The sequence below is a fragment of the Streptomyces sp. NPDC031379 genome, assembly GCF_055569615.1.
The window spans coordinates 57,672-115,342 of the sequence record NZ_JBVIIT010000012.1; the positions used below are offsets into that span (position 1 = coordinate 57,672).

The following is a 57,671-nucleotide window of genomic DNA, read 5'->3' on the forward strand; positions in this document are numbered from 1 at the left end:
ATGGCCTTTGAACTTGTCGTCCTGCCAGACGTTGCAGTATCCGCACAGCGAATTGCAGCGGAAGGTGATGTAGAAGCGGGCCGACTGCAGCAGGCCCGGCCGGCTTTTGGGCATGGGGGTGGTGCTCGCGGTCACTGGTTCTCCGTCCGTGCGGCATGGTTGTGCCGGCCCCGGGGCCTTGGCTTCGGGGGGGCCGGGGCCGAGTGGTGAGGTGGGAGACGGTGTCAGGGCAGGGGGGCGCCTCGGGCAGCGATCCACAGCCCGTACCACTCCTCGTGGCCGAGGCCCGGCCGGCGTACCGCCGCGTCCCGGCAGGCGCGGATCCGCTCGGGGCGGCTGGTACCGATCACCGGGACGATGCCTGCCGGGTGGCGCTGTAGCCACCACAGCAGGACTGTCTCCGGTGTGGTGTCGTGGCTCCGCGCGAGCTTGTGGATCATCTCGGCCGCCGGCGACGGCTCGGCGCCGGTGTAGCGGCCTCGGGCCAGTGCTCCCCATGCCTGCACGGTGATGTCATGGTCCACGCAGTACTCGAGGGTGCCCGCCGGGAAGCCGCATGCGGCAGCGGCCTGGGTGTTCACCAGCACGCCGGCCTCCACCCAGTCCCGCCGGGCCAGGCTCATCTCCAGCTGATCGACCACGAGGGGCAACGTGAGACGGGTCTGCAGTTGGGCTATCTGCGTGGCGCTCATGTTGGAGACGCCGAACTGCCGTACCAGCCCTTGGTCGTGCAGGGCGTGCAGCGCCTTCGCGACCTCGTCCGGGGCGGCCAGCGGGTCGGGGCGGTGGAGCAGGAGGATGTCGAGCACATCGGTGCGCAACCGGGTCAGACTCTGTTCCACGCACCGCACGATGCTCTGGGCCCGCAGGTCGTACAGTCCGGGCTGCTCGCCCTCGGCCAGGCGGATTCCGCACTTCGTCTGGAGCACGATCCGCTCGCGCAGTCCGGGAGCCCGGGCCAGCACCTCGCCGAACACGGCCTCGGACTTGCCGAACCGGTAGATGTCGGCGTGGTCGAAGGCAGTGATTCCGGCGTCCAGAGCGGCCTCGACGGCTGCCTGCGCGTGGTCGATGTCGGCACCGGTGTACGGCGTCCGGTCCCAGTCGCCGCCGAGTCCCATGCAGCCGTAGACGAGGCGACCGCTGTCGACACGCTCGGTCTCCCTGGCCGGCGTGGTCATCGCGCCTCGTCCTCCTTCACCATGTCGGCGATCAGTTCGGCGGCGGCCAGCACCGGCAGCTGGGTGTTCGCCGCCGGGACGGTGGGCAGGACGGAGGCGTCGGCGACCCGCAGGTTGGCGACGCCCCGCACCCGGGCCTCGCCGTCGACGACGGCGAGCGGATCCTCGGGGACGCCCATGGCGCAGGTGCCGACGGGGTGCCAGTAGGTGCCGAGGCGGGCGCGTAGCCGGTCGGCACTCAGCGCACGCAAGGGGCTGCCGGTCACCGGCCCCGCCAGCGGTTTCAGGGCGGCCGTCGCAGCCATCCGCTCGACGATCTCCAGGCCCGAGCGGAGGGCGGTGAGATCTCGGCCGGCCGGGTCGGTGAGGTAGGCCGGGTCGATGTCCAGGGGCACGGTCGGGTCGGCAGAGCGCAGCCGGACCCGGCCGCGCGAGGCCGGCTTCATCAGGAAGGCGGAGATGCCCGCCTCGTACTCGCCGGGCGGCAGGGAGCCGAACAGTGGATCACCGGCGGAGGGCAGGATGTGCAGGTCCCAGGTGTTCTCCGGGCAGACGGCACTGGCTGCCCGGATCAGCATCCGGCTGACGTACAGTTCGCCGGCTTCTTCCTTCGCGGCCAAGGCCGCGTTCAGTTCCGACGTCGGCGCGAGGCGCACGAAGACGCCGGGTTGGTCGGTGAGGTTCACACCGACGCCGGGCAGGTCGACCTCGGGGCGGATGCCGTTCTCGCGCATGTGGTCGGCGGGTCCGACACCACTGCGCAGGAGCAGCGCGGCCGAACCGAAAGTCCCGCACGCGACCAGGTAGGTGTCCGCGGTCAGAGTCTCCCGCCGGCCGTCCACGACGATCTCGACGCCCTGGACGCGACCACCGCGTACCGTCAGCCGGTCCGCCATGGCGCCTGCGCGGATCGTCAGGTTCGGCCGGGAACGCGCGGGACGGAGGTAGGCGAAGGACGCGTTCCAGCGGATGCCGTCGAGGGCGTTGATCAGCGGAGTGCCACAACCCGGCGAGCCGGGGACGGCCATGTCGACGTCGTCGTATCCGAGTTCTCGGGCCGCGGCCAGCGCGGCGCGGGTGAAGACGTTGCATTCGCTGTCGGGTACGGCCCGCAGCCGCATCTGGCGGACGGCCCGCTGCCGGTACGGCTCCATGGCCGCCGCTGACCAGCGGGGCCCGCCGAGGCTCGTCCACTCCTGGTGGTCGGCCCACGAACCCCAGGTGTGCCAGCAGCCGTTGACGCACGAGGAGCCGCCCAGTACCCGGGCCCGGATGCGATGGACTTCGGTGCCGCGCTCCCAGACGTCGTCGCGCGGCAGGGCGTGCGCGTCGAGCAGTTTGGCGGGCCATGAACGCCAGTCGGGACCGTAGTCCGGTCCGGCCTCCACCAGGCAGACCGTGCGGTCGGGGTCCTCACTGAGCCGGGACGCCAGTACGCAGCCGGCCACTCCCCCGCCGAGGATCACCACGTCGTACCGGGAGCGGGGTTCCCTTGTGGTCGGGGTCGTCATACGTGGCCTCCGGCGGGCTGGGGGCCGCCGGGGGCCCTCGACGCCAGGTGAGCGGAATCCACCTCTGCGGCGCGTTCGATCAGTTCGGCGAGGCTGATGGCGTGGGTGCGCGTCGAGGGGATGGTGCAGGCGTGGGCTCCGGCGACGGAACCGTACAGTGCGCAGCGCTGCGGGTGCTCGCCGTTCAGCCAGCCGAGCAGGAAGGCGGAGGCGAAGGCGTCGCCCGCGCCGTTGGAGTCCACGACCGGCGCGGAGGGCGTGATCGCGGGAACGTGCGTCAGCTCTCCGTCGGCCAGCAGATAGGCACCCTCGGCGCCGGCGGTCCCGACGACGATCCGAGCGCGGCCACGCGCGGCGATGTCGCGCAGGGTGCGCTGCGGGTCGGCCAGGGCGGTGATGGACAGGAAGACGAGGTCCGCCTCGAGGGCGAAGGGCTCGTGGTAGGGGTTGACGCCGTCCCAGTCGTGCAGGTCCGTCGAGACCGTGAGCCCGGCCTCCCGCAGGAGGGGCAGTGCATGCGCGCACGGGTGGGTGATGACGACGTGCGCGTGGCGGCTGGCGGCGGCGAGTTCGCGCACCGTGTCCTCAGGCAGCCGGTCGTCGGCCCCGGAGCGGGTGTCGTCGTAGCAGGACAGCCGCCGCCCGTCGGGGCCGACGAGGTTGACCGCACGCTTCGTGCCGGCGGGCTGCGGAATCGCCGTGAGGGGGATGTCCCGGTCGCGGTGCAGGGCACGCACCAGGTCTCCCTCGTGGTCGTCGCCGATCATGTCGAGGTGATGTACACGCAGTCCGAGGGAGGTCAGGCCGAGCGCGACGAAGTCGCCGCTCTGTCCCGCGCGGGTCTCGATACCCGGCCGGATCATGTAGCTGTCGGCGAAGGGGAGCGGCAGTTCGGGGACGTGGACGATCGTGTCCACTCCTGCGCCGCCCAGGACGAGGACGTCGGTGTCGTTGGTCATGGGTTTCCTCTCGGGCCGTCGTCGGCGCCTGAGTCGAACAGGCACGCCTCACTGGGGCAACAACTTGCTGAAATTTACTGCAAGTTGGACGAGGCTGGTCGTGTGTTGGAGGCGACCGGTGTCCCGGTGAACGCGGCAGCCAGCAGACGCGCCCCTTCGCGCACCCCCCGAACCGCGATCCTCTCCGTGGCCGGCAGGGTCGCCAGCACCTGACTGGCGAGGCAGGCGTTCGCCGGCCGTGAGGCATAGCGTGTCCGGGCCCGGGGCACCGGTACCACCAGTCCGGGAGGCGCTCCCAGTGTCTCGGCGATCACCCCGGCCCACTCTGCGCGCGTCACCCGGTCGGGGCCTCCCAGGTGCAGGACCCTGGGCAGCGGGTCCTCGGCGTTCAGCAGGGCCGCCGTCACCTCCGCAACGTCGTCCAGGACCACCGGTGTCGTCCAGTGGTCGTCGGGGACCTCGACCCGTTCGCCGCGCAGCAGCCGGTGGGCGCAGGCGGCGAAGAAGTTCAGCCATTTGCCCGCGTCGGCCGGCTCGTGACCGTAGACGAGGCTGACCCGCAGAGCCAGGGGCCGTCGCGCGTGGGCGAGCAGCGCCTCCTCGGCCATGAGCTTCGCCCGCCCGTAGGCGTTGGCCGGCGACACGGGCGTGCTCTCGGTGTGGTGCGCCGTGATGCCGTCGAAGACGTTGTCGGTGGAGATCATGACGATCCGCGTGTCCCGCGCCAGGGCGGCGAAGGTCTCCGCCACGGCCACATGTGCCGCCCGCGCCTCGTCCGGATGGTCCTCGCACCAGGTGACGTCGGAGGGACCGTGCACCAGCACGATGCGTCCGGGACGCACCCGGGTGAGGATACGGGCGCAGGCCTCGGCGTCCGTGGCGTCCAGCGAGTCCCAGCGTGCTCCGTACGCCTCCGGTGCCAGGGCGGGCCGACGGCGGGAGGCGAGCGTCACCGACCCGCCGGCCGAGGCGAGGCGCCGGGCGATTCCGGAGCCGACCAGGCCGCTGCCCACGACGAGTGTGCTGTCCGCCTTCACCGTGCCCCCTGGGAGAAGGGCACCGGCATCCGCTCCGTCAGCAGCCGGCCCACACCGATCAACCCGTGGTCGTCGTCGGCCACCCCGAGCGACACCATCGCGTCGACCTGACCGGGATCGAGACCGAAGCAGCCCAGGCGCGCCAACTCGGCCACCAGCAGGCGCCGGTACGTCTCGCCGACCGCCAGGGCGAAGCCCCCCATCACGATGTAACGGCACACGCCGATCGACGCGAAGACCCCCGTGATCGCCTGGGCGAGGGGCACGAGCGTGCGGCGCAGCACGTGGGTGGCGAAGGGATCTTCCTCGCGGACCGCCCTGGCTATCGCCCGGTTGTCGATGGCCTCGACGCGTCCGCCGCACAGCGCGGCGAGCCAGGAGCGGCGAAATCCGGAAGCGTCGGCAGCGGCGGCCCGGCGCGTCGCGGCCAGCACTCCCCGCCCGGAGGCGACGGCACCGAGGTGGCCGCGCGCCCCGCAGTCGCACAGGGGCGCGTCCGGGGAGACGTCGCAGACCCAGTGCCCCAGCTCACCGCCATGGCCGTCGACGTCGACGAGGACCTCGCCGCCGCGGAACACCTTGTTGCCGATGCCGGAGCTGACGGTCAGCAGGCAGAAGTCCCCGGGTTCGGTGGCGGCGTACCGCCACGCCGCCGCCGTCAGGTCGTTCACGACGACGGCCGGCGCGCCGGTCCGCTCGGTGAGCAGCTCGCCCAGGGGCAGCGGATCGCCGCGCCGTCCCCAGACCGTGGGGGCGGCGAGGACCAGGCCGGCGGCCGTGATCGGCCCGGCGAAGGCCACGCCCAGCCCCCGGGGTGACCGTCCGTCCGTGTGCGCACCGACCTCGCGCACGATCTGCTCCAGCACTCGCTGCTGGAGCACCGGCACCGGTGCGGTGGGATCGCGGTCCATGCCGTCGACCGGTACCCGGCGCACCCGGGACAGGGTGCCCGTCGCGGGGTCGTAGCTGCCCACGCGGAGAGTGGTGCCTCCCACGTCGAGCACGGTGAACGCGTCGTCAGCCGGCACGCCCGTCACCCGGTCCCTCCTCACCCGGTCCCTCCTCACTCAGTTCCTCCTCGAAGACGAGCAACCGCAGGTCCCGGTCGGAGTCGTTGAGCAGACCGTGCTCCCCGTGGGGGGAGTTGGTGACGATGTCGCCCGGGCCCACCCGGAACTCCTGGCCGTCCCGGTGCATCAGGCCGCTGCCGTCCAGCACGATGTAGGTCTCACGGTCCGCGCCATGACGGTGCCGCCCTATCGAGGTGCCCGGCGGCAGAACGGCGAGGTCGATGAAGTGCGCGCCCGGAGATCCCGGCCGGCGTGCGTAGACCCGGTGGGCGAGGATCGTGCCGAGACCGCCATGGTCGTGCTCCTTGCCGGCCAGCAGCTCACGCAGGTTGACAACGGCCTCAGGCATCGTGCCCCCTGTCCGCGGCCAGGGCTTCCAGCGCCGCCGCCAGGACGTCCCCGGGCACGTCCTCCAGCTCCTCCACGAAGGCGGACGTGCCGATTCCCGTCGGGACGACGAGGTGGAGCTTGCGGCCCCGCCGCTGCCAGGAGGCCCGCAGCGCTTGTGTCATCAGCTCCGGTGTGCAGGTGGCGGGATCGAACACGGGAAGTCCGATGCCCCGCAGCAGCCCGACGATCCGGTCGCAGGTCTCCTGATCGGCCAGCCCCAGCAGCCGTGCCACGTGCGCGGACAGCGCCATGTCGACGGCGACGGCCTCGCCGTGTTCCAGACGGTGGCCGCCGGCGGTCTCGATCAGGGGGCTGAAGGTGTGTCCGAAGTCGACGAGCCGGGCCAGATCGTGCTCGCGGAGGTTGGGGCACAGCTCCTCCATCATCAGACGCATCGACGTGCGCAGGATGTAGGTCTCCAGCTGCCCGTCGAGGCGCTCCGCGTGACCCTCGCCGCCGGATCGCCGGAACGCGTCCGGATGCTGTTCGAGGGACCGGAAGAGTCCCGCGTCCAGGATCACGGCCATCTTCACGATCTCGGCCAGTCCGCAGCGGATCTCCCGGTGCGGAAGCGACGCGAGGAAGGCCGGGTCGTTCAGCGAGGCGTGGGCCGGGTGGTAGGCACCGAACATGTTCTTCGTGTGCAGGGCGTTGACGCCGGTCTTGACACCCACGCCGACGTCCACCTGGCCGACGAGGGTGGTGTTGACCTTGATGTAGCGGACGCCCCGCGCATAGATGGACGCGGCGAAGCCCACCACGTCCGCGACGATGCCGCCGCCGACGGCGAGCATCACGCCGTGCCGGTCCAGCCCGTCCGCCTTGGCGACGGCGCAGACGTTCTCCACGGACGCGAGCGTCTTGTGGCGCTCACCGGTGGGTATGACGTGCACGCTCCACTGGTCCCGTCCGACGTGGGCGCCGAGGTAGGCGCGCAGCCGGTCGCCGTAGAGCCGGTCGACGGTCGGGCTGACGAAGGCCACGACGCGGCGGCCGTCGAGGTAGTCGGCGAGCAGTCTGTTGTGCGGGGCGAACACCTCTGCGGTGAGGTCGACCCGGTACCCGGTGCCGTCCGGTGCCCTCAGGTCGAAGCCGCCGGGGTCCTCACGGACCCCTTCGAGCGGATGGTCGACCCGATCAAGAACCTGGCCTGACATCTGTCTCCTCAGTCTTCTCACGGTGCCGCTGGAGGTCTGCGAAAACGCGGGAAAGCGCGGCCACGAGGGGCTGGTCGGGCAGCTGCTCGAGCGGGACGGGACGACCTCGGCCGTCGCTCACGGGGAGCCGCCAGTTGGGGTGCACCGACGACGTGCCGGGAAGGTTCTGGGGTCTGCGGTCGCCGGTCGCGTCCGGCAGCCAGACGCCCAGCAGGCGCGCCGGTGTGAGGCACAGGAAACGGTGGAGTGCGACGACGTCCCCGTCCGGGTCGGGCAGCAGCCCGAGCCGTGCCAGCTCCGCGAGCCAGGCGTCGCGCTCGGCGGCGGTCTCCGCCTTCTCCTCCGCTTCCGGGCGGGTCAGCAGGCCCAGTGCGGCGCGGAGTTCGACGTGCTCGCCGCTGAGCCAGGCGGCGGACGTCGGCAGGTCGTGGGTCGTCAGCGTGGCCAGACAGTCCCGCCGCCACCGCTCGGGTGGGAGGGGCCCGTTCCGTCCCTCGGACCCTCCGAGGTACTCGAACCGCTGTACGGAGGTGCCGAGGATCCCCCGCGCGTCGAGGGAGTCCCGCACGCCCGCCTCGACCGTACCGAGATCCTCGCCGATCACGGCAGCGCCGGCGCGGTGCGCCTCCAGCATCAGCACACCCAGCATCGCCTCGGCGTCGTAGTGGACGTACGTGCCCTGCGACGGCGACCGTCCCTCGGGCACCCACCACAGCCGGAACAGGCCCATCACATGGTCGACGCGCAGGGCGCCCGCGTGCCGCAGACCGGCCCGCAGCAGCTGGGCGAGCGGCCGGTAGCCGGAGGCGGCGAGCCCGTCCGGGCGCCACGGCGGCTGGCCCCAGTCCTGGCCTCGGGGGTTGAAGTCGTCCGGTGGCGCGCCGACGCTCATCCCGGCGGCCAGACAGTCCTGAAGCGCCCAGGCGTCGGCTCCCTCGGGGGCGACGCCGACCGCCAGGTCGTGGATCAGGCCGATGTCCATTCCGGCACCGGTCGCCGCCGCCTGGGCGGCGGCGAGCTGCTCGTCGGTGATCCAGGCGAGCCATTGGTGGAAGACGACCTCGTCGGCCAGTTCCTCCCGCGCGCGGGCCACGGCCGGTGAACGCGGGTCCCGCAGCCCGGCCGGCCAGGAGTTCCACTGCCCGCCGTGGACGTCGGCCAGTGCGCACCAGGTGGCGAAGTCGGCCAGATCGCGTCCCTCCCGGGCGGTGAACTGCGCGAAGGCTGCCGCACGTCCGGGCGAGAGCGGCACCTGGTGGACCGCGCGCAGCGCCTCGCGCTTGAGGGAGCGCACGGCCTCCCGGTCGATGAGCCGGTCACCGCGCAGAACGCTGTCGTTCAGGGCCCGCGCCCGGGCGACGCACCCGTCGGCGGTGCGACGTGCCTCGCCGGTCAGGTACGCGTACTCCGGGACCGCCTCCACCCGCAGGTGCATGGGGTCGCAGTAGCGGCGCGAACTCGGCCGGTACGGTGACGGATCCGGCAGCGGCCCGGGCTCGACGGCGTGCAGCGGTCCGAGCTGCACGAAGTCCGCCCCCAGGGCACGTCCCGACCATGACGCCAGCTCGGCCAGGTCACCGAGGTCGCCCATGCCCCACGAGCGTTGCGAGAGCACGGAGTACAGCTGGACGAGGAACCCCCAGTGCCGGCCCTCCGGCACGGTCAGCCGCTCCGGCACCACGAGCAGGGGTGCGGACTCCCGGTGCCCCGGGGAGGTCACGTGCAGGGTGTGCCGGCCGGTCGGCAGGGGGCCGGAGGGGGAGGCCGTGCCGCCGTCCTCCAGTTCCACCTCGGCGGTCGCGTTCTCCGGAAGGCTGAGCCGTGGTGTGCCGGCGCCGCGGACCACGACGCACTCGGGCAGCAGCCGGGCGGCGGCGCGCTCGCGCCGGGCCGTCAGCGCCGCGCGGGCCGCCTTGTCGGTGGCCGCGTCCACGCCGCAAGCGGCGAGCACGGCGACGAGGGTGTCCGGAGCGACGGCCACGCGCCGGCCCCGGTCGGTGGTGTATGCGGTCGATATCGCGTGGGCGCGGGCCAGTTCGCGCAGTGCGTCGCTCACGGTGCGTCCCCCGAGACGCCGAAGAGCCGCTCCAGGACCACGGCCACCCCGTCCTCGTCGTTGCCGGGCGCGATCTCGTCGGCCATCGCCCGCAGCGCGGGGTGGGCGTTGCGCACGGCCACGCCGTGACCGGCCCAGGCCAGGAGCGGGATGTCGTTGGGCATGTCGCCGAAGGCGACGGTCTCGGCCGCGTCGAACCCCAACAACCGCGCGGCCCGTTCCACCCCGGCGGCCTTGGTGGTCCCCGGCGGCAGTACCTCGACCATGCCCTGGACCGAGTGCACCACCGTGACGTCGGTGCCGCACAAGCGGCGTGCCTCGGCCTCGAGTTCGTCCTCCGGCACGCTCGTGTGGTGCAGGACCAGCTTGTCGATGGGATCCGTCCACAGCAGTCGGCGGTCGGTCGTGACGTCCCAGCCGTGCCGTACGCGCTCGCCGAACCGAGGGGTGACCTTGAAGCGGCTCTCCGGTGGTGCCGTCACCACGCCCAGTTCCAGAGGGCCGAGTGCCGCCTCGACGCGTTCGACCACGCTGCGCGCGAGGTCGAGGTCGAGCGAGGCGGAGGTGAGCAGCCGGTCGGCGTCGGCGTCGTAGAGCTGGGCGCCCTGCCCGCACACGGCGAGACCCCGGTAGCCGAGCGCGGCCAGGAACTGCTTGCATGCCGCGGCGGGGCGTCCGGTGACCACGAGATGGTGCGCTCCCGCCTCGGCCACCCGGGCCAGGGCGCGCAGGGTGCGGTCGGAGACGGTCAGGTCGCTGCGCAGCAGGGTGCCGTCGAGGTCGGTGGCCACGAGCCGGGGGGACGGCGGGCCCTCGGGGGTGTCGACGGGGACGGTGTCCCAGGTGACGCGCCCGGAGGCGAGGGTCAGCATGACGAGGAGGTGGCGTTCGACGGGCGGTCCGTCGAGCAGGCCGCGGAAGACGCCGTCCCCTGTCGGCGCCAGCGGCGCCAGGACGATCCCTCGGCCCGCCGGCACGGCCTCGTCGGAGGCGATGGCCTCCGCGCGGGACTCCAGGCCCGACGCGCGGACCGCGGTACCGGTGACGGCGACTTCCACGTGTGCCGCGCCGGCGTGCCGGTACTCGACGTGCCGGCGGCCCTCCGCGTCCCGGCGCACCCGGCACCGCCCGCTCACCCGTGCCGCCCAGTCCTCGCGCCCCGCCGCACGTGCGGTCTCGGCGCACCGGACGAAGTCGGCCCGTGCGTAGGCGGCTTCGAAGAGACGCTCGTACGCGTCCTCGTCGAGCGGCGCGCAGCGTCCGTAGGCGGTGGCGTCGCCCAGCGCCGCGGCGGACCGTGCGATCAGCCCTCGGTGCTGGACCCAGGCGGCGGCGGGCAGGGCGTCGAACCAGCCGTAGCGGACCGCGTCCTCGACCGGGAAGGGCCGGGGCCGTCCGCGCAGCAGGTCCTCGAAGGCCTCCAGCCGTCGGTCCGCGCTCCGTGCCCAGGTGAAGGACCGGGCGGTGACGCGGGCGTTGGCCGACAGACGGTCGTAGTCGTCGGGGGCCGTGCGCCGCAGCGTCACCGCCTGACGTATGCGCTCGGTGAGCGCACGGGTGAGGGAGGCGTCGTCGTCCCGGAAGGAACCGGGCAGGGATACCCCGGTCGCCCGGGGATCCGTGAACGGCAGGGTGTGACGGAAGTGGGCGGTGACGCTCTGCGCGGTGGCTATGGGCACCGCGCCGCACGCCATCGCCTCTGCCTGGGCGATGAGGAACCCGTCGAGTTCGAACTTGGAGGGGAACACGCAGAAGTCGGCGCACGCCGCCTGCTCGAACAGGGTGTCCTCGTCGGCGAGGCGCCAGTCCAGGTGGATCCGGCCCGGGTGGCGGTCGGCGACGCTCTGGAAGTAGGCGTTGCCCACGGGTGCCTCGCTCTCCCCTCCCCCACTGGTGGCGAAACGCAGGATGAAGCTGGCCTCCGTACCGCTCGCCAGGACCTCCTCGACCGCGCGCACGAGTTCCAGTTGGCCCTTGTGGTGCACCGCGTAGCGGGCGGCGTGGTAGAAGACCGGCTGGGCGGGGTCGAGTCCGAGCGAGCGCAGGACCGCCTCGCGGTCGACGGCGTCCGGATCACGCGCCAGCCAGCTGTCGGATATCCCGCAGCCGCCCATGAGCAGTCCGTGCGCCCTCTCACGGAGCATCCGGGACACCGGAAGCGTCGCGAAGAGACTCTCGAACGGCGTGTCGCGGAAGGTGCTGTAGTAGTCCCGCTGGCCGGGCGAGACGAAGTCGACCAGATCGGCGTGCGCCACGATCAGCGGCAGGAACGCGACGTGGTCCGGGCCGTACTCGACGTGCATCCGGGTTCCGGCCAGCGCCCGTGCCATCGTCGCCTCAGGGCTGTCCTCGGCGGGCAGCGGGCCGTCGAGCGCGTCCAGGTCGGCCCGTACGCCGAACAGGCCGAGCAGGCGTTCCACCTGCGGGCGGTAGACCTTCTGGGTGATGGGAGCGTTGGCCGCGACGGTACTCACGGTGCGCACGGAGGGGTCGTCCGCGAACACGGCCGGGAGCAGATAGTGGTAGTACGGTTCGAAACCGTGGACCACCGCCTCTTCGCCGCCGAGGTACCGCTGGACGAAGTGGGCCCCGGCCACCTGGAACACGAGCGGCTTGAAGTACGCCAGGTCCGTGCCCTCGGTGCCGGGCGGCGGATAGAGACGGTCGGGCAGCTGGTCCAGGAAGGCGTCGGAGAGGAAGTAGACGTCCACGCCGTCGATCCGCAGCCGGTGGGCCCGCGTGGTCAGCTCCAGGGTGATCTCGGACGGATGGTCCGGCCACACCTTGGGGTCGAGGACGAGCGGGACTCGGTGTTCGTGGACGTAGGGAAGCTCCTCGACGGGGTGGTCGAGGCGCAGCGCGTCGATCAGCCCGTGCGCGGGAGTGACCAGCGAGACGCGGTGACCGCGGGCGGCGTACTCGCGCGAGAGGTTCCATACCAGCGGCGACAGCCCGCCGCGCATGAGGCGGTTGTCGAAACCGCCGCACTCGAAGGCGAAGTGGATGATGTGCATGTGACCGTGCCTCACCGGCTCGCCGCCGCGCGTGCACAGGCCGTGCGCAGGCCCGGCAGGTCGATGAACTCGGTGTGGGTGCCGACGCTGCCGCACACGAACGCCCCCGCCACCGAGCCGGCCAGCACACACTCCTCCAGCGGGCGTCCCTCGAAGAGGAGGTGGAGGAAGGCGGTGACGAATGCGTCACCGGCGCCGTTGCTGTCCACCACCGGCCGCTCCGGGCGGACCGCCGGGAAGTGACGGATCTTGTCCTCGCCGCGCACCAGCAGGTGGCAGCCGTCGGCGCCGTCCGTGGCGACCACGAAACGGGCCCGGCCCTCGTCGACGATCGAGTGCAGCACCGTGGGGAGCCGGTCGTGGATCGCCGCGGCACTGAGGAAGACGTAGTCGGAGGCGAGGGCGTAGGTGCGGTGGTGCGGGTTGTGCCCGTCCCAGTCGTGCAGGTCGGTCGAGCTGGTGATGCCGAGGCGGTGGATGTCCTCGTACATGTCCTGGTTGTGGCCGATGATCGACAGGTGGACGTGGGGGGAGCGCTCCAGGAAGGGCAGGTAGAAGGAGCGGGGAAGCCTGAGATCCGCGGGGTGTCTGCCGTCGTAGAAGGAGAAGCGGCGGCCCGAGGGGTCGACGAGGTTCGCCGAGCGTGGGGTGCCGTGCGGTGAGACGAGGTGGCTGAAGTCGAGGCCGTGGCGGGCGTAGTGGTCCAGCACCATGCGGCCTTGCGGGTCGTCGCCGAGGAAGTCGACGAACTTGGTCCGCAGGCCGAGCGCGTGCCAGCCCAGTGCCACGCCGTTGCCGGTGTGCCCGACGTAGTCCCGCAGCGGTTCGACGAAGAGCGAGTCGCCCGGCGGCACGCGCAGCTCGTCCACGCGCACGATGGTGTCCACGCCCACCCCGCCGACCACCAGGACGTCGTAGTGGCTCGGACGCTGCTCGTTGTCGTGGTGCTGGGACAGGGTCATGCGCTCACTCCCTCGGAGACCTGCTGAATGTGTCCGTCCTCCAGGACGACCGCGCCGTCGATGTCCGCGTCGGGCGGTATCACGGCACCGGGCAGCAGCACGCTGCGCCGCACCCGTGCCCCGGCACCGATCCGGACTCCCGGGAACAGCACGCTGTCCTCCACCAGCCCTGCGTTGACCAGGTCGGAGGGGACCAGCGACGCGTGCACACCGGGGGCGCCGGCGACCCAGTGACGGGCGACCTCCGGCCGCACGGTCCGGGGCATGCGCTCGACCGGCAGGGGCGCCCGGGGTCCCGCGGCGAGTGCCAGATGTGCGCGGTGGTACCGCTCGACGGTGCCGATGTCCTCCCAGTGGCCGTGCACCTCGTGCCCGCGGATGTGCTCTCCGGCGGCGAGCATCCGGGGGATCACGTCCCGACTGATGTCGTGCTGCCAGTCGGTGCCGTCCAGCTCGGTCAGGTACCGGTGCAGCACGGTGGAGTCGAAGATGCAGAAGGCGGCGAAGACCAGGTCGGACGTGGGGTCGGCGGGTTTCTCCACGAACTCGGTGAGTCGGCCGCCGCCGTCGAAGCGGACCATGCCGAACAGGTGCACCCAGCGCATCTCGATGCGCTGGTAGGCGAGGGTCAGCGCGGCGCCGGAGGCCCGGTGCGCTTCGATCAGGGGCCCGTAGTCGTACCGGTAGACGTGATCGGCGTGCAGTACGAGTACGTCGTCCACGTCGTCGCCGAAGACGTACTCGGCCTTGCGGATCAAGGCGTCGGCGGTTCCACGTTCCGCCGGCCAGGTGCGCCGCGGAAGCTCCGCCGGCAGGTCCCGGCCGTGGTAGGCGGTGTCGTAGGGCCCGAAGTGCACCCGGAAGCCCGGCCCGGTGTTCCACACCCGGTGCAGGTCGTCCATCAGCAGCCGCTCCTCGTGCTGGGAGAGCAGGAGCACCTCCGCCAGGCCCGACGCACGGGCGTTGGCGAGGCTGAAGTCGATGAGCCGGCAGGAGCCGCCGTAGGGAACCAGTGGCTTGAGCCGTCCGGTGCCGAGCGAGCCCATGCGCCGTCCCTCGCCGCCCGCGAGCAGCACCGCGCGCACGCTGCGCGGATCAGCCATGACGCACCTCGTCCCAGGACGTCCGACCGGAGGACAGGGTGAGCAGGAGCTGGGCGCCGTCGGCCGGGGCCTCGCCCACGAAGATCCCTGACTCCGTGCGCTCCAGAGTGCGTACGTCCGGCAGGTCTCTGGCCGAGCCCCGCCGCGCGACGACGACTTCCACCCGTTCGGCGTGCGGGAGGCGGTACTCCAGCCGACCGCCCGTGACGACGCGGCAGCGTTCGCGCAGCCGGGCGGTCTCCTGCGGGGGCACCGCGTCGGGAAGCCGGTCCAGGACGCGCTCGCAGGCGGCGAAGTCGGCCCGCTCCCATGCGGCACGGAAGATCCGCCGTGCCGCGTCACCGTCGAGCGGGGCGTGGCGCTCGTAGACGTCGATGTCACCGTGTTCCACTGCGGCGTCGGTGGTGATCTGGTCGTCGGTGAGGAGGTCGAACCAGGCGTGCCGCAGAGCCAGTTCGACAGGCGGACCGGCCGGCCGGCCCTCCCACAGTCGGGTGAACGCCGCCAGGTGCAGGTCGGCGCAGTGGTCCCAGGTGAAGGTCCGGGCCACGGACGAGGCACGCTCGGACAGCTCCCGGTAGCGGCCCGGGTCCCGTGACCACAGGGCCGCCGCTTGCCGGATGCGGTCCGCGAGCGCGGCGGTCAGCAGTTCGTCGTCCTCCGCGAAGGACCGGTTCACCGCGAATCCGGTGGCCGTGTCCGGACGGTCGGCGTGCCGGAAGTGCTCCATGCCCCGTTGGTCGGTGGCGATGGGAACCGCGCCCGCGGCCATGGCCTCGCCCTGGGCGATGAGGAAGGTGTCCATCTCGAACTTGGACGGAAAGAGCCCGAAATCGCTGGAAGCTGCGAAGGCGAAGACACGCGCCTCCTCCACGCGCTCCCACTCGAGGTGCAGCCGCCCCGGGTGGCGGGCGGCGACGTCGTGGAAGTAGGGATCGTCGATGCCGTTGCCGGAGATGCAGCGGATGACGAAGTTCGCTTCCAGCCCCTCGTTCAGCACTCGGTCGACGGCCCGCATCAGCTCGAGCTGGCCCTTGTGGTGGACGGCGTAGCGGGCGTTGTGGAAGAAGGTGGGCAGCCCCGGGTCGAGACCGAGGCCGGTGAGGACGCGGTCCCGGTCCACCTCGGTGGGGTCCCATGCCAGCCATTGGTCGGAGATGGCGCACCCGCCGACGAACATCTTGTGGGCGTTGCGGCGCACCACGTCGGCGATCGGCAGCTGCCGGAAGAGCGGCTCGAACGGGGTGTCCTGGAAGCCCGCGTAGAAGTCGAGCTGTCCCGGTGACAGGAAGTCGATCAGGTCCGCGTGTTCCGCGGTCAGCTCGTAGATCGCCACGTGGTCGGGCGGGTAGGTGTAGTGCAGGTGTGTGAGCTGCTGGTATTGGACGACCGCCTCGGACACGTCGGGCTCGGGATCCGGGCCGGGCAGTTCGACGTCCACACCGAGCAACGCGAACAGGCCCTCCACCTCGGGTGCGTACACCTTCTTGGCGATCGGCATGTTGCTCTGGACGTTGCTGACGACGAGCTTGGTGGGATCGTCGCGCAGGGCGGCCGGCAGCAGGTAGTGGTAGTACGGCTCGTGCGCGTGGACGACGGCCTTCTCGTCGCCGAACCACTCCCGCAGGAAGCGCACACTGTCCACCTGGAAGACGAGAGGCTTGAGGAACACCAGGTCCCGGCCCTTGGCGGAGTAGGGCGGATAGAAGGTGTCCGGCAGACGGTTCAGGTGCTCGTTGGCGAGGAAGTACACGTCCACGCCCTCGAGCCGTATGCGGTGCGCGGTGGTACGCACCGCCAGTTCCACCTGTGGGGGGAAGTCCTTCCAGACCCGCGGGTCGAGGGCCACCGGCATGGTGTAGACGTCGTCGTACGGGAGGTCCTCCACCTCGTAGCGCTTGCGCAGGTCGTCGAGCCGACCGTGTGCGGGTGTGACGATGGAGACGCGGTGGCCGCGGGCGGCGAAGGTCTTCGACAGGTTCCACAGGTACACGGACGTGCCACCCTGAAGGAACGTGTGGTCGAATCCGCAGCACTCGAAGTACGTCTCGATGATGTGCATCCGGGGCGCGTTCACGACGGTCATGTCCTCGCGTAGGTCGTCGGGGCGTGGGAGGCGAGCGCGAGCGCGTGGCGCAGGTCGATCGCGGCGTGGTAGGGGCGGGCGTGGTCGTGGTTGTAGGCCAGTTCGTGCAGGAGGCGGCGCAGGTACAGCAGGCGCCGGAGCGGGCTGTCGGAGGCGGGGCCGAGCATCAGGTGCAGGACGCGCTCGCGCCAGATGTCGGCGGTGCGGAAGACGCTGTCCAGCACGGCCCGCCGCGCGGCCGGCCAGTGGGGGGCGCCGTCCAGGGAGCCGTTCATGGTGAGTGTCGAGTCGACACCGAGACGGGCGGCGCTCTCGAAGGCTGCCTCGTCGGCCGTGAAGTACTCCAAGGCGCGCTGCACGGCGACGAGATCCTGGAGGGGCGACTGCGCGGCGTACCCGGGGTCGTCGGGTGCCGTGGCGGGCGTGGACAGGTCGATGATGCTCATCCGCCAGACACCGTCGGCCGCATCGGAGCACAGCAGATGCGACAGGTGCAGGTCGCCGTGGCAGGGGCCGGCCCCCGGTTGTGTCGCCCGGCCGTCGAACGCGACGCGCAGCGTCACCGCTTCGGCCTCCAGTGCGTCGAAGGCCGCGCCGCGGACGGCGTGGGGCAGGGGCACGTCGGCCCGCGCCAGCTCGGCCAGCCGCGCAGAGGCCTGCGCCAGGGCGTCACCGGCCGGGTACCCGGTGGCCGGACCGCCCAGGCGTCCCGACAGATCCCGGTGGAAGGCGCGAAGGAAACGCCCCACGGCACGCAAGTTCTCCTCCAGCGGCAGCAGGTGTGCGCGTACGAGCCGCTCCGGGGCCGTGCCGTTCGTGAGCCGGGGCCACAGCGAGCGCAGGTTCTCGCGCAGCGGTACGTCGATGCCGTATCCGGGCGCGTAGCGGTAGACGACGCCCACGGGGTGCCGGACGCCGCTGACGGGATCGGTGTACGTGTAGTCCCCGGCCCATTCGGGGGTGTGTCCGCTACCGCTCATGAGCCGCAACAGGCCGGGTTCGCGGATCGTCTCGTCCAGGCTCCGGTAGGTCTTGTGTATGTGCGGGACACCGCCGATCTCCACCAGGGAGAGGGAGTTGGACGACCAGCCCTGTTCGAAGGGCAGCCACCGCACCTCGCCTGCCGGTGCCGCCGGCGCACGGCAGAAGTCCACGAGCCCGCCGCGTGTGGTGCGCAGCCGCGCGCCTGAGAGCACACGGCGCACGGCTGCGAGTCCGAGGGACGGGTCGCCGTGAGCATCCGCCAGGGTGCCCGCCGGCTCCGTGCGCAGGGGGACGAAGAACCGTCGGCCCGAGGCCGGGCCGCCGACGGCGGCCACCACGAGCAGCAGCTCGCCCGGCCCCAGTACGGCGTGGTCCACCCGCTCGTAGCGCTCGGCGGCGCGCGAGTCGCGCGGCATCCACGGGGCGGTGCGCAACAAGGATTCGAGGTGTTCGTCGTTGATCACGTGGTAGGTCAACTCCCGGTCATCTCATAGGCGTTGAGCCCGCACCGCCAGACGGTGAGGGCCACGGCCAGGGCGCCGGCCGTCACCACCGGAAGCCACACCACCAGCTCCGTCGTGCCGGTCAGCAGGTAGACGCACGGCACGTACGAGGTGAAGGCGAAGGGCAGCACCCAGGTCAGCAACGCGCGCAGCGAGGAGTGGTAGATGTCCAGCGGGTAGGCGGCGAACTCGGACACCTGGTTCGCCGCGTACATGGACGGCAGGCTGGTCACGGTCCAGAACGACAGCGAGGCGAAGAACAGCTTCACCGAGGTGTGGATGAGCGCACCGCACAGCACGAGCAAAGGGGCGAGGGCCCACTGCAGTGGTGTGGGGCTGAGCCCGAGTTCGCTGCCGGACCAGCCCACCAGGACCGCGCCGACGACCAGTTCACCGAGTCCGTCGGGGTGGAAGAAGCGTTCCGACAACAGCGAGAACAGCGGGTTCACGGGGCGGATCAGGTAGCGGTAGAACTCGCCGCGCTGTACCAGTTTGCGGCCCAGTTCCCACAGCTGGTCGGTGAAGAGGTGGTCGAGGCCGCGAGGCAGCAGCGAGAAGCCGAGCAGGAACAGCACCTCGTGGTAGGTCCAGCCGCCCACGGCCGGAACCTGGCGGAAGACCAGGCCCACGACGGCCGTCTGCAGGCCCACGCGCACGAGGAAGGCACCCGCGCCGAGCGCGAAGTCCATCCGGTACGCGGTCAGCCGGTGCAAGCCGACCCCGCCGAGGAAGACGGCCAGGCGTACATGACGCCACACCGTGCGGGTCATCCGCCGAGCACCTCCAGACGGCTCAGCGAGGCACGCCACAAGGCTGCGCTGAGCAGTGTCAGCCCGGCCGCCCAGCCCAGTTGACGGGCGAGCACGTCGGCGGCGCCGGTCATCCCGTCGTACCGGCCGAGGAGCAGCGTGAGGGGACCGTCGACCATGCCCCGGAAGGGCAGCGCGGAGGCCACGGCAGCGAGCGGGCCCGGCATCAGCGCGATGGGCACCAGCTGTCCGGCGAAGAAGGCGACCACGCTCTGCTTCACCATCCGCACCCCCCAGGTGTTGGTGGTGACGAAGCCGGTCATCCCGGTCAGCAGGTTCACGAAGAAGGCGAGCAGGACCGAAAGCACGGTGGACACCAGGAACAGCAGGACGTTCACGGGCTGTGGCACGGTGAGCGGCACGAGCAGGGCGAAGAGGCCGAGCACCGGTAAGCCGACCAGCACGGCGTTGGCCGCGACCACCGGCAGACAGGCGAAGAACCGCATCACCGGGTAACTGACGGGCCGTACGAGCATGACGGCGACGTCACCCCGGTAGACCTCGGCCGCGACCTCGTCGTCCACCCGGTTGGCGTGCAGCACCTGGAGCACCTGGGCCATGAGGAGGTAGGTGGTGATGCCCTCGGCGGTGAAGCCGCCCGGACCGGCGCCGGGTGGGGCGTCCGCGTACACGGCACGCCACAGGAAGACGGTGACCGCGGCGCCGGCGGCGGCGGTGATCCCGGTCATGACGAACGTGGAACGGTACTGGAGCAGGGACTGGAGGCCGCCGGTGGCGAAGGACAGGTAGGGGCGGGCTCGCCCCGACAGGCGCGGGGGTGCACCGCCGTCCCGGGCCCGTGTGACCGGCACGGGCTCGTTCATGCGGTGCCGTCCTTCCCCGCCGCGGAGGTCCCCGCCGCGGCGGTCCCGGCCGCGACCGGTCCGCGGCGGGTGTGCCCGTAGATCTGCCTGAGCACGTCCTCCAGGTCGGGTTCGGGCGCGTAGCAGTCGACGAGGTCGAAGCGGTCGAGCAGGAAGGCCAGCACCTGCCGGGAGGTGAAGCGGTCCACCGGATAGTCGGCCCTGATCCGTCCGTCCTCGGCGCACGAGGCGCTCACACCGGGCAGCCCCCGCTCGATGTCCGCACAGGCCTGCTCGGGAGTCGGGCCGCCCCGGTGGTCGAACAGGACCGAGCGCCGGTCGGCGGTCCGCAACAGGTCCCGGATGCTGCCCTGATGCACTACCCGCCCGCGGTCCACCACCAGTGCGCTGTCGCAGATCGCGGCGATGTCCGCGATGTCGTGACTGGTGAGGACGACCGTGGTGCCCCTTTCCCGGTGGACGCGGTTGACCAGGAGCCGTACCGCGTCCTTCAGCACCATGTCGAGGCCGATGGTCGGCTCGTCCCAGAAGACGACCTCGGGGTCGTGCAGCAGGCTCGCCGCGATCTCGGCGCGCATCCGCTGCCCCAGGCTGAGCTGGCGCACGGGCGTGGTGCCCAGGGCGTCGATGTCCAGCAGTTCCCGGTACAGGGCGAGGTTGCGGCGGTAGACCGGTTCGGGGATGTCGTAGATCCGGCGCAGGATGCGGAAGGAGTCCGGCACGGACAGGTCCCACCACAGCTGGCTGCGCTGGCCGAAGACCACGCCGATGCCGCGGGCGTTGCGCTGCCGGTGCCGGTAGGGCTCGATGCCACGCACCAGGCAGCGCCCGCTGGTGGGCGTCATGATGCCGGTCAGCATCTTGATCGTGGTGGACTTGCCCGCACCGTTGGCGCCGATGTACGCCGTCTTCGAGCCGGCCGGGATCGTGAAGGACACGCCGTCGACCGCGCGGACGATCCGGTGCTTGCGGGTCAACAGGGTGGACAGACTGCCCACCAGGCCCGGCTTGCGCTCGGCGAGCCGGAACTCCTTGACGAGGTTCTCCGCGACGATCACGAAAGCACCTGCTCAAGGGCGTGTTCGAGAAGCCTGATCCCCTCGTCGAGCAGCGGCTCGTCGATGGTGAACGGCGGGGCCAGACGCAGAATGTGACCGCCGAGGGCCACCCGCAGGCCCAGATCGAGCGCGGTGGCGTACACGGCCCGGGCGATCTCCGGCGCGGGCGTGCGGCTCTCCCGGTCGGTGACGAACTCCAGCCCGTACAGCAGGCCGAGGCCGCGCACGTCACCGAGGTTCTCGAATCGTGCCGGAAGAACGCAGAGCCGCTCCTCGAGCAGTTCCCCGAGGACCCGCACGCGCTCGATCAGGCCGTCGCGTTCGACGACCTCGAGGGTGGCCCGGGCGGCGGCGATGCCCAGCGGGTTGCCCGCGTACGTCGACGCGTACGCGCCGGCTCCGGAGGCGGCCGGGTGGTGCAGCAGGTCTGCCCGCCCCGCCAGGACGGCGAACGGGAACCCGCTGGCCAGCCCCTTCGAAAGGGTCACCAGGTCGGGCTCGATGCCGAAGTGGTCGCTTGCCAGGAACGCCCCCGTGCGACCGCCGCCGGTCAGCACCTCGTCGGCGACGAGCAGGACACCGCTGGACTTGCAGGCTTCGGTGATCTGTTCCCAGTAGCCCGGGGGCGGCACCACGACTCCGGCGGCGCCCAGGACGGGTTCGAAGACCAGCGCCGAGATGTTCGGTTTCTCGGCGATGTGCCTGCGTACCAGGGAAGCGCATCTCACGCCGCAGGAAGGGCGGGTGAGCTGCAGTGGACAGCGGTAGCAGTAGGGCGAGTACCCCAGTACGGAGTTCCCCGCGAAGGCCTGGTGGCCCACGTCCCAGTGCACGAGCATCCGCGCACCCATCGTCTTGCCGTGAAAGCCGCCGCGCAGGGCGCCGATCCGGTTGCGGCCCGGTTCGGCGGTCGCCTGCACCACGCGCAGCGCGGCTTCGACGACCTCCGCCCCGGTGGAGAACAGAGCGTAGGTGTCCAGCCGCTCGGGCAGCAGCCGGGCCAGCAGTTCCAGCAGCCCGGCTCGGTCGGGCGTCGCCGAGTCGTGCACGTTCCACAGGCGCCGGGCCTGCGTGGTGAGCGCCTCGACGACCTCCGGGTGCCCGTGTCCCAGCGACTGGGTCAGGGTGCCTGCCGCGAAGTCCAGGTACTGGTTCCCGTCGAGATCGGTGAGGACGGGACCCTGTCCCTCGGTGAAGACCCGGCGTCCGACGGCCGCTTCCTCCGAAGCGCCCGGCGCCAGATGCCGAGCCTCTCGCTCCAGCTGTTCCAGCTGGTGCCGACCTGCCACTTCCGCCCCCAACCACTGTACGAACTGGCTTGCTGAGCCGCGCCGTTGGGCGATGCCGGAGCCGAGTCAAACACCAAGACGCGACGACTTGCAAGAAGTTGCTGGAAGTTTCAGATTGGCCTTGCGAGCCGCGAGCCGCCTCTGCTTGAGTCGAAAACAGCTCAACCGGTGACACCGCGACTTTCGTTCGAGGAGAGATCCGTGAGACCACAGACCCAGTCCCGTCCGCGACAGCGGTGGCCGGAGTGAAAGCCCTGGTCCTGGCGGGCGGTACCGGCAGCAGACTGCGGCCCTTCACCCACACAGGCGCCAAACAGCTCCTCCCCATCGCCAACAAGCCGGTGATCGGCTACGCCCTTCAGGCGATAGCCGACGCCGGCATCGAAGACGTCGGGGTGGTGGTCGGCGGCCACGCCGACGACATCCGCCGCGCCCTGGGCGACGGGTCCGCCTTCGGGCTGCGCATCACCTACCTCCATCAGCCCGAGCCGCTCGGGCTCGCCCACGCGGTACTCGTCGCACGGGACTTCCTCGGCGAGGACGACTTCCTGCTCTACCTCGGGGACAACTACCTCGAAGAGGGCGTCACCGGATTCGTCCGGCGCGCCGCAGCCGGCCGGGAGGCCGTCCGGCTGCTCCTCACCCCGGTGCCCGACCCCACCGCCTTCGGAGTCGCGGAGGTCGACGACTCGGGGCTGGTGCGGCGCTTGGAGGAGAAGCCCGAACGGCCGGCGAGCGAACTCGCGCTGATCGGGGTCTACGCCTTCAGCCCCGCGGTGCACGAAGCCGTGCGTGCGATATCCCCCTCCGCCCGGGGCGAGTGGGAGATCACCCACGCGGTGCAGTGGATGATCGACCAGGGCCTGCGCGTCCGGGCGGAGACCACGACCCGTCCGTGGCGCGACACCGGAAGCGTCGACGACATCATCGAGGCGAACCGGCACGTCCTGGACCGGATGGAAGGCCGCGTCGACGGCAAGGTCGACCCGCACAGTGTCCTGGTGGGCCGGGTCAGCATCGCCGAAGGGGCGGTAGTCAAGGGCTCGCGCATCGTCGGACCGGTGGTGATCGGGGCGGGAGCGATCGTCAGCAACTCCCACGTCGGCCCCTACACCGCCATCGCCGAGGACTGCCGGATCGAGGGCAGCGCCATCGACCACTCCGTGCTCCTGCGGGGCGCGTGCGTGGAGGGCGCCTCCCGCATCGAGCGCTCGCTCATCGGCCGCGAAGCGATGGTGGCCGCGGCGCCCCGGCTCCCCCAGGCCCACCGTCTCATCATCGGCGACCACAGCAAGGTGCAGCTCACCTCATGACTCCCCGCATACTCGTCACCGGCGGCGCCGGCTTCATCGGTTCCGCCTACGTCCGCTCGCTGCTCGGCCCTTCGGGGCCACCGGGCGTCACGGTCACCGTCCTCGACAAGCTCACCTACGCCGGCAGCCTCGCCCGCCTCGACCCGGTGCGCGGCCACCCCGGCCTGACCTTCGTGCACGCAGACGTGTGCGATGCCGCGACGGTGCGTCGGCTGGCGGCCGGACACGAGGAGATCGTCCACTTCGCGGCGGAGTCGCACGTGGACCGCTCCATCGAGGACGGCGCCGGGTTCACCCGCACCAACGTCATGGGCACCCAGACACTGCTGGACGCGGCCCTGCGCCACGGTGTGCGGACGTTCGTCCAGATATCCACCGACGAGGTGTACGGGTCGATTCCGCACGGCGCCGCCCAAGAGGAGGATCCGCTGCGGCCCAGTTCGCCCTACGCGGCTTCCAAAGCGGCCGCCGACCTCGTCGCGCTCGCCTACCACCGCACGCACGGCCTGGACGTCCGGGTGACCCGCTGTTCCAACAACTTCGGCCCGTACCAGCATCCCGAGAAGGCCATCCCCCGCTTCGTGGCCGCCCTGCTGACCGGCAAAGACCTGCCGGTGTACGGCGACGGGCACCAGGTACGCGACTGGCTCCACGTGGACGACCACGTCCAGGCCGTGGAGTCGGTGCGCACCGCGGGACGGCCCGGGGAGATCTACAACGTCGGCGGCGGTACGTCGCTGACCAACCTGGAGCTGGCGCGGCGCCTGCTGAAGCGGTGTGATGCCGGCCCCGAACGCATCGCCCACGTGGCGGACCGCAAGGGCCACGACCGCCGCTACGCGGTCGACCACGGCAAGATCGCCCTGGAACTCGGCTACCGGCCGAGCGTCGACTTCGAGACCGCGCTGGCCGCCACGGTGTACTGGTACCGGTCGCACCGGTCCTGGTGGGAGCCCTTGCTCACGGCCGTCTGAGAGGCACCCCGACCCGCGGGCCGGGCGCGTCGGGGCCCGGGTCGCGGACCCCGCGGCCAACGGGTCGGAGTGCGTCGACAGTAACAGCGCTGAAAGGCTTGCGAAAGCTCTTGCAGGCCCGAAATCCGACTTCCACCGGGTGAACTTTCCCTCGGTCGCGGAAACTTGTCGCCCCCTGCGCGACGCGGTGCGGCCCCTCCCGAAATCCTGTGCAGCAATTTTCACGACAGAGAGGCCCCATGTGGTCGGCAGACCCGGACACTACGCAGCCACCCTGGCCGCCGCCCTGCTCGGCGCGGTCCTGCCACCGTCGGCGTCCCAGGCGTCGGAAGGCGGTCCGCCCCCTGCGCCGTCGAACTCCCTGCTCGCGAGGGAGCCGGCCCGTCCGGCTGCGAGCAGGGAGCAGTTCTACCTGCTGCTGCCCGACCGGTTCGCCAACGGCTCCGCGGCCGACGACCGCGGCGGCATGACCGGTGACCGTACGATCACCGGATACGACCCCACGGACAAGAACTTCTTCCAGGGCGGTGACCTCAGAGGAGTCATCGACCACCTGGACTACATCAAGGGCCTGGGGACCACCGCCGTCTGGCTCGCACCGGTCTTCAGGAACAAGCCGGTCACGGTCCGGGGCGGCAGGGTGACCGCCAACTACCACGGGTACGCCGTCACCGACTTCACCAGCGTGGACCCCCATTTCGGCACCGAGGCCGACCTGTCGGAACTCGTCGACAAGGCGCATGCCAAGGGGATGAAGGTCTTCTTCGACGTCATCACCAACCACACCGCCGACACCATCGACTACGCCGAGAAGCAGTACGGGTATCGCGGCAAGGGCGCCTTCCCCTACCTGGACACCGAGGGGCGCCCCTTCGACGAGGGGACGGGCACGCGAAAAGCCGACGCGGCCGGCGCCCCGTACACGCCGCAGGTCTCCACCGACCCGCAGGATCACAAGGCCCCCGAGTGGCTCAACGATCCCACCATGTACCACAACCGGGGCAACTCCACCTTCGCCGGTGAGAGTGCCCTGTACGGCGACTTCCAGGGCATGGACGACCTGTGGACCGAACGTCCCGAGGTCGTCCACGGCATGGAGCGGATCTACGAGAAGTGGGTCGACGACTTCGGCGTGGACGGCTTCCGCGTCGACACCGCGAAGAACGTGAACATGGACTTCTGGACCCAGTGGGCCACTGCGCTCGACCGGCACGCCGCACAGCACGGGCGCGCGCACTTCTTCCTCTTCGCCGAGGCCTTCTCCGCGGACGCGTCCATCACGGCTCCCTATGTCACCGAGGGCCGGCTCGACTCCACGCTGGACTTCCCGTTCCAGGCCGCCGCACGCGACTTCGCCTCGCGCGGCGGGCCCGCCGACGACCTCGCTCACGTTTTCGCGCAGGACTACCGCTACAGCACGGACAAGACCAACGCCTACAGCGAGGTCACCTTCCTCGGCAGTCACGACATGGGCCGCATCGGTGCCTTCGTGGCCCAGGACAACCCCGGCGCGGGCGACCCGGAGCTGCTCCGCCGGGACCGCCTGGCCCACGAGCTGATGTTCTTCTCCCGCGGCAATCCGGTGATCTACTCCGGTGACGAGCAGGGCTTCACCGGCTCGGGCGGAGACGTCGACGCCAGGCAGACCATGTTCGCCTCCCGAGTCCCCGACTACCGCGACGACGACGAGATCGGCACCGAGCGCACCGCGGTCTCCGACGCCTACGACACCAGCCACCCCCTCTACCGGACCATCGCCGCGCTCTCCCGGCTGACCCGGCAGCACCCCGCTCTGCGCGACGGCGTCCAGACCGAGCGCTACTCCCAGGGATCCGTGTACGCCTTGTCCCGGACGGACGAGCGGCGCAGGCGTGAGTACGTGGTCGCCTTCAACAACGCGCCCCAGGCCAAGACCGTCCAGCTCCCGACGGGTTCGGCGCACACGTGGTTCCAAGCGCTGTACGGCATCTCGGGCGGCGTGCGCAGCGACGGCGACGGGAAGGTCTCCGTGACCGTACCGGCCCTGTCGTCGGTCGTGTACGAGGCGGCGAAGCCGCCGGCCCCGCCCGCGGGCAGGCCCACCGTCACCCTCAGAGCCCCGGCCACGGGCGCGACCGGGACGGTGGAGATCGCCGCGGACACCGGAGGCGACGGACTCGGCCGGGTCGTCTTCGCCGCCCAGGTCGGCAACGAGGCCTGGCAGGTCCTCGGCACTGCCGATCACGCCCCCTACAAGGTCACCCAGACCATCACCGACGACGTCGCGGCCGGAACACCCCTGAGGTACAAGGCCGTCGTCGTCGACAGCGCCGGCCGCACCGCGAGTGACCTCGCCGCCTCGACCGCGGGTCAGGCACCGGTGGCCGGGAAGCCGACGGCGGCACGCCACCAGGCCGTCGTCCACTACCGGCGAGCCGACGGCGACTACACCGGCCTGCGGCTGCGGACGGCGGACGGCCGGACCGCGGACTTCACCGGCCGGGACGCTTACGGAGCCTTCGCCTGGTTCGCACCGGACGCGGGCGCCAGCCGGGTCCGCTTCACCCTGGAGAAGGACGGCATCACCGACGGACCCGAACGGACCCTCGACTTCGCTGCCGCGCCGGAGGCGTGGGTCGCAGAGGGCGGCGACGCGGTGGACGTGACCCGTCCCGCGGCCCACTACCCGCCTGAGGACACCGCGAAGGCCGTCATCCACTATCACCGCCCCGACGGCGACTACGACGGGTGGGGTCTGCACGCGTGGACCGGAGCGGCGAACCCGCCGGAGTGGAACGACCCCGTGCGACCAGTGGGCCGGGACTCCTTCGGCCTGGTCTTCGAAGTCCCGCTGGCCGAGGACGCCGGCTCGCTCAGTTACATCCTGCACAGGAAGGAGGACAAGGACGTCCCGGCCGACGAGGCCCTCGACTTCTCCCTGTACGGACACGAGGTGTGGCGGGTGGCCGGCGACCCCGCCTACCTGACCCCGTCCCTCGGCGGCGCGTTCGGCCTCGATCTGGAGACCTCCGCCGCCACCTGGATCGACGACACGACCGTCGTCTGGCACGGAACCGGGACCGGAGTCGCCAGTCAGCAGCTCGTGTACGCGCCGGAGGGCGGCATCGCCCTGCACCACGGAGCCCTGACCGACGAAGGTCGCTGGCTGCGCCTGAAGCCCGCGACGCTGACCGACGCGCAGCGAGCCGCGTTCCCGCGGTTCAAGGACTACCAGGCCTTCACCGTCGACTCCCGCGACCGCGGCCGGATCGGCGAGGCCCGGGCGAGCCGGCAGGTCATCGCCACCCAACGGGGCGAGAACGGGGCGCTGCTCGGCGCCACGACCGTGCAGACGGCCCAGCACTGATCCGGAAGGAAAGAGAGCCGCAACGTGACCACATCACCCACCTCACATGGCAGCCCGGACGGCAGGCCGGCCGGCCTGCGCACCGGGCGCCGCCGAAGAAGCCTGTCGGGCGCCGTCAAGCGCGGTACCGGCACAGCCGTCGCCGCTGTCCTCCTGGCCTCCGCCCTGCCCGCCGTCCAGCACGCGAGCGCGGCGGACCGGCCGGCCGCTCCGCCGTCCGACGCCCGATTGGCCGCGGAGGCTCCCCGGCACGGGATGACCCGCGAGCAGTTCTACTTCCTGCTGCCCGACCGGTTCGCCGACGGCACCACCGCCAACAACAAGGGCGGCCTGAGCGGCGACCGCTCGACGACCGGCTTCGACCCCACGGACAAGGGCTTCTACCAGGGCGGCGACCTCAAGGGTGTGATCAACAGACTGGACTACGTCAAGGGCCTCGGCACGACCGCGATCTGGCTGGCTCCGGTCTTCAGGAACAAGCCGGTGCAGGGCAACGGCGAGAGCGCCGGCTACCACGGCTACTGGATCACCGACTTCACCCGGGTCGATCCGCACTTCGGTAGCAACGCCGACCTCGCCGAGCTGATCCGCAAGGCCCACGCCAAGGGCATGAAGGTCTTCTTCGACGTCATCACCAACCACACCGCCGACACCATCACCAACACCGAGAAGGCCTACGCCTGCCGCGGCAAGGGCGCCTACCCCTACCTGGACACCGCGGGACGTCCCTTCGACGACAGCAAGGGCACGCACGAGGTCGACGCGAAGGGGTTCCCCTACACTCCCGAGGTCGGCGCCGCCGAACAGCACACCAAGGCCCCGGCCTGGCTCAACGATCCGACGATGTACCACAACCGTGGCGACTCCACCTTCGTCGGCGAGAGCGCCCTCTACGGAGACCACACGGGTCTGGACGACCTGTGGACCGAACGTCCCGAGGTCGTCCGTGGCATGGAACGGATCTACGAGAAATGGGTCAAGGACTTCCGCATCGACGGCTTCCGCGTCGACACCGTCCGCAACGTCGACATGGCCTTCTGGACACAGTGGGCCACAGCACTCGACGCGTACGCCGCCAAGCACGGCCGGAGGAACTTCTTCATCTTCGGCGAGACGCTGTCCTCCGATCCCTCCGTCACCTCGCCGTACGTACGGCAGGGCCGGCTCGACGCCACACTCGACTTCCCGCTCCAGGACGCCATACGCCAGTACGCCTCCCAGGGCAGGGCGGCCGACCTGCTCGGCAACGTCTTCGCGCAGGACCACCGCTACACCACCGACAAGGCCAACGCCTATGAGGAGGTGACCTTCCTCGGCAACCACGACATGGGCCGCATCGGGGGTTTCCTCCTCAAGGACAACCCCACGGCGGACGACGCCGGACTCCTCGCGCGCGACCGCTTCGCCCATGAACTGATGTTCTTCTCCCGGGGCAACCCGGTGATCTACGCCGGTGACGAGCAGGGGTTCACCGGCGCCGGGGGCGACAAGGACGCCCGGCAGACGATGTTCGCCTCGAAGGTGGCCGACTACCTCGACGACGACGAGATCGGCACCGACCGCACGGCAGCCTCGGACGCCTACGACACCTCCCACCCGCTGTACCGCGCGATCGCCGCCCTCTCCAGGCTCACCCAGCGAAACCCGGCGCTGCGCGACGGCGTCCAGACGGAACGGTTCGCCAAGGACTCCGTGTACGCGTTCTCACGTACGGACACGGCTCGGGGCGCCGACTACCTGGTGGCGTTCAACAACGCCTCCGAGGCGAAGACCGTCGAGATCCCCACCAGCTCGGCCGGACTGACCTACCGGGGCCTGTACGGCAGCACCGCCACGGTCACCAGTGGCGCGGACACGAAGGCGAGGGTCACCGTCCCGGCCCTGTCCTCCGTGGTCCTCGAGGCGACGAAACCCCTCGGCTCCCCGGCCACCAAGCCCTCCCTCACCCTGAAGGCCCCGGCCGCGGGCGCGACCGGTGACGTCGGCATCTCCGCGGACGTGACCGGCGGCGGGCTCAACCGCGTCGTCTTCACCGCCCAGGTCGGCAACGGCGCCTGGCACACGCTCGGCACCGCCGACCACGCCCCCTACACGGTCACGCAGCACCTCGCCGACACGGTGCAGCAGGGCACGCCGCTGCGCTACAAGGCCGTGGCGGTCGACATCGCGGGCCGCACCTCGCACAGCCTCGCCTCGACCACGGCGGGCCGGCCACCCGTGCCGCAGCCACCGAGCGCCGTTCACCGCGCCTACGCCGTCGTGCACTACCGGCGCACGGACGGCGACTACGACGGCTGGCGGCTCACATCCGGTGACCGGACCGCGGAGTTCACCGGGCGCGATGCCTACGGCGCCTTCGCCTGGGTCAAGCCGCAGGACGGCGCCGAGAGCCTGACCTACACCGTCGCGAAGAACGGCACCCCGGACGGCCCGCGGCGCACCGTCGACCTGGCGAAGACCGGCGAGGTGTGGATCGGGCAAGGCGACGACGGTCAGTCGGAGACGGCACCCGACGGTGTCTACCCGACGCCCGACACCACGAAGGCCGTGATCCACTACCACCGGGCCGACGGCGAGTACGACGGCTGGGGCCTGCACACCTGGACCGGCGCGAAGAATCCCACGGACTGGTCGCACCCCCTGGCGCCGGTGCAGACCGACGCCTTCGGCGTGACCTTCGAGGTGCCGCTCGCCGACGGCGCGACCTCGCTCAGCTACATCGTCCACAAGGACGACCAGAAGGACCTCACCGCCGACCGCTCCCTGGACTTCGGCACCTACGGCAAGGAGGTCTGGCTGATCGGCGGGGACACCGACTATCTCCTGCCCACGGTGGGCAGCGCCCCCGGCCTGGACCTCACCCGGTCCGAGGCGCGTTGGATCGACCGGAACACCGTCGTGTGGAAGGTGAAGGACACCGATTCCACCAGCCGGCAGCTGGTGTACGCGCCGCACGGAGGTATCACCGTCAAGGATGGCGCGTTGTCCGACGAGGGGTACTGGCTGCGGCTGCGGCCCACAGCCCTCACCGACGAGCAACAGGCCGCGCACCCGGAGCTGAAGGACTACCCCGCCTTCACCATCGACCCGCGCGACCGCGACCGGGTCCGCACCGCGCTGCTGGGCCGACAGGTCATCGCCACGCAGCGGTCGGCCGACGGTGCGCTCCTGGCGGCGACCGGTGTGCGCGTACCCGATACGGCGGAAACCAGACAGGCCCGGGGTCTGCCTGAAGAGTGATCAGAGTCTCGGCAGCAGCCGACCGCCGCACCGGCCCCGCCACGGGGTCGGTGCGGCCGTGCTCGCCGTCGTCGTAGCCACGGTCAGCCGGGGGCCGCGGCCCCTGGTGTCAACCGCGCCCCAACTGCCTTGTCCTGAAACCGAGTTATGCAGCCTCTGCCGGCCGAATGATGTCACGGAAATTTCTTGCAACCCCTTTCGCAAGAGATTGCAGGCTTGCTGCTTTCCTGTCGCGCCCGGCGGCCGTCGATTGGGACAGACGGCACCCGTTGGTCTTCCCAGGGCTTGATCCGGGCATCCACTCAAGGAGTTCACATGCGACGTGGCATATCGATGGCTGCCGCGGTCACCGTGGTTGCGCTGACCGCCTCGGCCTGCGGTGGCTCGGGCGACGACTCGTCGAGCAAGCCGAAGGATTCCAAGGACATCTCCGGGACGATCACGTACTGGGACACCTCGGACGCGGCGACCGAAGCCCCGACCTACAAGGCCCTGATCAAGCAGTTCGAGGCCAAGTACCCCAAGATCAAGGTGAATTACCAGAACGTCCCGTTCACCGACGTCGAGCAGAAGTTCAAGTCGGCCGCCAAGAGCGGCAAGGGCGCGCCCGACGTCGTGCGTACCGACGTGGGTCTGATGGCCGAGTACGCGTCGCTGGGATACATCGCCCCGCTCGACGGCACCCCGGCGTTGAAGGACGCCTCGGACTTCAGCGCCACCCCGATGAACACCGCCAAGTACAACGGCAAGACCTACGGTGTCCCGTCGGTGACCGACACGCTGGGCCTGCTGTACAACAAGAAGCTTCTCAAGAAGGCCGGCATCGCCGAGCCGCCGACCACCTGGGACGAGTTCATCGCCGACTCGAAGACCATCAAGGAGAAGACCGGGGCCTACGGCACCTACCTGAACCCCGACTCCTACTTCCTGCTCCCGCTGCTCTACAGCAACGGCGCCGACCTGGCCGACCCGTCGGCCAAGAAGATCACGATCAGCGACGGCGCCGCCGTGACGGCCCTCACCACCGCGAAGAAGATCAACGATGAGGCCTCGATGAAGGTCGACTTCGCGAACGCCTACCAGAACATGCAGACCGCCTTCAAGAGCGGCAAGGTCGCCATGCTGGTCCAGGGCCCTTGGTCGGTCGGCGACGACCTGTCCGGCACGGCGTTCAAGGGTGACGAGGGCAACCTCGGCTTCGCGCCCGTCCCGGCCGGTGCCGGCGGCAAGGCCCAGGCCCCGACCGGCGGCCACAACCTCACCGTCTACCGGGGCTCTTCGAACCTGGACGCCGGCTACCTGTTCACACAGTTCATGACGTCCACCGAGAGCCAGGTGACCATCGCCAAGGGGACCGTCACCCTGCCGACCCGCAAGTCGGCATACACCAGCGAGGTCACCGCGAACTCCAAGATCGCCGGCTTCAAGCCGATCCTGGAGAACACCGCGCGCGCTCGTGTGGCTCTGCCGCAGGTCGGTTCGCTCTTCACCCCGCTCGCCCAGAACTACGTGAAGATCCTTCAGGGCGACGAGCCGGTCAAGGCCGGTCTCGACGCCACGGCCGAGGAGTTCCAGAAGCTCCTGCCCGGCTACTCCATCGGCTGACCCGGCGCTCAGCAGTATCCGACAGGTAACCCAAGGACACGCAGCCCCGGGGAACACCTCCCCGCTGCCGCCCCGACCGGGGCTCCCCGGGGCTGCGGTACCACCCGACTTCGTCCGCGAAAGAGCCGATGAGTATGACGACCGCAGCGAGCACCGGAAAGACCGACGAGACAGCGCGCGGGGCCAGGCCCCCACGCCCCGCACGTGTGACGGCGCTCAGGCGATCACTGGAGAAGTACTGGTACGCCTGGGCCATGGTGGCACCGGTCGCCATCGTCATCACGGTGCTGGTGCTGTATCCGCTGGGATACGGCATCTACCAGTCGTTGACGAACGCGAACGAGTCGAACGTCGCCACCACCATCGGCGCCTTCCACCGCCCGGCGACCTACGACTTCGTCGGCCTCGACAACTACTGGCACGTCCTTTCGGGCGCGGACGGCGACTTCTACCCACGCCTGGTGTGGACGGTCGTGTGGACCGTGTCCTGCGTCGTGCTGCAGGTCGGCCTCGGCATGGCGCTCGCGGTGCTGCTCAACCGCAAGATGCGTCTGCGGGGCTTCTACCGGGCGATGCTGATCCTGCCGTGGGCCGTCCCGTCGTTCATCGGCGTATTCGCCTGGCGGCTGATGCTCAATTCCCAGTACGGCGTCTTCAACGACGTCATCCAGGCATTCGGACTGCCGGCGCAGAACTGGCTCGGTACCCCGCTGGCCCAGAAGGTCGCCGTCATCATGGTGAACGTCTGGATCGGCATCCCGTTCAACATGGTCGCCCTGCTCGGCGGGCTCCAGTCCATACCCAGGGAACTCTACGAGGCGGCCGAGATGGACGGCGCCTCGCCCTGGCAGCGCTTCGTCAACATCACCCTGCCCGGCCTGCGGCCGGTGTCGAACACCGTGATCCTGCTGGGCTGCATCTGGACGTTCAACATGTTCAACGTCATCTACCTGCTGCTGGGCAACAACACCACCGGCGACACCGACATCCTCGTCACCTTCGCCTTCCACAAGGCCTTCAACGGCATCTCGGACTACGCGGGAGCTTCGACCTACGGGATCATCATCCTCGCGCTCCTGCTGGCCTTCTCGACCTTCTACCGCCGCAGCACCCTCAAGTCCGAGCAGGCGTAAGGAGCCATCGTCATGACCGCAGCAACGCACGAAACCGGCACCGCCCACACCCCTGCCGCCGGCGCCGCTCGCCCCTCCCCCGCGCCGCCGCGCCCCCGCGTCCGCGGCCGGGAGGAGCGCGGCGTCCTCGCCTCCATCGGTCTGCACTGCACCTTGGTCATCGCCACCCTGATCGCCGCCTTCCCCGTGGTGTGGATCCTGTTCATCTCACTGGGGCCGGCGAACGCCTGGCAGCAGCCGAGCGAAGTGCTGAAGAGCCTCAGCCTCCACAACTACAGTGATGTGCTGTCCCACTCGGACCTGCCGAAGTGGTTCCTGAACACGGTCATCGTCGCGGGCGGCACCACCGCGCTCGGTGTCTTCCTCGCCGCGACCGCCGGCTACGCGGTCTCCCGGATGAAGTTCCCCGGCAGCAGGCAACTGATGTGGACGTTCCTGGTCACCCAGATGTTCCCCAGCATCGTGCTGATCGTCCCGCTGTACCTGTTGATGGCCCAGCTGAACCTGCTGGACAACTACCTCGGCCTGATCCTGGCCTACGCCACGACCGCCGTGCCGTTCTGCGCCTGGATGATGAAGGGGTACTTCGACACCATCCCCCAGGAGATCGACGAGGCGGGCCGGGTGGACGGTCTCACCCCGTTCGGCACCTTCTGGCGGCTGATCGTACCGCTGGCCCGGCCCGGTCTCGCGGTGACCGCCTTCTACAGCTTCCTCACCGCCTGGGGCGAGGTCGCCTACGCCACCCAGTTCATGCAGTCCGACCACTACACGCTCGCCGTCGGAATCCGCACCTTCGCGCAGGACCAGCGACCGGACTGGGCATGGACCTCCGCCACCGCGATCATCATCACCATTCCGGCGGCCCTGGTGTTCATGCTCGTGCAGCGCAGCCTGGTCTCCGGGCTGACGGCCGGCGGAACCAAGTCGTGACCGCCGCTCCTCTCCGGGCGGGAACCCCGCCCGGTCCCGTCTCCTTAGCGAGCGCCTCCGTCGTTCCCACCGCATCCCTGAGGGAATCCATGACCCAGCACGTCACCGATGCAGCCCCCATCGACGCCTCCTCAGCCGCCTTCGGGCGCCGGAAGTGGTGGCGCGACGCGGTCATCTACCAGGTCTACCCGCGCAGCTTCGCCGACGGCAACGGCGACGGCATGGGCGACCTGCCCGGCATCCGGGCCCGGCTGCCCTACCTGAAGAGTCTCGGTGTGGACGCCGTGTGGCTCTCGCCGTTCTACGCGTCCCCGCAGGCGGACGCGGGCTACGACGTCGCCGACTACCGGGCCGTCGACCCGATGTTCGGCACCCTCACGGACGCCGACGACCTGGTCCGCGACGCGCACGCGCTGGGCCTGAGGATCATCATCGACCTCGTGCCGAACCACTGCTCCGACCAGCACGAGTGGTTCAAACAGGCACTGCGGGAGGGACCCGGCTCGCCACTGCGGGAACGCTTCCACTTCCGTCCCGGCACGGGGAAGAACGGCGAGCTGCCGCCCAACGACTGGGAGTCGATCTTCGGCGGCCCGGCCTGGACCCGGGTCACGGACGGCGAGTGGTATCTGCACCTGTTCGCGCCGGAACAGCCCGACTTCAACTGGGACCACCCGGCCGTGCACGACGAGTTCCGCTCCATCCTGCGCTTCTGGCTGGACCTGGGCATCGACGGCTTCCGCATCGATGTCGCCCACGGCCTGGTCAAAGCGGCCGGCCTGCCGGACGTCGGACACGACAACCAGGTCGGACTGCTCGGCACGCGAACCGTGCCGTACTTCGACCAGGACGGCGTGCACACGATCTACCGCGGCTGGCGGCGGATCCTCGACGAGTACCAGGGCGAGAGGATCGCGGTCGCAGAGGCATGGACGCCGACCGTTGAACGCAGCGCCCGGTACATCCGGCCCGACGAACTCCACCAGGCCTTCAACTTCGCGTACCTGGGCGCTGCTTGGGATGCCGTCGAGTTGCGCGACGTCATCGACCGCTCCCTCGGCGCCGTGAACGCCGTGCACGCGCCCGCCACCTGGGTTCTGTCCAACCACGACGTGGTCCGGCACGCCACGCGCCTGTCGGACGGGGACGACTCGCGTGGTCTGCGCCGGGCCCGGGCGGCGACCCTGCTGATGCTGGCGCTGCCCGGCTCGGCATACCTCTACCAGGGAGAGGAACTCGGCCTGCCCGAGGTCGTCGACCTGCCCGACGAGGTCCGCCAGGATCCTGCCTTCTTCCGCAGCTCGGGCCAGGACGGCACCCGCGACGGCTGCCGCGTGCCGATTCCGTGGGCCGGTGATGTGCCGCCGTTCGGCTTCGGTCCCCGTGAGGGCGGGCCGAGCTGGCTGCCGCAGCCCCACGGCTGGAAGCACCTGAGCGTGGCGGCACAGGACGGCGACCCGGCCTCGACCCTCGAGTTCTACCGCAGCGCGCTCGCCGTCCGCCGCGACCACCCGGCGCTGGGCGCCGGCCGCCAGATCACCTGGCTGGACAGCCCCGGGGGCGTACTGGCCTTCCGCCGCGACACCGCCGACGGCTCCTTCGTCTGCACGGTCAACCTCACCACCGCGCCGGTCACGCTGGCCACTCCCGGCATCTTGCTGTTGGCCAGCGCTGTCGTCGAGCCGGATGCCCGTACCACGGAACTGCCCGGGGACTGCGCCGCCTGGTGGGCAGTCTGACATGCGACCGGTACAGTCCTTTCCTGTGACCATACGGCTGGCCGACATCGCTGCGCAGGCGGGAGTGAGCGAGGCCACCGTCAGCCGCGTACTCAACGGGAAGCCCACCGTCGCCGCCACCACCCGTCAGTCCGTGCTCGCCGCGCTGGACGTGCTCGGCTATGAGCGTCCACTGCGGCTGCGGCAGCGCAGCGAGGGCCTGGTGGGGCTGATCACGCCGGAGCTGGAGAACCCGATATTCCCGGCCCTGGCCCAGGTCATCGGCCAGGCGCTGACCCGTCAGGGCTACACACCGGTGCTCGCCACGCAGACCCCCGGTGGCTCCACGGAGGACGAGCTGACCGAGATGCTGGTGGACCGCGAGGTCGCGGGCATCATCTACGTCTCCGGCCTCCACGCGGACACCAGTGCCGATATGGAGCGTTACGAGCGCCTGCGTATCCAGGGAGTGCCGTTCGTCCTGGTCGACGGCTTCTCCCCGAAGGTGCAGGCGCCGTTCATCTCGCCGGACGACCGGGCGGCGATGATGCTCGCGGTGACGCACCTGGTGTCCTTGGGGCACACCCGGATCGGACTGGCGCTCGGGCCGAAGCGGTTCGTGCCGGTGCAGCGCAAGATGGAGGGCTTCGTGCGCGCGATGCAGGACCAGGTGGGCCTGCCTTCGGACGTCATCGAATCCCAGCTGATCCAGCACTCCCTCTACACCCTCGAGGGCGGTCAGGCCGCCGCGGCGGCGCTCATCGGGCGGGAGTGCACGGCGATCGTGTGTGCCAGCGACATGATGGCGCTCGGTGCGATACGGGCGGCCCGGCAGCGCGGCCTGGAAGTCCCGCAGGGCTTCTCCGTCGTGGGCTTCGACGACTCTCCGCTGATCGCCTTCACCGACCCGCCGCTGACGACGATCCGCAAACCGGTGCCGGCCATGGGCCAGGCCGCGGTGCGCACCCTGCTGGAGGAGATCGGCGGGACACCGGCGCCGCACAGCGAGTTCGTGTTCATGCCGGAGTTGGTGGTACGCGGCTCCACGGCATCGGCCCCCAGGAACGGCAAGCGGCCCTAGGGATCGTCCGTGGGCGGGCGGGACACCGTCTCACCGGTGGTGGCCGCCGTCCGCCTCCTGGACGACGGCCAGGGACTGCCGCTTCCTGAACTTCGCCTGCGGCCGGACGGGGATGGTGCTCCCCGCCCGGTGCGCTGCTCGACGCGGGTGTGTCGTCTCCCGCTTCCGCCAGGCGCCGCTACTTCAGGTAGGGGCCGTCCGTTCCGATCTTTCCGGGTCCGTCGAGGACGTACACCCGCAGGTTGCCCGTGCCGGGCGCCGCCACGCTCAGGGAACCGTTCGAGACGGACTTGACGTCACCGGTCACGGCGTCCCGGTAGGTGCCGTTCGGGATGCCCGAGTACGTCGCCGAGTCGGTCACGGTGACGAGTGCGAAGCTGTCGGTGCCGCCGCTGGTGTAGCGACGCTTGAACGCCATGCTTCCCGAGATGCCCTCCGTGGAGTACTGGCCCATCTGGAGTGCCGGGACCGCCCGGCGGATCTGGTTCAGCCGTTGCAGATGCTTCACCAGCGGCTGGGCCAGCGTGGTGGCGACCTGGCCGCCGGCGGACGCCACCGTACCGAAGTCGGACGCCGTGACCGACCCGGCCAGGTGGTCGCCGTAGTACGCGCGTCCGGTCGTGGCGAGGGGACAGGTCGAGCCGCAGTCGATGCGCTGTCCCTTCTGGAACTCGATCTCCGAGCCGTAGTACAGCGTCGGGATGCCACGGAAGGTCCACATCAGCGACATGTTCTCGGCCCAGGCGTCGGTGCCTCCGCTGTAGCGGGTGCTCGACTTGTTGGGGCCGTAGTCGTGGCTGTCGACATAGACGACGTTGTAGGTGGCGTCGTTGACGCTGTCGTCGGAGTCCTTGCCGTTGCTGTAGGCGTTCTGCGCATCGCTGAAGTTCATGTGCATGCGCATGTCGATGATGTTCATCCCGGAGAACTTGCTGTGGTCCGGAGCGTGGTAGGTGTTGCCGTTCAGGAAGGCGTTGGTGGAGGTCGGCTGGTTGCCCGTGCCGAGGTTGTTCTCGTAGTCGTACTGCTCGATGGCCGCCTTCTCGTCGTCGGCGCTGTACTCCTTGCGTTCCTTCCACGTGTAGAACTGGGCGGAGTGGTTCACGGAGCCGCGGTTCCACTTGTCGTTGACGAAGGCCGCGACCTCGCCGAAGACGAAGAAGTTGCGTGCCGCGTAGGCGCCGAACTGCTGGGTGACGCGCTCCTGGATCGCGGGCAGAAAGCGGCGGTTCCAGGTGACCCGCGGGATGTGGACGGCCGTGTCGACGCGAAAGCCGTCCACGCCCATGTCGATGTACTTGTTGTACGCCCCGATCAGGTAGTTCTGCACCTGGGTGTTCTCCGTGTCGAAGTCGGCCAGGTCCTCGTGCAGCCAGCAGGACCGGGAGTCCTCACCCTCCCAGTTGCCGATCCAGCACTGGTGGTAGTAGGCCTTGGGGAACATGCCGGACGTGGGGCTGGGCCACTGGCAGTTGTAGACGGTGTAGCCCTCGGCACTCTTGCCGCCGGTGGGCTTGCCCCAGTTGAGGCATGTGTTGCCGGCCGGTTCGGCGGTGGACCACAGATCGCCGTTGTAGTACGACTTGCCGGACTTGGTCTCGACGGCGAGGCCGTCGTACTCGAAGCCCTCGTTCTTCTCGTCGTAGTACCAGCTCCACTCGCTGTCCCGGGTGCCGTACACGGTCGGGGTGAACAGGCCCTTGGCCCCCCAGCGTGAGCTGTGGTTGTAGACGACGTCCTGGTAGATCTTCATGCCCTTGGCGTGCGCCGCGTTGATCAGGTCCTGGTAGGAGGCACCGGTCGACTCCAGGCGGGCGTCGACCTTGTAGAAGTCGTAGCCGTGGTAGCCGTGGTAGTCGTAGTCCGAGCGGTTGAGGACGACCGGCGTGATCCAGACCGCCGAGAAGCCGAGCGCCTTGATGTAGTCGAGGCGCTCGACGAGGCCCTTGAAGTCGCCGCGGAACATCGGGTCGTTGTTCGCGGCGTTGCCGGACTTGACGTGTTGACTGCCGCCGCGGTTGTTCGACGTGTCGCCGTCGTAGAAGCGGGCGGTCATGACGAAGTAGATCGGGTCCTTGCGCGGATCGGTGCCCAGCGGGGTGCCGGCGGCAGGGGTGGCCGGCTTCTTCCCGGTGGTCGCCGTGGCCGCGGTGGAGGCGGCTGAGGCGTTACCGGCCGCGTCCAGGGCCTTCACCGTGTAGCTGTAGGCGGTGTCCTCCTCCAGGCCCGTGTCGGAGAAGACGGTGGAGGTGACGTCGACGACCGAGGTGCCGGTGCTGCCGCCGGTACGGGAGACCTGGTACTTGGTCACGCCGGTGTCGTCGGTGGCGGCGTCCCAGGACACCACGACGGAGGTGTTCGTCGCGCTCGCGCGGACGTTGGCCGGAACACTGGGCGCCTTGGTGTCGGGTTCCTCGGCGGCGCACGGGTCCTTCGCGTTCGCGGTGACGGTGTTGTTCTTCACCGTGCTCGTGCCGGACGCGATGGTGTAGTCGGCGCCGTTGTTGTTGTCCCAGACGCCGTTTCCGTTGTTGAAAGCGGCTTTCAGCGAGGTGGCGGAGCCGATGTCGACCGTCTTCTTCCACCAGCCGGTGCAGGCGGCCTCCATGCCCACGCCCGGCACGGCGGTCCAGGATCCGCCGGCGGGGGCGTAGTGCAGGTTCGCGGTGGTCCAGCCGAGGGTCTGGGTCGAGTAGTAGACGGTCGCCTCGTTGCCGGTCCCCTCGCCGGAGTCGGCGCACGGGTCGCTGTGCGCCACCACACCGTCCTTGACGGTGATGTTCCCTGTGCCCAGGGCGTAGTTCCGACCGGCGTTGTTGTCCCAGACCCCGCTTCCGTTGTTGAAGGTGGCCTGGAGCCCCGCGGCGGAGCCCAGGTCGACCGTCAGCTTCACCCAGTCCGTGCACGCGGCTTCCATGTGCGTGCCGGGCACGGTGGTCCACGAACCGCCGTCCGGGGCGTAGTGGAGGTAGTAGTCGGACCAGTTCTTGGTCTTGGTGTAGTAGAAGACGGTGGCCGAGGTGGCGGTGGCCGAGCCGGTGGCGGACACCGAGGCGGCGACCGCGGGCGCGGTGGGGGTGATGGTGATCGGCAGGACGAGTGTCCCTGCGGCGATAGCTCCGGCCACCCAGCGGTGGGCGAGGGAGCGGCGGCGTCTCATGCGCGTCTCCAGGATCCGGTGGGAAGGGTGCCATGGGGCGGGCGCCGGCGGAGGCCTTGACGCGCCTCGAGACCTCCAGCGCCCGCGTGCGGCATCGCCTCTCTGAATTTCTCAGCAGTTCGCCGGTGTCACGACGTACTCGCCGTGGGCCGGCCCGCGTAGGCGCGGATGATCGAGGCCCGCGACAGGGGGCCTCGATCTCGAGGCGTGGCCCGCGCCCACGACGGGGCGGGCAGGGACCGCCCGGCGCGCTGGGCGGAGCCGGGGCCGGGCGGTCGGTCGGGCAGTAGTGGTCAGCTGCGCCAGGTGTCGGTCAGGGTGACCAGGCCGCTGGAACCGACTGTGGCGGTGCGGTTGGCGCCGCTCTCCCAGGTGACGTTGCCGCTTGCGTCCTTGCGGATGTACTTGTACTCGAAGGACGTGCCTGCGGGCAGGGACACGTCAAGTTTCCAGACCGGGTAGCTCGCCGAGTCCAGCTTGAGAGCGTTGCCGGTGTTCCAGTTGCCGAGGGTCCAGTTGTTGCCGACGACATAGATGTTCTCGCCCCACTGAGTGGTGGCGTTGACCTGGAACGACGCTCCGGTCGCGGTGTGGCCTCCACCGCCCGAGCCGCCCCCGCAGGTCTTTGCTCCGCCATGCAGGGCCAAGGCCGTATTGGCGCCGAGGGTGGCGGTGAACTGGCCGGAGGCGTTCACGGTGACGCCCGTGCCGCTCTGCACGTCGCAGTAGTCACCCGCCGGCAACGAGGTCTGGAACGTGCGTGTCAGCGACGAGCCTTCGTGGTTGAGGGCCACATATGCCTTGTCACCGCGGCCGAAGGCGATCTGGTTGTTCCCGTTGTCCCACCAGTTGGTCACGGCGGTGCCGGCAGCCGTGTTGCGGAACCCGACCATGCTCGCGATCTCGCGCCAGGCGTGCTGGCACTTCCACCCGTCGGAGTAGCAGGCGTTCACCTGACCGTTGTTGGGACCGCCCGCGTTGGTGTCGCTGAACTCGTAGCCGGAGTGCACGTCGGGCGAGCCGTAGGGCCACGCCAGCATGAAGACGTTGGCGAGGGTGAAGTTGGCGCCGTCCTTGTAGGTGAGGGAGCCGCCGTTGCGCTCGGTGTCGTGATTGGTGACGAACACCGAGGCCTTGCTGCTGGAGACGTAGCCCCAGGCCTCGCCGAAGTTCTTGAGAGAGGCGAGCTTCTCGTTGTTGAAGACTCGCTTGAGGTCAGAGGCGTAGTGGAACTCCTGCACATCGCCGGTGCTGTAGTACTCGCCGGGCTGCACCGCCTCTCCCGAGGCCCCGATCGTCTCCTGCTTCCAGTAGACGCCGGTGTCGGTGAGTCGGGACTTGATGTTCGCGAGGTCGTCCTCGGCGATGTGCTTGGCCGCGTCGACGCGGAAGCCGTCGGCGCCGAGGGAGAGCAGGTCGTTCATGTAGCCGGCGATCGTCTTGCGAACGTACTCCTCGCCGGTGTCGAGGTCGGGCAGGCCACCCATCTCGCAGTGCTGGACATTCCAGCGGTCCGCGTAGTTGCTGATGCTCGAGGTGCAGTCGTCCAGGTCGGAGGACGAGTACGTACCGGGATAGTCGTACTTACTGAACGACGACCCGGCGGTGCCCGCGCCCGAGGCGTTCGCCATGTGGTTGATCACGGTGTCGACGACCACCTTGACGCCCGCGGCGTGGCAGGTGTCCACCATGCTCTTGAAGGCGGAGCGGTCGCCCAGCTTGGTGCCGATCTTGTAGCTGACGGGCTGGTAGGCCGTCCACCAGGAGCTTCCCTGGATGTGCTCGTTCGGCGGGGATACCTGGACGTAGCCGTACCCGTCGGGGCCCAGCTCGTCCGTGCAGGCCTTGGCGACGGAGGCGAAGTTCCACTCGAACATCACCGCGGTGACGTCCTTGGCGCCGGGCGCACTTGCCTGCGCCGGCGTCGGCGCCGTGACGGCCACAGCGGCTCCCGCCATCAAGGCGAGTGCAGCGGCCACGGTCCTTCTGGCCATGGTGTCTCCATCTATGAAGGTGGGGTGTAGGGGAGCAGCCTCACGTGACGACGCGCCATGCCGAAGAAGGCTCATGCCGCCCCTTGCAGCACGTTGGCAATTGCTGCAAGGGATTGCGGCTGAGACCGTACGGCGCTCAACAACTCCGGTCAACCCCTCGCGCACAAACGGAAGTTCAGCAGGTGAAGAGTGGAGGGCAGCTCTGCAAACCGTTTCGCAAGAAAGTCAGGCGAGAGGGGCCTGCCGACCTGTGTACGGCAGCCCGGCGATGCGATCGACACGTCGAGGGGCGCTCGACCGATGCTCCCGAGTGCCGGCCGCCACCCGCCGGCGGCTACTGACGGTGGTCGCCTCCGGGGCAGGTCGGCTTCCGCGCCGAGGACGGGTCGGTGGCCGGGTCGTTGCGAACCCTGCGCGCACCGCTGGGTCTGGACGCAGGCGGCATGCTGCGGCTGACACAACCCGGCAGCACGGCCTCAGTGGTGGGGCGGTGGCGGACGGGAAGGGCCTTCAGGCCGGGCGGGGCCCAGCTCTGCGGCGGCGTGGCCGAGCAGGGCGCGGGCAGGGCGCGGCCGACGGCGGCCGGCCGGTCAGCCGGTCCTGTCGACCAGGTCCAGGTCCAGGTCCAGGACCGCCGCCCGGTCGGCCAGGGCGTAGGGCGCAGGTTCCCGCGGAGTACGGGGCTCACGTGCACGACCATCGCGAGGTGCGCCTCGCTGCCTCCAGGAGACGCGTCGAGGCCTCAGGAAGGCGCCGGGCGGCCTCCTGAGGCGGGAACGGGCACATGTGAGGGTGCTCGTGGTGGAGCGGAATGAGGGCACCGGCCTCTTTCGAAGGGGTGGCCGCATGGCGTCCGCCCGTGGAAAGACCACAGACCCAAGACTTCGAGCCCCCGACCACCTACGACTCAGCTGCCGACGTTCGCACAGACGGCGTAGGCGTCGAACGCCGCCTGATGGTCCTCGGTGTTCTTGCCGGCCGGGCACTGCACGACGGCGCCATCGAAGTCACCCGCGGCGATGAGGTTGTTGGCATCCACCACCACCTCGTACCCGGTGAAGCCCTGACCGCCGTTCCCGCCGCCGGTGCTGGTCTGCGTGGCGGTCTGGTTGCACGTGAGGCTCTGGTTTCCCTGAACCTTGTTCTTATTGCCCTGCTGCACCGACTGGTTGCAGACGAGGGCCACGGCCGGGCTTACGTTGGGCGCGAGGCTGATGCCGTCCAGGACGGACACGAGCGGCCCCGTCCTGTGCGTTCGCCGTGCCTGCTGCGAACGTGATGGCAGCCAAGGCCGACATGACGACGGCCCCAAGCCGATGTGTGATCTTCAAGGCATTCCCCTCTGCTCAGGTCGGAGGGCAGATCCTCTGCCGCCCGATGAACGATCGGGCAAAGCCGCCTGTCACCGGGGAGAGTCCGTAACTACCCATTCGTACGCGGGTAGCAGGCCGTGCTCGCGGGTCGCCGCCCAGATCGGTCCCTCTTCGATCACACACTTTCCCTACAAGATGATCACCGGTTAGGCTCCCGTGCGCTTATCAGGGGAAGCAACGGGGGTGGGAGATGACCGACAGTGCGGTGCCCGAGAAGGGTCCGAACGCGGCGCTGCAGGCGGTGACGGCGTTCCTGGTGGTCGGCGGCGCACTGGCGGCGGTGTGGGCGACGGAGTTGTTGCCCGACGAGACCTCCGACCCCGGCCCGGCCGCCTGCGAGAAATCACGGGACGCCGTGCCTGCGCGGAAGATTTCTCCGGACCGGCTGTGTGAGGCACTGAACCGGCCGGACCTGCCGGCCTTGCTCGGCACGCCGAGCGAGCAGGTGGACAGTGCTCAGGGCAGCGTGAGCCAGTTCAAGTCCGCACTGGACGGCACCAAGACCGTGGATCCCGAGGCGGAAGTCCAGCTCAAGACGTACTCCGTGAACATCTCGGCGTCCTACGACGGACTCCCCCTCATCGAGACGGCCAGGTTCCTGGACCGCGGCGCCGAATCCCGGAAGATCCTCGGCCACCCGGCAGTGCTCTACTCGGACCACACCCTGGCCCTCACCTTCGACAACGGCAAGGCCACCGCCGGCCAGGGCGGCATCGCCCGCCACCTGCTGGTCTCCAGGGATCCGAAGGACAAGGGCGTCGCGTTCGACATCGCCGTCTGGCGCCAGGACGACGTGGCGCCCGACGACGCGGCCCTGCTTCGCGTCGCCGAGCGGGTCCTGCCGACGATCCCGGGCTGGTCCACCACCTGACGAGCCCCGACGGCACCCGTCGCCAAGGCAACCCGACCGGCCCGGCGATGGGAACATCCTCCCCGCCGTCCTGATCCCCGACGGCGCGGGCAGGCGGGGCGCTCACCTCTGTCGGCGTACCGTCTCCTGCTGCGAGGAGCCGAGGCCGGGCGAGGCAGGCGCGGCGTTGCATCAAGCTGCGTGACCTGGAGGTTTCCCGGATCGGTCTCGGCGCGACGGGCATGTCCCACGGCTGCACCGGCTCCGGCACCGACGAGGCGGAGTCCGTGCGGACCCTGCACCGGGCGCTGGAGCTGGGCGTCACGTTCATCGACGCCGCAGAGAGCCCGTCCTGCGGGAGCGCTTCCGGCGCAACCTGCGTATCGCCGACGAGGTCCGGGCCGTCGCCGCGCAGGCCGCGCTCGCCTGGCTGCTCGCCCAGGGCGACGACATCGCTCCGATCCCGGGCACCAAGCGCGTGCACCGCGTCGAGGAGAACACCGCCTCCGATGCCGTCGAGCTGACCGCCGAGCAGCTGGCACGGCTCAGCAGCCTGCCGCCGGCCGCGGGCGAGACCCACACGGAGGCCGGACGGCGGATGCTCGAACGCTGACCCCGGCCCGCCGACCCGCCACCACGTCCATCCCCTGTTTGGAGCCCCCCTCCCCTGCGTGCAGCAGTGATGTCCGGAGCCGGAGACGTCCGCGTCGAGGACCGAACCGACCCGAAGATCGTTCAGTCCACGGACGCCGTCGTCCGCACCCTCGCCTCCCGCGTGTGCGGCAGCGACCTGTGGCCCTACCAGTCCATGCCCGCCACCGACACCGGCCGCCCCATGGGCCACGAATTCCTCGGCATCGTCGAGGAGACCGGCGCCGAGGTGACCGGACTGAAGGCCGGCGACCTGGTCGTCGCCCCATTCACCTACAGCGACGACACCTGCGACTCCTGCCAAAGGGGCCTGCAGATGTCCTCCCGCAACGGCGGACGGTACGGCTTCGACGGTGTCGACGGCGGCCAGGGCGAGGCGGTGCGCGTCCCGTACGCCGAGGGAACCCTGGTCAAGCTGCCGGTCGCCGCCGACTCGGAGCTGCTGCCGTCGCTGCTCGCGCTGTCGGACGTGATGACCACCGGCCACGACGGCGCCGTCACCGCCGGTGTGGGGCGCGGGGACACGGTGCTGGTCGTCGGGGACGGCGCGGTCGGACTGTGCGTGGTCATCGCCGCCACACGGCTGGGAGCCGAGCGGATCCTGCTCGCGGGCCGCCCTGCGGCGCGCACCGAGCTGGGCCGCGAATTCGGAGCCACCGACGTCGTCGCCGAGCGCGGCGAGGAAGGCACGGCCCGGGTCCGTGACCTGACCGGCGGCGTGCACAAGGTGATCGAGGCTGTCGGCACCCGGCAGGCACTGGACACCGCCCTGGGCGCAGTCCTGGACGGCGGCACCATCAGCCGCCTCGGTGTCCCGCAGTACGAACAGGGATCGATCGGCCCGGCCGAGTTCATGCGCAACATCACCCTGACCGGCGGCGCCAGCCCCGCCCGCGCCTACATCGGGCAACTGCTGCCCGGCGTCCTGGACGGCTCGATCACCCCCGGCCGCGTCTTCGACCGGGAATTCACCCTCGACCGTGCCCCGGACGCTTACCGGGGCATGGCCGACCGCCCGGTCCTCAAGGCCCTCATCCACCCCTGACCCTCGCACCGGACGAGCGAAGGACCACCGCACATGCATTGCGTCACCCTGAACAACGGCATCGAGATGCCGGTCCTCGGCTTCGGCGTCCGCCAGATCCCCGCCGGGGACGCCGAGCGTTCGACTTCCAGCTCACCGACGCCCGGATGGCCCGGATCGCAACCCTGGACACCGGCGGCTCGCTGTTCTTCGACCATCACGACCCCGAGCCATCCGCGTCCTGCCCACCTGCCTCAGGAACACTGGCTGGGCCCGTGCCGCACGGCCAGCAGGGCCACGTCGTCGTCGTTGTCCGGCGGGCGCGCCCGTGCCAGCAACTCGTCGGTGAAGGATTCCAGGGGGCGATGGGCCAAGGCCGCGGCGTGCCGGCGCAGGCGGTCCAGGCCCTCGTCCAGGGTGTGGCCCGGGGACTCGATCAGGCCGTCGGTGTAGAGGAGCAGGGTTGCCCCGGACGGCAGTTCCGCCGTCGCGTCGGGACGGACCTGCGCGGGTGTGACGCCCAGGAGGATCCCGTGGCCGTCGGTCAGATAGCGGGCCATGCCCTCGCGGGTGACCAGGAGCGGAGGTGGATGGCCCGCGTTGGTCCAGGACAGCTCGCACCGGCCGGCCGCGTTCTCACTCATGCGGGCGAATACCAGCGTGGCCATGGAGACCTCGGCGATGTCCAGGGTCGCCCGGTCGAGCCATTCCACGATCTTGCTCGGAGGCTTCTGCTGGGACACGGCGTACGCCCGGAGCATGTTCCGCAGCTGGGCCATGCCGGCCGCCGCGTCCAGGTCGTGGCCGACGACGTCGCCGATGGCGAGGGCGGTGGCGCCGTCCGGCAGGGTGAACGCGTCGTACCAGTCGCCGCCGACGTGAGAGGCGTCCGGCGCAGGCAGGTAGCGGGCGGTCATGGTGCGGCCGGGCGACCGCGGGAGCCTCGGCAGCAGATGGCGCTGCATGGTCTCGGCGACCTGGCGCTGCCGCTGGTAGAGGCGGGCGTTCTCCAAGGCGAGGCTGGCGCGTCGGGCAATGTCCTCCAGCAGGGCGGTGTCGGTCGCGGTGAACCGGTCGGGCTGGTCGGCGCGGCCGAGGGTGAGGGCACCCATGACGTCGTGCAGGCTGCGGAGGGGGACCATGATTGCCGAGTGCATGCCGGTCGCCTCGAACAGGCGCCGTTGCTCCACCGCGATGCCGGAGTCGGGCGGGCCCTGATAGGTCTCGGGGCCGGCGAAGGAGGACGCGACGCCGCGCAGGGCGCGGGACAGGGGCATCGGGGACTCTTGCGGCACCGGCGGCATGGGGCCCTGGAGGTCCTCCCGGAACTGCAGGGTGCCGCCTTCGGCATGGGCGACGGCGAAGCGCCACACTTCGTCCCGCTCGCCGATCAGGTCGATGACGGCCCAGTCGGCGATACGAGGCACCACGAGGTTGATCAGGCGGCGCAGCGCCTCGTGGATGTCCAGGGTGGAGGTGAGCAAGGTGGTCGTCTCGGCGAGCAGAGCTAGCCGTTCCAGTTCGGAGAGCCGTCCGCCGGCCGGTGGCCGCTGAGCGGGTCGCCCGGGGCGTTCTGCGGGGTGGAAGAGGACGAGCGTGACCGGCGGGCGGCCACCGATGTCACAGGGAGTGGCCAGCCATGCCACCGGCAACAGCGTGCCGTCTCCGCGCTCGAGCCACTCGTCCTCACCCTGCTCCGTGCGCCCGCCGAGGACGCTCTCCCGCATCCGGCACTGGGTTCTCGGCACGGGTTCCCCGCGGCTGGTGCGGTGCAGCAGGTCGTGGGCGTCCCGGCCGACCAGATCAGAGGCGGAGCGGGCCAGCAGTCGTTCGCCGCGCGGGTTGACGGCGACGATCACGCCCTGCTCGTCCGCCAGGTACGCACCCGTGCCGAGGGTGCCGAGGACCTTGACAACCGCTTCCCGCGGACCGTCCGGGCCCATCATCGCTGCCTCCCGTCACCGGAGAAGTCGCCTCGGTCATCCCTGCGATCCGGGTTCCCCCTGGGCCACAGGTGACCCTCGCGGCAAGCAGGAGCATCATCACCCCGGCTGCTGAGCTTGATCCGTCGGGGCGCCGGTGCGCAGGCAGGCACGCGCGTGTTCCGACGCCGGCGTCACCGCCGCGAGCAGGGGGCCGTACGTGTTCGAGTCCGCCCAGAGTCGTGGGTGCACGCTCCAGGAATCGATCCGGTGGGGGTGGGCGGCGGGTCGTCGACGACGGGGTGCAGCGAAATCGGCTTCGCTACGGTGCCGGCCGTGCTGCTGTTGGAGTCGCGACCCGGGACGGCGGGCCGTGACTGGTCGTGGGACCTGTGGGTGGACCGGCCGCAGGACGTACGCGGGACGGCCCTCAAAGGAAGCGGCAGGCGATGCCGGGAGGATCAGGCCACGTTCGCGAGCTTCTGGCGCACGACGATCGCGTTGAGCCGGACCGCGAACGGTGCGGTGTCGGTGAGGCTCAGGGTCTCCACACGGGCCTTGTCGTAGCTGACGGTGACGTCGGCGCAGAAGGCAACGGCGTACAGGTACGGGCCGGCTTCCTCGTCCTGGAGGGCGAAGAACAAATCGCGGTAGTAGCTCGTGTGGTCCGGCTCCTCCTCGTAGTAGGCCAGTCCCGGTTCGCCCTCCTGCGCCGCGAGGCCGGTGAAGGCATCCATGAGGTCGCGCTCGACGGTGTCCCAGAATGACGCCTGAGCCGCCTCGGGCGGGAGCGCCTGGCGGACCGCCTCCTTGAGGGAGAGCGCCATCACCAGGATCGGCGCCTCCTCCCGCAGCCCCCAACCGCGGACCATCTTGACGATGTCACTGTCGGGAAGCAGAGCGGCGGCATCGCGGATGTGACGGAAGTCGTAGTTGACGGTGGCGGGCGCGATCGCTTCCTGGAAGGCACGCCCCAGGGCCTCCGCTTGGGCGAGATGAGCCTCTTCCACCTGGGTGACTGTCCTGAAGCTGGCTGCCAACTCTCCTCCTTCAACATTTTGTTGCACTGGTGAGGCGTCAGTATGCCGTAGCGGTGCGCCACCGCCACCTGTGGGGCGTCTATGCGGCGGGCGCCGTGCGTGGCCGTCGGAAGACGAACCGGCAACGCTGGTCTCGGCATGCGTGGATGAGCCGCTGGGGGCCATGGCCGACCGCTACGCGCCGCCCGCTAGCATCCTGTCGCATGACGAGGCGGGGGCGGCGGCTGGTTGCCGTGGCAGGTGTGACGGTACTGGCGGCGATCTGCGCCTCCGGTCCAGAACGCCCGGAGGTCATCCGCACGGCGTCGGACCTCGGCCCCCTCCCGGCCGACCGCTACGACTTCACGTCGCAGGACTACCAGCGCTCGCAGCGGGCATCGGCGTTGCTGGTCCGTCAGTGCATGGCGGAGCGCGGCCACCCGGACTTCCCGCTCGACCCCCGCTATCCCAGTGACCCCGTCGTCGCCACCGCCGTCGGCACCGACTACGGCGCCCTGGACCTTGCCGCCGCCCGCCACTGGGGCTACGGCTGGGACCCGGCGAAGTCCCTGGCCCTGCGGCCGAAGGGTCGCCGGATGACCTACGCCGAGTATGCGGACCTGCCCGCCTGCAATGCCGAGGCGGGTCGGCGGCTGATGCGCGGCATCGACCTCAAGCGGGACTGGCTCTACGCGAGCACACGGACGATCGAGGTCGACAAGGCGGTCAAGCGCGACCCGCGCCTGCGCGCGGCCTGGGAGGTGTGGTCCCGCTGTGTGGCAGAACAAGGATTCACCCGCTATCCCGACCCCGTCGCGGCGTACACGGACGATGCCTGGCAGCGGAAGAGTGACGGCAACACCCGGCATTCGCAGCGGGAGCGGGCCACCGCCGTCGCGGACGTCACCTGCAAGCGCCGCCACCATACGGCCGAACTCTGGCACGCTGTACGGGCGCAGAAGCAGGCAGTGGACATCACACAGCACCGCGACCGCTACGCCGCCGGGCTGCAGGCGCTGCGGACGTACCGAGCCAACATCGCCGAGGTGCTGCGGAACCTCGGCTAGCTGGGCGCCGGCGCGGCGGGCAGCACTGGGCCGTGCCCGATGGGTGGTCTAATCGCATGGGCGTCGACGCAGCGTGGGGCGATGATGTGCGGGTGTTCTACGAAGACCTCAGCGAGTACACCTACCACGACGTGGACGCGTTCGGGGACAGGGAGTCGTTCCACGAGTTCTGGTACCGCCCGCAGTACATCCGCCTGAACGTCGGATGGCTGGAAGCCGGCAAGCCGTACTCGACAGGGCCTGCTCCCACGGGCTTCGTGGAGAAGTTGCAGGCCATCCAGCAGGTCCAGTGGATGAACGTCTGCCTCGGCGTCCACGAGTGCGACCTGTGTCCTGAGGCGGAGGCCCCGGAAGGGAACGGGGAGATACGGATCCCGGGCGAGTTCGGCATCGCCTACGCCGCCCCGTACCTGATCACGCACTACATCACCGTTCACCGCTACCGGCCGCCTCAGGTTTTCATCGATGCCGTTCTCGCCGTCGATCTCGGCGCGTGGGCTGCCGCACGATGGCCCGACGTGCCATTCCCGTGGGTCCCGGAAGACGCCGAACGCCTGCTGGAGTAGGGGCAGGAAAGAGGTGCCCGGTAGTCCCGGGCACCTCTGACACCGTGTCGGACGCGTAGTTGGTCACATAGACCCGGCTGACGGGCTCGGGGTGAGTGGGATCGGCTACGGCCGGTGCCGTCGACGGTGATGCCGGGCGTGGGGGGCTCGGGGGTGGTGGGGTTCATCGACGGTAGGCCGTGGCGGCGATTGCAGGCAGGAGGGCGAGGGAGAGGATGCCGCCGGTGAGGGCGAGCGTGGGGTAACTGGTGGTGGCGACCATCAGGCCTGAGGTGATGCCGCCGGTGGCTCCGGCGATGGCGATGGAGACATCGACCAGGCCCTGGGTCCTGGCGCGGGTGGCGAGCGGGACGGTGTCAGTGATGATCGCGGTGCCGGAGACGAGGCCGAAGTTCCAGCCGAGGCCGAGCAGGGCGAGGGCGAGCGCGAGCAGGGCGACGGAGTCGTCGGGGGCTGCGGCGGCGAGGATGCCGGCGGCGAGCAGGGTGAGTCCGGAGGTTCCGGCGATCTTCATGCGGCCGTAGCGGTCGACGAGCCAGCCGGTCAGCGGTGAGGGCAGGTACATGGCACCGATGTGGACGGCGATGACGAGGCCGGAGGCGGCGGTGCCGTGGCCGTGGTCGCGCATGTGGACCGGCGTCATGGTCATGATCGCGACCATGACGAGCTGGGTGAGGACCATGACCAGTGCACCGCGGACGACGCCTGCGCGGCCGTCCGTCGTGTCGGCGACCTCGGCGTCGGACGCACGCGTGGTGGGGTCGGCTTCCTTGGCCCGGGCGAGGGCGCGGGCCAGGAGCAGGGGGTCGGGTCGCAGACAGAGGGCGAGGACGAGGGCGGCCAGTGCGTAGGCGGCGCCGGAGAGGAGGAAGGGCCCGGCGAGGTTCGGGATGCCGAGGTGTTCGGCGAAGGTGCCGGTGGGGGCGGCGAGGTTGGGTCCGGCGACGCCGCCGAGGGTGGTGGCGACCAGGACGGTGGAGACGGCCCGTGCGCGGTGGCCGGGTGCGGCGGAGTCGGCTCCGGCGTAGCGGGCCTGGAGGTTGGTGGCGGTGCCGGCGCCGTAGACGAACAGGGCGATGAACAGCAGGACCGGGTTGCTCAGGACGGCGGCGGTGATGACGCCGGCTGAGCCGATGGCGCCGGTGAGGTATCCGATGGCGAGGCCCGGTCGGCGCCCTCGAGCGTGGGAGATGCGGCCGACGACGACGGCGGCCAGCGCGGATCCACCCGTGAACAGGGCGCTGGGCAGCCCGGCGAGACTCGTGGAGCCGAGCATGTCCTGGGCAAGGAGGGCTCCGACCGTGACGCCGGCTGCGAGTCCCGCGCCGCTGAGGACCTGGGAGGCGACCAGGACGCGCAGGATGCGGCGTTGCGCCTGGTCGGGGTCGGATATGTGGACGGTCGTGCCGGCGGATGCGGTGCTGGTCATCTTCTCTCCCGGAGCTGGCGTGGTGGCGCACCGACCCGGGCTCACCTCGGTCGGTTGTGGGCCGGTGGGCGTGGGGTGGTTCGTCAGCCGGCGTCGAGGGCTTGGGCGAGGTCGGCGATGAGGTCGTCGGCGTCTTCGAGGCCGACGGACAGACGGATCACGCTGTCGGCGTTGCCGCGCTCGGCGCTTTCGGCGCGTTCGGCGGGGGCGAGGCCGTGGTGGATGGTGGTGATCGGCTGGGTGATCAGGGATTGGAGGGCGCCGGCCGGGGGCGATGGCGAACAGCCGCAGCCGGTCCACGCCCGCGGCCGTCCGGCCGGCGGTGGCGTCGAGGACGGTCCAGTACCTGCGGCAGGCTGCCGGCTTCGTCGGTGTGCAGGAACGGGCGGTGATGCCGGACTGGGGCAGGTGGTCGCCGAGCGGTGCGAAGGTACCGTCGTAGACCTGGCGCATGTGGAGTGGTGGTGGCGCGGAGCGTGGACGGCGCCTTCGGCGTCACGGTGTTCGCCGGCATGGACGCTGCGGGTGGACAGTGCGTGTTCGGTGGTCCGGGTCATGCCTCTCCTGCTCATCGTCGGCTCCTGCACTTCGGGCCGGCCGGCCCGGTCACTGCGTCGCAGCCGCCCGGATGAGGGACGTTGCCGCTGTCTCGATGTCGCCTTGGGTGGTCCAGCGGCCCAGGGACAGCCGCAAGGCGCCGAGCGCGCGGGCCGGGTCGAGGCCCATGGCGGTCAGTACTGGGGACGGGGTGTGGGCGCCGCTGTGGCAGGCGGAGCCGGTGGAGGCCGCGATCTGGTCGGCGGCGGCGAGGAGTTCGTGACCGAGAACGCCGTCGACGCTGACGTTGAGGGTGTTCGGCAGGCGCTGCTCGTCGGGACCGTTGAGGTGGACGCGGCCGGGCAGCGCTGCGGCCAGCCGCTGGTGGAGGTCGTCGCGCAGGGCCGCGACGCGGGCCGGGGTGCCGGCGGCGAGTTCGGCGGCCGCGAGCCGGGCGGCGGCGCCCAGAGCGACGGCCAGGGCGACGTTCTCGGTGCCTGCGCGGAGGCCGTGTTCCTGGCCGCCGCCGTAGACGACCGGCTCCAGTTTCACGCCGTCTCGCACGTACAGCGCGGCCGTGCCCTTCGGCGCGTACATCTTGTGCCCCACGATCGTGAGCAGGTCGATGCCCAGGGTGTTCACGTCGAGGGGGATCTTCCCCGCCGCTTGGGCGGCGTCGCAGTGGAAGAGCGCTCCGTACTCGTGGGTGAGGCGGGCGAGTTCGGCGACGGGCTGGAGAGCGCCCGTCTCGTTGTTGGCGGCCATCACCGACACCAGCACCGTGTCGTCGGTGATGGCGGCGGCCAGGGCGGCGGGCTCTACGAGTCCGTCCCGGTCGACGGGCAGGACCGTCAGCCGCACGCCGTGCAGCCGTGCCAGCGCGCGGGCGGTCTCCAGCACAGCCGGGTGCTCCGTGGCCTGGGTGATCAGGTGGCGGTGCGTACGGCCGGAGGACAGGGCCGCGCCGCGCAACGCGAGGAGATCCGCTTCGGATCCGGAGGCGGTGAACACGATCTCGTCGGGCTCGGCGCCGATCAGACCGGCCACTTCGGCGCGGGCCTCGGCCAGCGCCTGGCGGGGCAAGTCAGCGTAGGGGTGGCTGCTGGAGGGGTTGCCGAAGAAGTCGGTGAGGTACGGGGCCATCGCCTGCGTGACGCGTGGGTCGACCGGGGTGGTCGCGTTGTAGTCGAGGTAGACCGGCCCGCCGGCCAGTCCCGGGTGCGGCGGGAGGTCGCCGCCCGGGCCCATCACGTCAGCTCCGAGGCGTCGACGGGCAGCTCCGCCAGGCGCCACTCCAGCATGCCGTCGTCGAGACGGATCGCCCGGCGCCCGCGGTCGGTCAGCAGCCGCACCGCGTCGTGGGCGAGGACGCAGTACTCGCCGCGGCAGTAGACGACGATCTCCAGGTCCTCGGGCAGTTCGTTGATCCGCTCGGCCAGTTCCTCGACCGGGATGGAGAGCGCGCCGGGAATGTGCCCGGCCTGGTACTCCCCCACCGGCCGCACGTCGAGCACGACGACGTCCCCGGCGGCGATCCGGGCCCGCAGCTCGTCACGGCTGAGTTCTGGAGCGGTGGCCTCGCCGAGATAGGCGTCACGGGCGGCGGGGACAGCGGCCTGATGGGCTTCGGCGACCTTGCGCAGCAGCGCGAAGAGCTGGGCAACGTCGTCACCGGCGAGCCGGTAGTGGATGCGCACGCCCTCCCGGCGGGTGGCGACGAAACCAGCTTGCTTGAGGGTCTGCAGGTGCGCCGACGCGGTGGTCAGGTTCAGTCCGGCCGCCCTCGCGAGCGCGTCGACGGTGCGCTCGCCCTGAGCCAGCAGATCCAGCAGTTCCAGGCGTTTTCCGCTGGCCAGGGCTTTGCCGCTGGCCGCGAACGCGTCGTACAGCCGCGCTTTCGTCCCGCTCGTCGTGCTCTCCGGCACGGCATCCTCCATAAATCCATGGATTATTGTAAGTGAGCCTGGCGGAGATGACCATCGCAACGGCCTGACGCCGGGCACATCCGGCGATCACGCCGCCGAAGCTCACTTGTCAGAGCATGTGCCGCCGCCGGTCCGTCCCATACCCTCGTGCACGGAGACGCCATGTGATGCCATGTGCGTCCACCATGAGGAGGAGCTGGTGTTCGGAAGAGGCACTCGGTTGCTCGCGGGCGCCATGACCGCGGCCTGCATGATGCTGTTCATCGGCCCCAGCGCACCGAGCAGTGCCCTCATCGCCAAGCCGCTGCCGGTCGACGCCGTCAAGGACGTCGTACCGAACCGGGTCATGACGTGGAACATCTGCAACCCCTGTGGTCGAAGCGGATACAACCTCGGCCGGGCTGCGGAGATCGCCACGTATGCGCCCCAGGTCGTCGGCCTGCAAGAAGCGTGCGTGCGTGACGTCGAGAAGATCCGGGATGATCTGGAGAACTTCTATGGGCTGGTCTACCACGTCGAGTACGGCACGGTTCTCCGAAGCTGGAGCCGCTGCGGGGGATTGCCGTGGCGCCCGGGGGCCTTCGGTCAGGCAATCCTGTCGGCGGCACCGATGACAGACCGCATGGACGTGGAGTACCCCGACGGCGGATCCGAAGACCGTGGGTACATGGCGGTCACCACCATGGTGGGCGGCCGGCCCGTCCGCGTCTTCAACACCCACCTCGCCCAACGACGTCAAGAAGCGATCCGGGCCGACCAGATCGACGTACTCGCCGCAGAAGTCGCCCGGCATGACCGCGCGATCGTCCTCGGCGACTTCAATACCGTGCCGGGCGCTTCCGAACTCGGTGGGATCTGGGCACTGGCCGCGGACACGGACCCCCAGTGCCGCCCCTCGCTCGTCGGCGCCTGCGAGCCGACCACCGACTGGCACAGCAAGTTCGACTACGTCTTTCTGCGGGGCATCGCCCCCCTCTCGCACCGGGTGCATCCCAGCCCGTACTCGGACCACCACCTGTTGCACACCGACCTGGACCCAACCTAAAGGGTGTTACCCAGGCCCGTGATCTGGTCGTCTCCAGCCGCTCACCGCACCCGGGCGGGGAAGAGGTCGCTGAACAGGGCCATGCCGATGCCGCCGCCGTGGGCATTCAGGACCTGGGCAGTCTCGGCGAGAACCCGCTCGCGCCGGTCGGAGGGCAGGACGCGATAGCGCGAGAGCGAGGCCAGAAACCCCACGTAGTGGTCGGTGTCGTAGTACTGATCCTGCCGATACCGCACGGCACGCAGATCCGTGAAGCGGCCGTCGCGGCGGCACTCGTCCTCGGGCCAGCCGGGCTGACCGGCCCAGCTCCCGGGTACCTCGCCGTAGGAGGACGCCGGCTCACTGTGTGGTGCACCGGCAATCCCGTGGCGGCGGTCGGCCTCGGCCAGGGCAGCGTGCACTCCCCGTCGCGGACGCCCTGCGGGTTCAAGAACAAGGCCAGCGCGCCGCCCGGCGCAAGGGCAGCGTGCACCAGGTCCCAACGCCGCTCCGGATCCGTCCAATGCCAGGACGTAGCGGCGAAGACCAGCCCGAAGCCGCGGCCGAACGGCTGCCAGTCCTCGAAAGCGCCGACATGAACCCGCACCCCTGGGTAGTGCTCGGTGTTGCGGCGCAGCACCTCCGCCATACGCGGGTCGGGCTCGAGGCACACCAGCGGCGTGCCCACGGCCGCGAACGGCACCGTCGCCTTGCCGGTCCCCGCTCCGACCTCCACCGCCGTACGGTCGCCCAAGGCCGCGTACGCCAACACCTCCGGAACCAGAGCGTCCGAATATCCCGGGCGAGCGGCATCGTAGAGTTCGGCCACCTCACCGAACACCTGACTGCGTGCCATGTCGACCTCACCCTGCACGGTCATCCGCCTCCCCGATCGGCAAGCGGCCAACGTAGGGGGCCGGCGAAGGCCGCGTCCACCTGCAACATCCCCCGACCACACGTGATCACGAGGTCACACTGGAGTGTTGGGCCGTAATTCAAGGCTGCCGCCACCTCCGCGAGGTGTTTCACCGTGGTCCGCCCACCTCACCTGTCGGTTTGCCGCGGGTGACTTCCTTGATTCCGACGCCGGCCGTCTCCGGCCCATGCCGTGTCGCGACCGCCCTGTCATCGCTGTGTCCGGACGCGCAGGGCCTGGACGGACCAGTCCAACACCGGAGCCAGACTCTCCGGGGCCGGCCAACCGTTGACGACTGCGAGGAGCCGTAGGTACCGCTCCCTGCGGGGGTCGTTCACGCGCGCCAGCCGAGTCGACAGTCGGCGATGAAGTTCTGCGTCGTCGGGGCGGCCGAGGAGGGCCGCGTAGTGCGCCGTGCACGCTGCGACGATCGGATCCGCGTGGGGTGAGGCCGGCTCGATTCCAGCCGTCAGGGCCGGGCCGACCTGGTCACGGACGAACGCGGCGATGTCACGGCGTGGTCCCGTCGAGTCGCTTTGCGTCTGCTCGGCTGCCTGGTCATCGGCCATTCGCCGCATACTGGCGCGGAAATCAGGGTCCAGGGAGAGTTCGGCCAACTCCACCCAGGCGCGCACTTGTTCCGCCTCGGGGTTGTCGGGCAGCTCGGGGGTCATCGAGCGCAGGATCCCCGCGAACGCAGGTGCGGCGTCACGACCACCGAAGACGGCTTCGACGAATTCGCCGATCAGACGTCGGCGTTCGTCCTCGGAGAGCTGGGCCAACTGGTGCATGAGTTCTGTCTCCTCCGGGGTGGACCCGCGCTCGGCGACCGCTGTCAACACCGCGCGCCGCAGGAGCAGGACGCGGATCTGCACCGC

The 57,671-nt window shown here is 70.3% G+C and carries 41 protein-coding genes and 4 pseudogenes (2 of these 45 cut by a window edge); 15 read left to right on the forward strand and 30 right to left on the reverse strand.

Going from position 1 to position 57,671, the window contains the following annotated elements; all coding sequences use genetic code 11:
• The 18 genes from ACZ5CW_RS18955 to ACZ5CW_RS19040 all read right to left on the reverse strand — a co-directional run.
• Positions 1-135: the 5' end (the start) of a radical SAM protein gene (locus tag ACZ5CW_RS18955; protein WP_468602670.1), read on the reverse strand. 1,905 nt of this gene lie to the left of the window's left edge; 135 of the gene's 2,040 nt are visible here — the first part of the coding sequence; the start codon lies at positions 133-135; its stop codon lies off the left edge, out of view.
• An 89-nt stretch (positions 136-224) separates the two neighbouring features.
• The gene (locus ACZ5CW_RS18960; protein WP_468602965.1) at positions 225-1,121 is read right to left on the reverse strand and encodes an aldo/keto reductase; all 897 of its coding nucleotides are present in this window, start codon (positions 1,119-1,121) and stop codon (positions 225-227) included.
• Positions 1,122-1,177: 56 nt separating this feature from the next.
• Entirely contained in the window at positions 1,178-2,692 is a 1,515-nt protein-coding gene (locus ACZ5CW_RS18965; protein WP_468602672.1) for a GMC family oxidoreductase, read from the reverse strand.
• On the reverse strand, positions 2,689-3,651 hold the full coding sequence (locus ACZ5CW_RS18970) for an adenosine kinase (protein WP_468602674.1): 963 nt from the start codon (positions 3,649-3,651) through the stop codon (positions 2,689-2,691). Before ACZ5CW_RS18970 ends, ACZ5CW_RS18965 begins: the two co-directional genes overlap by 4 nt.
• A 74-nt stretch (positions 3,652-3,725) precedes the next feature.
• Positions 3,726-4,688 carry an SDR family oxidoreductase gene (locus ACZ5CW_RS18975; protein WP_468602676.1) on the reverse strand — a complete coding sequence of 321 codons (963 nt, stop codon included), beginning with the start codon at positions 4,686-4,688 and terminating at the stop codon, positions 3,726-3,728.
• Positions 4,685-5,716 carry an ROK family protein gene (locus ACZ5CW_RS18980; RefSeq protein ID WP_468602678.1) on the reverse strand — a complete coding sequence of 344 codons (1,032 nt, stop codon included), beginning with the start codon at positions 5,714-5,716 and terminating at the stop codon, positions 4,685-4,687. The genes ACZ5CW_RS18975 and ACZ5CW_RS18980 overlap by 4 nt, the downstream gene beginning before the upstream one ends.
• Positions 5,706-6,107, reverse strand: a complete 402-nt coding sequence (locus ACZ5CW_RS18985; protein ID WP_468602680.1) for a cupin domain-containing protein — start codon at positions 6,105-6,107, stop codon at positions 5,706-5,708. Before ACZ5CW_RS18985 ends, ACZ5CW_RS18980 begins: the two co-directional genes overlap by 11 nt.
• Positions 6,100-7,305, reverse strand: coding sequence for a sedoheptulose 7-phosphate cyclase (locus tag ACZ5CW_RS18990; RefSeq protein ID WP_468602682.1), 1,206 nt, complete (start codon positions 7,303-7,305; stop codon positions 6,100-6,102). Before ACZ5CW_RS18990 ends, ACZ5CW_RS18985 begins: the two co-directional genes overlap by 8 nt.
• Positions 7,286-9,361 carry a 4-alpha-glucanotransferase gene (malQ, locus tag ACZ5CW_RS18995; protein ID WP_468602684.1) on the reverse strand — a complete coding sequence of 692 codons (2,076 nt, stop codon included), beginning with the start codon at positions 9,359-9,361 and terminating at the stop codon, positions 7,286-7,288. The genes ACZ5CW_RS18990 and malQ overlap by 20 nt, the downstream gene beginning before the upstream one ends.
• Complete coding sequence (locus ACZ5CW_RS19000) at positions 9,358-12,375, reverse strand: Cof-type HAD-IIB family hydrolase (protein WP_468602686.1); 3,018 nt, start codon at positions 12,373-12,375, stop codon at positions 9,358-9,360. Before ACZ5CW_RS19000 ends, malQ begins: the two co-directional genes overlap by 4 nt.
• Before the next feature lie 11 nt (positions 12,376-12,386).
• On the reverse strand, positions 12,387-13,337 hold the full coding sequence (locus ACZ5CW_RS19005; protein ID WP_468602688.1) for a carbohydrate kinase family protein: 951 nt from the start codon (positions 13,335-13,337) through the stop codon (positions 12,387-12,389).
• Positions 13,334-14,440, reverse strand: a complete 1,107-nt coding sequence (locus tag ACZ5CW_RS19010; RefSeq protein WP_468602690.1) for a sugar phosphate nucleotidyltransferase — start codon at positions 14,438-14,440, stop codon at positions 13,334-13,336. The genes ACZ5CW_RS19005 and ACZ5CW_RS19010 overlap by 4 nt, the downstream gene beginning before the upstream one ends.
• A complete protein-coding gene (locus tag ACZ5CW_RS19015; protein WP_468602692.1) occupies positions 14,433-16,526 on the reverse strand; it encodes a glycogen/starch synthase in 2,094 nt (697 codons plus the stop codon). Before ACZ5CW_RS19015 ends, ACZ5CW_RS19010 begins: the two co-directional genes overlap by 8 nt.
• The gene (locus ACZ5CW_RS19020) at positions 16,523-17,986 is read right to left on the reverse strand and encodes a hypothetical protein (RefSeq protein ID WP_468602694.1); all 1,464 of its coding nucleotides are present in this window, start codon (positions 17,984-17,986) and stop codon (positions 16,523-16,525) included. The genes ACZ5CW_RS19015 and ACZ5CW_RS19020 overlap by 4 nt, the downstream gene beginning before the upstream one ends.
• Positions 17,983-18,783: an ABC transporter permease gene (locus ACZ5CW_RS19025; RefSeq protein WP_468602696.1), complete on the reverse strand. Its 801-nt coding sequence runs from the start codon at positions 18,781-18,783 to the stop codon at positions 17,983-17,985. The genes ACZ5CW_RS19020 and ACZ5CW_RS19025 overlap by 4 nt, the downstream gene beginning before the upstream one ends.
• A complete protein-coding gene (locus ACZ5CW_RS19030) occupies positions 18,780-19,646 on the reverse strand; it encodes an ABC transporter permease (protein ID WP_468602698.1) in 867 nt (288 codons plus the stop codon). Before ACZ5CW_RS19030 ends, ACZ5CW_RS19025 begins: the two co-directional genes overlap by 4 nt.
• Complete coding sequence (locus tag ACZ5CW_RS19035) at positions 19,643-20,704, reverse strand: ABC transporter ATP-binding protein (protein WP_468602700.1); 1,062 nt, start codon at positions 20,702-20,704, stop codon at positions 19,643-19,645. Before ACZ5CW_RS19035 ends, ACZ5CW_RS19030 begins: the two co-directional genes overlap by 4 nt.
• Positions 20,701-21,993, reverse strand: a complete 1,293-nt coding sequence (locus ACZ5CW_RS19040; protein ID WP_468602702.1) for an aspartate aminotransferase family protein — start codon at positions 21,991-21,993, stop codon at positions 20,701-20,703. Before ACZ5CW_RS19040 ends, ACZ5CW_RS19035 begins: the two co-directional genes overlap by 4 nt.
• Before the next feature lie 245 nt (positions 21,994-22,238).
• Here ACZ5CW_RS19040 and ACZ5CW_RS19045 point away from each other — a divergent pair, with 245 nt between their 5' ends.
• The 9 genes and pseudogenes from ACZ5CW_RS19045 to ACZ5CW_RS19085 all read left to right on the forward strand — a co-directional run bounded on the left by ACZ5CW_RS19045 (position 22,239) and on the right by ACZ5CW_RS19085 (position 37,336).
• Complete coding sequence (locus ACZ5CW_RS19045) at positions 22,239-23,306, forward strand: glucose-1-phosphate thymidylyltransferase (protein ID WP_468602704.1); 1,068 nt, start codon at positions 22,239-22,241, stop codon at positions 23,304-23,306.
• The gene (gene rfbB, locus ACZ5CW_RS19050) at positions 23,303-24,280 is read left to right on the forward strand and encodes a dTDP-glucose 4,6-dehydratase (RefSeq protein WP_468602706.1); all 978 of its coding nucleotides are present in this window, start codon (positions 23,303-23,305) and stop codon (positions 24,278-24,280) included. Before ACZ5CW_RS19045 ends, rfbB begins: the two co-directional genes overlap by 4 nt.
• A gap of 274 nt (positions 24,281-24,554) precedes the next feature.
• Positions 24,555-27,617: pseudogene (locus tag ACZ5CW_RS19055) on the forward strand (alpha-amylase family glycosyl hydrolase); the annotation flags it as partial.
• Between the two features lie 111 nt (positions 27,618-27,728).
• A pseudogene (locus ACZ5CW_RS19060) lies at positions 27,729-30,815 on the forward strand (alpha-amylase family glycosyl hydrolase); the annotation flags it as partial.
• A 366-nt stretch (positions 30,816-31,181) separates the two neighbouring features.
• Positions 31,182-32,471: an extracellular solute-binding protein gene (locus tag ACZ5CW_RS19065; RefSeq protein WP_468602708.1), complete on the forward strand. Its 1,290-nt coding sequence runs from the start codon at positions 31,182-31,184 to the stop codon at positions 32,469-32,471.
• 134 nt (positions 32,472-32,605) lie between these two features.
• A complete protein-coding gene (locus tag ACZ5CW_RS19070; protein ID WP_468602710.1) occupies positions 32,606-33,604 on the forward strand; it encodes a carbohydrate ABC transporter permease in 999 nt (332 codons plus the stop codon).
• A 12-nt stretch (positions 33,605-33,616) separates the two neighbouring features.
• Positions 33,617-34,537: a sugar ABC transporter permease gene (locus ACZ5CW_RS19075; protein WP_468602712.1), complete on the forward strand. Its 921-nt coding sequence runs from the start codon at positions 33,617-33,619 to the stop codon at positions 34,535-34,537.
• Between the two features lie 89 nt (positions 34,538-34,626).
• Positions 34,627-36,276 (forward strand): glycoside hydrolase family 13 protein, encoded by a 1,650-nt coding sequence (locus ACZ5CW_RS19080; RefSeq protein ID WP_468602714.1) that lies wholly within the window; start codon positions 34,627-34,629, stop codon positions 36,274-36,276.
• Positions 36,277-36,301: 25 nt separating this feature from the next.
• Positions 36,302-37,336 (forward strand): LacI family DNA-binding transcriptional regulator, encoded by a 1,035-nt coding sequence (locus tag ACZ5CW_RS19085; RefSeq protein ID WP_468602716.1) that lies wholly within the window; start codon positions 36,302-36,304, stop codon positions 37,334-37,336.
• 178 nt (positions 37,337-37,514) lie between these two features.
• Here ACZ5CW_RS19085 and ACZ5CW_RS19090 read toward each other — a convergent pair whose 3' ends face one another.
• The 3 genes from ACZ5CW_RS19090 to ACZ5CW_RS19100 form a co-directional block, all read right to left on the reverse strand.
• Positions 37,515-40,496, reverse strand: a complete 2,982-nt coding sequence (locus ACZ5CW_RS19090) for a carbohydrate binding domain-containing protein (RefSeq protein WP_468602718.1) — start codon at positions 40,494-40,496, stop codon at positions 37,515-37,517.
• A gap of 293 nt (positions 40,497-40,789) precedes the next feature.
• Positions 40,790-42,490: a carbohydrate-binding module family 20 domain-containing protein gene (locus ACZ5CW_RS19095; RefSeq protein ID WP_468602720.1), complete on the reverse strand. Its 1,701-nt coding sequence runs from the start codon at positions 42,488-42,490 to the stop codon at positions 40,790-40,792.
• Between the two features lie 907 nt (positions 42,491-43,397).
• On the reverse strand, positions 43,398-43,724 hold the full coding sequence (locus tag ACZ5CW_RS19100) for a hypothetical protein (RefSeq protein ID WP_468602722.1): 327 nt from the start codon (positions 43,722-43,724) through the stop codon (positions 43,398-43,400).
• Between the two features lie 329 nt (positions 43,725-44,053).
• Here ACZ5CW_RS19100 and ACZ5CW_RS19105 point away from each other — a divergent pair, with 329 nt between their 5' ends.
• The 3 genes and pseudogenes from ACZ5CW_RS19105 to ACZ5CW_RS19115 all read left to right on the forward strand — a co-directional run bounded on the left by ACZ5CW_RS19105 (position 44,054) and on the right by ACZ5CW_RS19115 (position 46,409).
• A complete protein-coding gene (locus ACZ5CW_RS19105; RefSeq protein WP_468602724.1) occupies positions 44,054-44,734 on the forward strand; it encodes a DUF6215 domain-containing protein in 681 nt (226 codons plus the stop codon).
• A 337-nt stretch (positions 44,735-45,071) separates the two neighbouring features.
• Positions 45,072-45,326: pseudogene (locus tag ACZ5CW_RS19110) on the forward strand (aldo/keto reductase); the annotation flags it as partial.
• A gap of 69 nt (positions 45,327-45,395) precedes the next feature.
• Positions 45,396-46,409: an alcohol dehydrogenase catalytic domain-containing protein gene (locus ACZ5CW_RS19115; protein WP_468602726.1), complete on the forward strand. Its 1,014-nt coding sequence runs from the start codon at positions 45,396-45,398 to the stop codon at positions 46,407-46,409.
• A 233-nt stretch (positions 46,410-46,642) separates the two neighbouring features.
• Here the strand turns inward: ACZ5CW_RS19115 and ACZ5CW_RS19120 are convergent, their stop codons facing one another.
• Together ACZ5CW_RS19120 and ACZ5CW_RS19125 are read right to left on the reverse strand one after the other, a co-directional pair.
• Complete coding sequence (locus ACZ5CW_RS19120) at positions 46,643-48,334, reverse strand: PP2C family protein-serine/threonine phosphatase (RefSeq protein ID WP_468602728.1); 1,692 nt, start codon at positions 48,332-48,334, stop codon at positions 46,643-46,645.
• A 437-nt stretch (positions 48,335-48,771) separates the two neighbouring features.
• A complete protein-coding gene (locus ACZ5CW_RS19125) occupies positions 48,772-49,350 on the reverse strand; it encodes a Type-2Aa cytolytic delta-endotoxin (protein WP_468602730.1) in 579 nt (192 codons plus the stop codon).
• A 203-nt stretch (positions 49,351-49,553) separates the two neighbouring features.
• On the opposite strand from ACZ5CW_RS19125, the gene ACZ5CW_RS19130 reads away from it, so the two are divergent.
• Together ACZ5CW_RS19130 and ACZ5CW_RS19135 are read left to right on the forward strand one after the other, a co-directional pair.
• Positions 49,554-50,396, forward strand: coding sequence for a hypothetical protein (locus tag ACZ5CW_RS19130; protein ID WP_468602732.1), 843 nt, complete (start codon positions 49,554-49,556; stop codon positions 50,394-50,396).
• Positions 50,397-50,452: 56 nt separating this feature from the next.
• Positions 50,453-50,962, forward strand: a complete 510-nt coding sequence (locus ACZ5CW_RS19135; protein WP_468602734.1) for a DUF7919 family protein — start codon at positions 50,453-50,455, stop codon at positions 50,960-50,962.
• Positions 50,963-51,125: 163 nt separating this feature from the next.
• Here the strand turns inward: ACZ5CW_RS19135 and ACZ5CW_RS19140 are convergent, their stop codons facing one another.
• From ACZ5CW_RS19140 to ACZ5CW_RS19155, 4 genes are all read right to left on the reverse strand, one after another.
• Positions 51,126-52,391 carry an MFS transporter gene (locus ACZ5CW_RS19140; protein ID WP_468602736.1) on the reverse strand — a complete coding sequence of 422 codons (1,266 nt, stop codon included), beginning with the start codon at positions 52,389-52,391 and terminating at the stop codon, positions 51,126-51,128.
• A gap of 83 nt (positions 52,392-52,474) precedes the next feature.
• Positions 52,475-52,963 (reverse strand): PLP-dependent transferase, encoded by a 489-nt coding sequence (locus ACZ5CW_RS19145; RefSeq protein ID WP_468602738.1) that lies wholly within the window; start codon positions 52,961-52,963, stop codon positions 52,475-52,477.
• 34 nt (positions 52,964-52,997) lie between these two features.
• Positions 52,998-54,176: a cysteine desulfurase family protein gene (locus tag ACZ5CW_RS19150; protein WP_468602967.1), complete on the reverse strand. Its 1,179-nt coding sequence runs from the start codon at positions 54,174-54,176 to the stop codon at positions 52,998-53,000.
• Complete coding sequence (locus ACZ5CW_RS19155; RefSeq protein ID WP_468602740.1) at positions 54,176-54,853, reverse strand: ArsR/SmtB family transcription factor; 678 nt, start codon at positions 54,851-54,853, stop codon at positions 54,176-54,178. Before ACZ5CW_RS19155 ends, ACZ5CW_RS19150 begins: the two co-directional genes overlap by 1 nt.
• 235 nt (positions 54,854-55,088) lie before the next feature.
• On the opposite strand from ACZ5CW_RS19155, the gene ACZ5CW_RS19160 reads away from it, so the two are divergent.
• On the forward strand, positions 55,089-55,898 hold the full coding sequence (locus ACZ5CW_RS19160; protein WP_468602969.1) for an endonuclease/exonuclease/phosphatase family protein: 810 nt from the start codon (positions 55,089-55,091) through the stop codon (positions 55,896-55,898).
• A 41-nt stretch (positions 55,899-55,939) separates the two neighbouring features.
• Here the strand turns inward: ACZ5CW_RS19160 and ACZ5CW_RS19165 are convergent, their stop codons facing one another.
• The 3 genes and pseudogenes from ACZ5CW_RS19165 to ACZ5CW_RS19175 form a co-directional block, all read right to left on the reverse strand.
• Positions 55,940-56,299 carry a hypothetical protein gene (locus ACZ5CW_RS19165; protein WP_468602978.1) on the reverse strand — a complete coding sequence of 120 codons (360 nt, stop codon included), beginning with the start codon at positions 56,297-56,299 and terminating at the stop codon, positions 55,940-55,942.
• 47 nt (positions 56,300-56,346) lie between these two features.
• Positions 56,347-56,757, reverse strand: a pseudogene (locus ACZ5CW_RS19170) (class I SAM-dependent methyltransferase); the annotation flags it as partial.
• 245 nt (positions 56,758-57,002) lie between these two features.
• Positions 57,003-57,671, reverse strand: the 3' portion of a protein-coding gene (locus tag ACZ5CW_RS19175; protein WP_468602742.1) for a MerR family transcriptional regulator. The gene runs 270 nt beyond the window's last position; 669 of the gene's 939 nt are visible here — the last part of the coding sequence; the start codon falls outside the window, past its right edge; the stop codon is at positions 57,003-57,005.

What these genes read in the sequence shown, in the direction of transcription:
- ACZ5CW_RS18960 (WP_468602965.1), bottom strand. Translation starts at nt 1,121, where the DNA reads ATGGGACTCGGCGGCGACTGGGACCGGACGCCGTACACCGGTGCCGAC.
- ACZ5CW_RS18965 (WP_468602672.1), bottom strand. Translation starts at nt 2,692, where the DNA reads ATGACGACCCCGACCACAAGGGAACCCCGCTCCCGGTACGACGTGGTG.
- ACZ5CW_RS18970 (WP_468602674.1), bottom strand. Translation starts at nt 3,651, where the DNA reads ATGACCAACGACACCGACGTCCTCGTCCTGGGCGGCGCAGGAGTGGAC.
- ACZ5CW_RS18985 (WP_468602680.1), bottom strand. Translation starts at nt 6,107, where the DNA reads ATGCCTGAGGCCGTTGTCAACCTGCGTGAGCTGCTGGCCGGCAAGGAG.
- ACZ5CW_RS18990 (WP_468602682.1), bottom strand. Translation starts at nt 7,305, where the DNA reads ATGTCAGGCCAGGTTCTTGATCGGGTCGACCATCCGCTCGAAGGGGTC.
- ACZ5CW_RS19000 (WP_468602686.1), bottom strand. Translation starts at nt 12,375, where the DNA reads ATGCACATCATCCACTTCGCCTTCGAGTGCGGCGGTTTCGACAACCGC.
- ACZ5CW_RS19005 (WP_468602688.1), bottom strand. Translation starts at nt 13,337, where the DNA reads ATGACCCTGTCCCAGCACCACGACAACGAGCAGCGTCCGAGCCACTAC.
- ACZ5CW_RS19010 (WP_468602690.1), bottom strand. Translation starts at nt 14,440, where the DNA reads ATGGCTGATCCGCGCAGCGTGCGCGCGGTGCTGCTCGCGGGCGGCGAG.
- ACZ5CW_RS19015 (WP_468602692.1), bottom strand. Translation starts at nt 16,526, where the DNA reads ATGACCGTCGTGAACGCGCCCCGGATGCACATCATCGAGACGTACTTC.
- ACZ5CW_RS19025 (WP_468602696.1), bottom strand. Translation starts at nt 18,783, where the DNA reads ATGACCCGCACGGTGTGGCGTCATGTACGCCTGGCCGTCTTCCTCGGC.
- ACZ5CW_RS19030 (WP_468602698.1), bottom strand. Translation starts at nt 19,646, where the DNA reads ATGAACGAGCCCGTGCCGGTCACACGGGCCCGGGACGGCGGTGCACCC.
- rfbB (WP_468602706.1), top strand. Translation starts at nt 23,303, where the DNA reads ATGACTCCCCGCATACTCGTCACCGGCGGCGCCGGCTTCATCGGTTCC.
- ACZ5CW_RS19065 (WP_468602708.1), top strand. Translation starts at nt 31,182, where the DNA reads ATGCGACGTGGCATATCGATGGCTGCCGCGGTCACCGTGGTTGCGCTG.
- ACZ5CW_RS19070 (WP_468602710.1), top strand. Translation starts at nt 32,606, where the DNA reads ATGACGACCGCAGCGAGCACCGGAAAGACCGACGAGACAGCGCGCGGG.
- ACZ5CW_RS19075 (WP_468602712.1), top strand. Translation starts at nt 33,617, where the DNA reads ATGACCGCAGCAACGCACGAAACCGGCACCGCCCACACCCCTGCCGCC.
- ACZ5CW_RS19080 (WP_468602714.1), top strand. Translation starts at nt 34,627, where the DNA reads ATGACCCAGCACGTCACCGATGCAGCCCCCATCGACGCCTCCTCAGCC.
- ACZ5CW_RS19090 (WP_468602718.1), bottom strand. Translation starts at nt 40,496, where the DNA reads ATGAGACGCCGCCGCTCCCTCGCCCACCGCTGGGTGGCCGGAGCTATC.
- ACZ5CW_RS19095 (WP_468602720.1), bottom strand. Translation starts at nt 42,490, where the DNA reads ATGGCCAGAAGGACCGTGGCCGCTGCACTCGCCTTGATGGCGGGAGCC.
- ACZ5CW_RS19105 (WP_468602724.1), top strand. Translation starts at nt 44,054, where the DNA reads ATGACCGACAGTGCGGTGCCCGAGAAGGGTCCGAACGCGGCGCTGCAG.
- ACZ5CW_RS19115 (WP_468602726.1), top strand. Translation starts at nt 45,396, where the DNA reads ATGTCCGGAGCCGGAGACGTCCGCGTCGAGGACCGAACCGACCCGAAG.
- ACZ5CW_RS19120 (WP_468602728.1), bottom strand. Translation starts at nt 48,334, where the DNA reads ATGATGGGCCCGGACGGTCCGCGGGAAGCGGTTGTCAAGGTCCTCGGC.
- ACZ5CW_RS19130 (WP_468602732.1), top strand. Translation starts at nt 49,554, where the DNA reads ATGACGAGGCGGGGGCGGCGGCTGGTTGCCGTGGCAGGTGTGACGGTA.
- ACZ5CW_RS19135 (WP_468602734.1), top strand. Translation starts at nt 50,453, where the DNA reads ATGGGCGTCGACGCAGCGTGGGGCGATGATGTGCGGGTGTTCTACGAA.
- ACZ5CW_RS19140 (WP_468602736.1), bottom strand. Translation starts at nt 52,391, where the DNA reads ATGACCAGCACCGCATCCGCCGGCACGACCGTCCACATATCCGACCCC.
- ACZ5CW_RS19145 (WP_468602738.1), bottom strand. Translation starts at nt 52,963, where the DNA reads ATGAGCAGGAGAGGCATGACCCGGACCACCGAACACGCACTGTCCACC.
- ACZ5CW_RS19150 (WP_468602967.1), bottom strand. Translation starts at nt 54,176, where the DNA reads ATGGGCCCGGGCGGCGACCTCCCGCCGCACCCGGGACTGGCCGGCGGG.
- ACZ5CW_RS19160 (WP_468602969.1), top strand. Translation starts at nt 55,089, where the DNA reads ATGACCGCGGCCTGCATGATGCTGTTCATCGGCCCCAGCGCACCGAGC.